Source organism: Arthrobacter sp. NPDC089319 (genome assembly GCF_040684925.1).
Classification (GTDB): domain Bacteria; phylum Actinomycetota; class Actinomycetes; order Actinomycetales; family Micrococcaceae; genus Crystallibacter.
Genome location: NZ_JBFBGZ010000007.1, coordinates 57,672 through 114,718, shown reverse-complemented (window position 1 = coordinate 114,718; position 57,047 = coordinate 57,672). Strand labels below are relative to the sequence as shown.

At 67.2% G+C, this 57,047-nt stretch carries 51 protein-coding genes (2 of these 51 cut by a window edge); 25 read left to right on the top strand and 26 right to left on the bottom strand.

Going from position 1 to position 57,047, the window contains the following annotated elements:
- The 3 genes from AB0N75_RS11950 to AB0N75_RS11940 form a co-directional block, all read left to right on the top strand.
- On the top strand, positions 1–1,222 hold the 3' portion of the coding sequence (locus AB0N75_RS11950; RefSeq protein ID WP_364650184.1) for an FGGY-family carbohydrate kinase. 263 nt of this gene lie to the left of the window's left edge; the window shows 1,222 of its 1,485 coding nt (coding positions 264–1,485); the start codon falls outside the window, past its left edge; the stop codon is at positions 1,220–1,222.
- Between the two features lie 14 nt (positions 1,223–1,236).
- Positions 1,237–1,959, top strand: coding sequence for an SDR family NAD(P)-dependent oxidoreductase (locus tag AB0N75_RS11945; protein ID WP_364649827.1), 723 nt, complete (start codon positions 1,237–1,239; stop codon positions 1,957–1,959).
- A 134-nt stretch (positions 1,960–2,093) separates the two neighbouring features.
- Positions 2,094–3,116 carry a DUF808 domain-containing protein gene (locus tag AB0N75_RS11940; protein WP_364649824.1) on the top strand — a complete coding sequence of 341 codons (1,023 nt, stop codon included), beginning with the start codon at positions 2,094–2,096 and terminating at the stop codon, positions 3,114–3,116.
- Positions 3,117–3,145: 29 nt separating this feature from the next.
- Here AB0N75_RS11940 and AB0N75_RS11935 read toward each other — a convergent pair whose 3' ends face one another.
- On the bottom strand, positions 3,146–3,574 hold the full coding sequence (locus AB0N75_RS11935) for a LysR substrate-binding domain-containing protein (RefSeq protein ID WP_364649821.1): 429 nt from the start codon (positions 3,572–3,574) through the stop codon (positions 3,146–3,148).
- A 44-nt stretch (positions 3,575–3,618) separates the two neighbouring features.
- Here AB0N75_RS11935 and AB0N75_RS11930 point away from each other — a divergent pair, with 44 nt between their 5' ends.
- The 4 genes from AB0N75_RS11930 to AB0N75_RS11915 are packed head-to-tail and all read left to right on the top strand — an operon-like array spanning position 3,619 to position 6,286.
- Complete coding sequence (locus AB0N75_RS11930; RefSeq protein WP_364649818.1) at positions 3,619–4,158, top strand: hypothetical protein; 540 nt, start codon at positions 3,619–3,621, stop codon at positions 4,156–4,158.
- Positions 4,159–4,161: 3 nt separating this feature from the next.
- Complete coding sequence (locus tag AB0N75_RS11925; protein ID WP_364649815.1) at positions 4,162–4,941, top strand: hypothetical protein; 780 nt, start codon at positions 4,162–4,164, stop codon at positions 4,939–4,941.
- Positions 4,941–5,615, top strand: a complete 675-nt coding sequence (locus tag AB0N75_RS11920) for a TrkA family potassium uptake protein (RefSeq protein WP_364649812.1) — start codon at positions 4,941–4,943, stop codon at positions 5,613–5,615. Before AB0N75_RS11925 ends, AB0N75_RS11920 begins: the two co-directional genes overlap by 1 nt.
- On the top strand, positions 5,612–6,286 hold the full coding sequence (locus AB0N75_RS11915; protein ID WP_364649809.1) for a TrkA family potassium uptake protein: 675 nt from the start codon (positions 5,612–5,614) through the stop codon (positions 6,284–6,286). Before AB0N75_RS11920 ends, AB0N75_RS11915 begins: the two co-directional genes overlap by 4 nt.
- 1 nt (position 6,287) lies before the next feature.
- On the opposite strand, the gene AB0N75_RS11910 is transcribed toward AB0N75_RS11915, so the two are convergent.
- The 4 genes from AB0N75_RS11910 to dut form a co-directional block, all read right to left on the bottom strand.
- Positions 6,288–7,070, bottom strand: a complete 783-nt coding sequence (locus tag AB0N75_RS11910; protein WP_364649806.1) for a DUF3159 domain-containing protein — start codon at positions 7,068–7,070, stop codon at positions 6,288–6,290.
- A 3-nt stretch (positions 7,071–7,073) separates the two neighbouring features.
- A complete protein-coding gene (locus tag AB0N75_RS11905; RefSeq protein ID WP_364649803.1) occupies positions 7,074–7,376 on the bottom strand; it encodes a hypothetical protein in 303 nt (100 codons plus the stop codon).
- Positions 7,377–7,413: 37 nt separating this feature from the next.
- Entirely contained in the window at positions 7,414–8,139 is a 726-nt protein-coding gene (locus tag AB0N75_RS11900) for a DUF3710 domain-containing protein (protein ID WP_364649800.1), read from the bottom strand.
- A 125-nt stretch (positions 8,140–8,264) separates the two neighbouring features.
- Positions 8,265–8,729, bottom strand: a complete 465-nt coding sequence (dut, locus tag AB0N75_RS11895) for a dUTP diphosphatase (RefSeq protein ID WP_364649797.1) — start codon at positions 8,727–8,729, stop codon at positions 8,265–8,267.
- A 190-nt stretch (positions 8,730–8,919) separates the two neighbouring features.
- Here dut and AB0N75_RS11890 point away from each other — a divergent pair, with 190 nt between their 5' ends.
- Positions 8,920–9,426 carry a DUF3093 domain-containing protein gene (locus tag AB0N75_RS11890; protein WP_364649794.1) on the top strand — a complete coding sequence of 169 codons (507 nt, stop codon included), beginning with the start codon at positions 8,920–8,922 and terminating at the stop codon, positions 9,424–9,426.
- 114 nt (positions 9,427–9,540) lie between these two features.
- Here the strand turns inward: AB0N75_RS11890 and AB0N75_RS11885 are convergent, their stop codons facing one another.
- Positions 9,541–9,843: a DUF4193 domain-containing protein gene (locus tag AB0N75_RS11885; RefSeq protein ID WP_127515375.1), complete on the bottom strand. Its 303-nt coding sequence runs from the start codon at positions 9,841–9,843 to the stop codon at positions 9,541–9,543.
- A gap of 324 nt (positions 9,844–10,167) precedes the next feature.
- Here AB0N75_RS11885 and sepH point away from each other — a divergent pair, with 324 nt between their 5' ends.
- A complete protein-coding gene (gene sepH / locus AB0N75_RS11880; RefSeq protein ID WP_364649791.1) occupies positions 10,168–11,619 on the top strand; it encodes a septation protein SepH in 1,452 nt (483 codons plus the stop codon).
- Between the two features lie 116 nt (positions 11,620–11,735).
- Here sepH and AB0N75_RS11875 read toward each other — a convergent pair whose 3' ends face one another.
- Positions 11,736–13,547, bottom strand: a complete 1,812-nt coding sequence (locus AB0N75_RS11875) for a DUF222 domain-containing protein (protein ID WP_364649788.1) — start codon at positions 13,545–13,547, stop codon at positions 11,736–11,738.
- A 304-nt stretch (positions 13,548–13,851) separates the two neighbouring features.
- Between AB0N75_RS11875 and AB0N75_RS11870 the strand changes: the two genes are divergently transcribed.
- Positions 13,852–14,142, top strand: coding sequence for a hypothetical protein (locus AB0N75_RS11870; protein WP_364649785.1), 291 nt, complete (start codon positions 13,852–13,854; stop codon positions 14,140–14,142).
- Between the two features lie 195 nt (positions 14,143–14,337).
- The gene (locus AB0N75_RS11865) at positions 14,338–14,490 is read left to right on the top strand and encodes a hypothetical protein (RefSeq protein ID WP_364649782.1); all 153 of its coding nucleotides are present in this window, start codon (positions 14,338–14,340) and stop codon (positions 14,488–14,490) included.
- A gap of 132 nt (positions 14,491–14,622) precedes the next feature.
- On the opposite strand, the gene AB0N75_RS11860 is transcribed toward AB0N75_RS11865, so the two are convergent.
- Genes AB0N75_RS11860 through AB0N75_RS11845 form a run of 4 tightly spaced genes read right to left on the bottom strand, consistent with a single transcriptional unit; the run spans position 14,623 to position 19,526 of the window.
- Complete coding sequence (locus AB0N75_RS11860) at positions 14,623–14,847, bottom strand: hypothetical protein (RefSeq protein WP_364649780.1); 225 nt, start codon at positions 14,845–14,847, stop codon at positions 14,623–14,625.
- Between the two features lie 54 nt (positions 14,848–14,901).
- Positions 14,902–16,068, bottom strand: coding sequence for a nucleotide pyrophosphatase/phosphodiesterase family protein (locus AB0N75_RS11855; RefSeq protein ID WP_364649777.1), 1,167 nt, complete (start codon positions 16,066–16,068; stop codon positions 14,902–14,904).
- A gap of 19 nt (positions 16,069–16,087) precedes the next feature.
- A complete protein-coding gene (locus tag AB0N75_RS11850) occupies positions 16,088–16,753 on the bottom strand; it encodes a DUF5998 family protein (RefSeq protein WP_364649774.1) in 666 nt (221 codons plus the stop codon).
- A 46-nt stretch (positions 16,754–16,799) separates the two neighbouring features.
- A complete protein-coding gene (locus AB0N75_RS11845) occupies positions 16,800–19,526 on the bottom strand; it encodes a GNAT family N-acetyltransferase (RefSeq protein ID WP_364649771.1) in 2,727 nt (908 codons plus the stop codon).
- A gap of 47 nt (positions 19,527–19,573) precedes the next feature.
- On the opposite strand from AB0N75_RS11845, the gene AB0N75_RS11840 reads away from it, so the two are divergent.
- Both AB0N75_RS11840 and AB0N75_RS11835 read left to right on the top strand, forming a co-directional pair.
- On the top strand, positions 19,574–22,105 hold the full coding sequence (locus AB0N75_RS11840; RefSeq protein WP_364649768.1) for a DNA topoisomerase (ATP-hydrolyzing): 2,532 nt from the start codon (positions 19,574–19,576) through the stop codon (positions 22,103–22,105).
- 9 nt (positions 22,106–22,114) lie between these two features.
- Positions 22,115–22,633, top strand: a complete 519-nt coding sequence (locus AB0N75_RS11835; protein ID WP_364649765.1) for a DinB family protein — start codon at positions 22,115–22,117, stop codon at positions 22,631–22,633.
- Between the two features lie 10 nt (positions 22,634–22,643).
- On the opposite strand, the gene AB0N75_RS11830 is transcribed toward AB0N75_RS11835, so the two are convergent.
- From AB0N75_RS11830 to AB0N75_RS11815, 4 genes are read right to left on the bottom strand one after another with little or no spacing between them, the layout of a single operon-like run.
- The gene (locus AB0N75_RS11830; protein WP_364649762.1) at positions 22,644–23,627 is read right to left on the bottom strand and encodes a GNAT family N-acetyltransferase; all 984 of its coding nucleotides are present in this window, start codon (positions 23,625–23,627) and stop codon (positions 22,644–22,646) included.
- A gap of 4 nt (positions 23,628–23,631) precedes the next feature.
- Positions 23,632–27,024 carry a thiol reductant ABC exporter subunit CydD gene (cydD, locus tag AB0N75_RS11825; protein ID WP_364649759.1) on the bottom strand — a complete coding sequence of 1,131 codons (3,393 nt, stop codon included), beginning with the start codon at positions 27,022–27,024 and terminating at the stop codon, positions 23,632–23,634.
- A gap of 5 nt (positions 27,025–27,029) precedes the next feature.
- Positions 27,030–28,049, bottom strand: a complete 1,020-nt coding sequence (gene cydB, locus AB0N75_RS11820) for a cytochrome d ubiquinol oxidase subunit II (RefSeq protein WP_364649756.1) — start codon at positions 28,047–28,049, stop codon at positions 27,030–27,032.
- Positions 28,050–28,081: 32 nt separating this feature from the next.
- Entirely contained in the window at positions 28,082–29,707 is a 1,626-nt protein-coding gene (locus tag AB0N75_RS11815) for a cytochrome ubiquinol oxidase subunit I (protein WP_364649753.1), read from the bottom strand.
- Positions 29,708–29,892: 185 nt separating this feature from the next.
- Here AB0N75_RS11815 and AB0N75_RS11810 point away from each other — a divergent pair, with 185 nt between their 5' ends.
- Positions 29,893–30,282 carry a BlaI/MecI/CopY family transcriptional regulator gene (locus tag AB0N75_RS11810; protein ID WP_364649750.1) on the top strand — a complete coding sequence of 130 codons (390 nt, stop codon included), beginning with the start codon at positions 29,893–29,895 and terminating at the stop codon, positions 30,280–30,282.
- Positions 30,283–30,288: 6 nt separating this feature from the next.
- Positions 30,289–31,266: a M56 family metallopeptidase gene (locus tag AB0N75_RS11805; protein WP_364649747.1), complete on the top strand. Its 978-nt coding sequence runs from the start codon at positions 30,289–30,291 to the stop codon at positions 31,264–31,266.
- On the opposite strand, the gene AB0N75_RS11800 is transcribed toward AB0N75_RS11805, so the two are convergent.
- Positions 31,263–33,374 (bottom strand): DNA topoisomerase IV subunit B, encoded by a 2,112-nt coding sequence (locus AB0N75_RS11800; protein ID WP_364649744.1) that lies wholly within the window; start codon positions 33,372–33,374, stop codon positions 31,263–31,265. The genes AB0N75_RS11805 and AB0N75_RS11800 overlap by 4 nt on opposite strands.
- Positions 33,375–33,625: 251 nt before the next feature.
- Here AB0N75_RS11800 and AB0N75_RS11795 point away from each other — a divergent pair, with 251 nt between their 5' ends.
- Positions 33,626–33,847, top strand: coding sequence for a hypothetical protein (locus tag AB0N75_RS11795; protein WP_136785104.1), 222 nt, complete (start codon positions 33,626–33,628; stop codon positions 33,845–33,847).
- A 258-nt stretch (positions 33,848–34,105) separates the two neighbouring features.
- Here AB0N75_RS11795 and AB0N75_RS11790 read toward each other — a convergent pair whose 3' ends face one another.
- From AB0N75_RS11790 to AB0N75_RS11775, 4 genes are all read right to left on the bottom strand, one after another.
- Positions 34,106–35,377 carry an RNA polymerase sigma factor gene (locus AB0N75_RS11790; protein ID WP_364649741.1) on the bottom strand — a complete coding sequence of 424 codons (1,272 nt, stop codon included), beginning with the start codon at positions 35,375–35,377 and terminating at the stop codon, positions 34,106–34,108.
- Between the two features lie 249 nt (positions 35,378–35,626).
- Positions 35,627–36,901, bottom strand: a complete 1,275-nt coding sequence (locus AB0N75_RS11785; RefSeq protein WP_364649738.1) for a DUF4192 family protein — start codon at positions 36,899–36,901, stop codon at positions 35,627–35,629.
- A 95-nt stretch (positions 36,902–36,996) separates the two neighbouring features.
- Positions 36,997–38,352 carry an MFS transporter gene (locus AB0N75_RS11780; RefSeq protein ID WP_364649735.1) on the bottom strand — a complete coding sequence of 452 codons (1,356 nt, stop codon included), beginning with the start codon at positions 38,350–38,352 and terminating at the stop codon, positions 36,997–36,999.
- Between the two features lie 34 nt (positions 38,353–38,386).
- Positions 38,387–39,325 (bottom strand): PAC2 family protein, encoded by a 939-nt coding sequence (locus AB0N75_RS11775; RefSeq protein WP_364649732.1) that lies wholly within the window; start codon positions 39,323–39,325, stop codon positions 38,387–38,389.
- Between the two features lie 309 nt (positions 39,326–39,634).
- Between AB0N75_RS11775 and AB0N75_RS11770 the strand changes: the two genes are divergently transcribed.
- The 5 genes from AB0N75_RS11770 (at position 39,635) to AB0N75_RS11750 (ending at position 45,707) form a co-directional block, all read left to right on the top strand.
- The gene (locus AB0N75_RS11770; protein ID WP_364649729.1) at positions 39,635–41,158 is read left to right on the top strand and encodes a leucyl aminopeptidase; all 1,524 of its coding nucleotides are present in this window, start codon (positions 39,635–39,637) and stop codon (positions 41,156–41,158) included.
- A 182-nt stretch (positions 41,159–41,340) separates the two neighbouring features.
- Entirely contained in the window at positions 41,341–42,723 is a 1,383-nt protein-coding gene (lpdA, locus tag AB0N75_RS11765; RefSeq protein WP_364649726.1) for a dihydrolipoyl dehydrogenase, read from the top strand.
- A gap of 111 nt (positions 42,724–42,834) precedes the next feature.
- Positions 42,835–44,580, top strand: a complete 1,746-nt coding sequence (gene sucB, locus AB0N75_RS11760) for a 2-oxoglutarate dehydrogenase, E2 component, dihydrolipoamide succinyltransferase (protein ID WP_364649723.1) — start codon at positions 42,835–42,837, stop codon at positions 44,578–44,580.
- A 169-nt stretch (positions 44,581–44,749) separates the two neighbouring features.
- Positions 44,750–45,100 (top strand): hypothetical protein, encoded by a 351-nt coding sequence (locus tag AB0N75_RS11755; RefSeq protein WP_364649720.1) that lies wholly within the window; start codon positions 44,750–44,752, stop codon positions 45,098–45,100.
- A 175-nt stretch (positions 45,101–45,275) separates the two neighbouring features.
- The gene (locus AB0N75_RS11750) at positions 45,276–45,707 is read left to right on the top strand and encodes an OsmC family peroxiredoxin (protein WP_364649717.1); all 432 of its coding nucleotides are present in this window, start codon (positions 45,276–45,278) and stop codon (positions 45,705–45,707) included.
- 85 nt (positions 45,708–45,792) lie between these two features.
- On the opposite strand, the gene AB0N75_RS11745 is transcribed toward AB0N75_RS11750, so the two are convergent.
- Positions 45,793–49,284, bottom strand: a complete 3,492-nt coding sequence (locus tag AB0N75_RS11745) for a S41 family peptidase (protein ID WP_364649714.1) — start codon at positions 49,282–49,284, stop codon at positions 45,793–45,795.
- A 37-nt stretch (positions 49,285–49,321) separates the two neighbouring features.
- Positions 49,322–51,124, bottom strand: a complete 1,803-nt coding sequence (locus AB0N75_RS11740) for a protein kinase (RefSeq protein ID WP_364649712.1) — start codon at positions 51,122–51,124, stop codon at positions 49,322–49,324.
- Positions 51,125–51,225: 101 nt separating this feature from the next.
- On the opposite strand from AB0N75_RS11740, the gene lipB reads away from it, so the two are divergent.
- The 3 genes from lipB to AB0N75_RS11725 all read left to right on the top strand — a co-directional run bounded on the left by lipB (position 51,226) and on the right by AB0N75_RS11725 (position 53,805).
- Positions 51,226–51,942: a lipoyl(octanoyl) transferase LipB gene (gene lipB / locus AB0N75_RS11735; protein WP_364649709.1), complete on the top strand. Its 717-nt coding sequence runs from the start codon at positions 51,226–51,228 to the stop codon at positions 51,940–51,942.
- Positions 51,939–52,943 carry a lipoyl synthase gene (gene lipA, locus AB0N75_RS11730; protein ID WP_364649706.1) on the top strand — a complete coding sequence of 335 codons (1,005 nt, stop codon included), beginning with the start codon at positions 51,939–51,941 and terminating at the stop codon, positions 52,941–52,943. Before lipB ends, lipA begins: the two co-directional genes overlap by 4 nt.
- 106 nt (positions 52,944–53,049) lie before the next feature.
- Positions 53,050–53,805, top strand: coding sequence for a DUF4191 domain-containing protein (locus AB0N75_RS11725; protein ID WP_127514393.1), 756 nt, complete (start codon positions 53,050–53,052; stop codon positions 53,803–53,805).
- 113 nt (positions 53,806–53,918) lie between these two features.
- Here the strand turns inward: AB0N75_RS11725 and AB0N75_RS11720 are convergent, their stop codons facing one another.
- A complete protein-coding gene (locus AB0N75_RS11720; protein ID WP_364649703.1) occupies positions 53,919–54,356 on the bottom strand; it encodes an RDD family protein in 438 nt (145 codons plus the stop codon).
- Between the two features lie 234 nt (positions 54,357–54,590).
- On the opposite strand from AB0N75_RS11720, the gene glnA reads away from it, so the two are divergent.
- Positions 54,591–56,015 carry a type I glutamate--ammonia ligase gene (gene glnA / locus AB0N75_RS11715; protein ID WP_364649700.1) on the top strand — a complete coding sequence of 475 codons (1,425 nt, stop codon included), beginning with the start codon at positions 54,591–54,593 and terminating at the stop codon, positions 56,013–56,015.
- A gap of 116 nt (positions 56,016–56,131) precedes the next feature.
- Here glnA and AB0N75_RS11710 read toward each other — a convergent pair whose 3' ends face one another.
- From AB0N75_RS11710 to AB0N75_RS11700, 3 genes are all read right to left on the bottom strand, one after another.
- Positions 56,132–56,281, bottom strand: coding sequence for a hypothetical protein (locus AB0N75_RS11710; RefSeq protein ID WP_364649697.1), 150 nt, complete (start codon positions 56,279–56,281; stop codon positions 56,132–56,134).
- Positions 56,282–56,450: 169 nt separating this feature from the next.
- The gene (locus AB0N75_RS11705) at positions 56,451–56,777 is read right to left on the bottom strand and encodes a cupin (RefSeq protein WP_364649694.1); all 327 of its coding nucleotides are present in this window, start codon (positions 56,775–56,777) and stop codon (positions 56,451–56,453) included.
- Between the two features lie 150 nt (positions 56,778–56,927).
- A protein-coding gene (locus AB0N75_RS11700; RefSeq protein ID WP_364649691.1) for a bifunctional [glutamine synthetase] adenylyltransferase/[glutamine synthetase]-adenylyl-L-tyrosine phosphorylase crosses the window boundary here: on the bottom strand, positions 56,928–57,047 show its 3' end. The gene runs 2,898 nt beyond the window's last position; only the last 120 of its 3,018 coding nucleotides appear in the window; the start codon falls outside the window, past its right edge — the gene reads right to left on this strand; the stop codon is at positions 56,928–56,930.

Here is a 57,047-nt window from a genome sequence, read left to right as displayed (position 1 = left end):
GACCCCGCTGCGTCCGGCGATCCTCTACGGAATCGACGCGCGCGCCGTCGTCGAGATCCGCGAGCTCACCGAGGAGTTCGGCGCCGAGGCGATCTTTCGCGATTCAGGGAAGGTACTCTCGTCCCAGGCCGTGGGACCGAAGCTCCGCTGGCTGCGCAACCGGGAACCGAAGGTCTTTGCCCGCGCCCGGAACTGGCACAGCCTGAACTCCTTCCTCCTGGCCAAGCTGACTGGCGAGCTGGTGGTGGACCACCACACTGCCAGCCAATGCGATCCGCTCTACGACCTCCGTGGCAACCGGTGGCATCCGGAACGGTACAACGCCGTCGCTGCCCACCTGCCGCAGCCCCTGCTGGCGTGGCCGGCCGAAGTGTGCGGCCGCATCCATCGCCACGCGGCCGAGGCAACCGGGCTGCCGGAAGGCGTGCCGGTCTGCGCAGGTACCGTGGACGCCTGGGCCGAGGCGTTCAGCGCCGGCGTCCGGCAGCCGGGTGACCTGATGCTGATGTACGGCTCCACCATGTTCTTCGTCCAGGTCCTCGGGGAGTTCCGGGCCGAACCCAAGCTCTGGACCACGGCCGGGGTGGACCCGGGATCGCTGACGCTGGCCGCGGGGATGTCCACGTCCGGCAGCCTGACCACCTGGCTGCAGCGACTGTTCGGCGATGTCCCCTTCGAGCAGTTGGTGGCCGAGGCCGCCGCTACTCCCCCGGGATCCGACGGGCTGCTGCTGCTGCCCTACTTTGCCGGCGAACGGACGCCGGTCTTCGATCCCGACGCCCGCGGACTGATCACCGGGCTGTCGCTGCGCCACGGCCGCGGCCATCTGTTCCGTGCCGCGTACGAGGGCATCGGCTTCGGCATCCGGCAGATCCTCGAGTACCTGGAGAACTCCGGCGAATCAATCCGGCGGGTTGCAGCCGTCGGCGGCGGCACCAAGGCCAGGCTGTGGACAGAGATCGTCAGCAACATCACCGGACGCGATCAACTGGTTCCGGAACAGACCATCGGTGCCAGCTATGGGGACGCCCTGCTCGCCGCCATCGGAACCGGGGCCGTGCCCGCCGCAACCGACTGGGCCCGGACGGCGACGACAGTAAAGCCCGATCCGGCCACCGCCGTGCTCTACGAAAAGCTCTACGCCACCTACGGGCGCCTGTACCCGTCGAACCGTGAGCACATGCACGTGCTCGCCGCCCTGCAGGAGCCGGCGGACGAGTAAGGGGCACCCAGAGCATGAGAATCCTGGTCACCGGTTCGGCCGACGGCCTCGGCCGGGCCGCAGCTGATGCCTTGCTCTCCGCCGGGCACAACGTCGTCGTGCACGCCCGAGACCGGGACCGGGCGCCGGTCCTGGACCCACTGGTCGACCGCGGCGCGGACATGGTGGTGGGCGATTTCCGCGAGCGCGAGGCCGTCCGCGGCATAGCAGCGGAACTGAACGACCGGGACCCGCTCGACGCGGTCATCCACAACGCCGGCGTCTGGAGCGGACGGGCGGTGATGCCGGTGAACATCATCGCTCCCTACCTCCTCACGGCGCTTCTCGACGGACCGAAGCGACACGTGTATGTGAGCAGCGGTTCGCACTTCGCAGGGCACCCATCGCTGGCCGGGGTCGACTGGCAGGGCCGGATACCGGGCTCTTACTCGGACAGCAAGCTGTTTGTCACCACGCTGGCGGCCGCGCTCGCCCGCCTGCGCCCCGAACTGCTCAGCAACGCCGTGGACCCCGGCTGGGTCCCGACCAAGATGGGCGGACGCGGCGCTCCCGACGATCTGGAGCTCGGCCACCAGACCCAGGAATGGCTTGCAACCAGCGATCAACCGGAGGCACTCGGCAGCGGCGGGTACTGGTACCACCGGCAGCGGCAGCAACCACACGGCGCGGTCCAAGACCACGCTTTCCAAGACCAACTCATCCAAGCGCTCGCAGAGGAAACGGGCACGGCGCTCTGACGCGCGTCCCTGTCAGATAGCGGCCACACCAGGCAGCGGGCCCTCCGCCCCCGTAGACTTTGGAGTATGCCGATCACGCGCCGCAACCATTGCCTTTACGCCCAGCCCGCCGCCGAGCAGTGCGGAGGCAATCGGTGAGCGGCGGTCTGGTTGCGCTGCTCGACGACGTCGCAGCTCTAGCCCGGATAGCGGCCGCCTCGCTGGACGACGTCGCGGCCGGGGCCGCCAAAGCCGGCACCAAGGCCGCCGGCGTGGTGATCGACGACGCCGCCGTCACCCCGCAGTACGTATCCGGGGCGGACCCGTCCCGCGAACTGCCGATGATCAAGCGGATCTTCTGGGGCTCGCTCCGGAACAAGCTGTTGTTCATCCTGCCGGCGCTGCTGCTCATCAGCGCCTTCATCCCGGCTGTCATCCCGTTCATTCTCATGCTGGGCGGAACCTATCTCTGCTATGAGGGTGCCGAGAAGGTCTGGCACAAGCTCCGCGGCGACCACTCAGCCGAAAAGGCGCCGGCGGTCGAACGCGGCCCGGCGGCCGAGGCCAAGGTCACCAAGGGCGCCATCACCACCGACTTCATCCTGTCCTGCGAGATCATGGTCATCTCGATGAACGAGGTGGCCGACCAGTCCCTGTGGGTCCGCGCGCTCATCCTGGTGGTGGTGGCGATCGCCATCACGGTGCTCGTGTACGGCGCCGTCGCACTCATCGTCAAGATGGACGACATCGGCCTGCACCTGACCACCAAGGACTCCGCGGGCTCGCAGCGCTTCGGCGGACTGCTTGTCAAGGGCATGCCCGCCGTGCTGGCTGCCATCACCTTCGTCGGGACCATCGCCATGCTCTGGGTCGGTGGCCACATTATGCTCCAGGGTGCGCACGACCTCGGCTGGCACGCCCCCTATGACCTGGTCCACGTCCTCGAGACCCCGTTCGCCGGCATCGCCATGGTCGGGGGCCTCCTAGCCTGGCTCGTGAACACTCTGTGCTCGGCCGTCCTCGGACTCGCCTGGGGTCTCGTCATCATGGCCATCCTGCACCCGCTGCTGAAAGTGCTGCCGTTCGGCAAGAAGAAGGCCGGGCACGAAGAGGGCGACGCCCGCGCCGCCGTCGCCGGCCATCAGCCGCCGGAACGCGACGCCGACCCCACCGCCTAGACTGCGAACGGCTGGCCGCCAAGGACGTTTCACGCCTCGGGCTGGTTGCCGTTCTGGTACCGGCGTAGGCAGAATTCGCGGAAGGCCTGAGCGCGCCGGGTCAGGCGGGCTTGGTCCACGCTGGCAATAACAACGTAGGCGGGCGGGACCGGATCGTTCACAGGGACGGCTACGACGTCGTCTGTCCAGTGCGCGGGAGTGGCACCAATTGTCTGGGACACCATCGAGTACCCCATTTCTTGCTGGACGAGGGACCGGATGTGGTCGAAGTTTCCGGAGTTGAAGCGGACATGGGGCGTCACGCCGGCGGCCGCGAATACCTGCATGATCAGCGGTCGGGCCGGAAGGGTCTTGATCATGATGAAAGGTTCTTCCGCGACCTCGCGCAAAGAAACATCCTGCCGGGATGCCAGAGGGTGGTTCTTGGCAACGAGGATGTGCGGTTTGGGTTCGTTCACGACCACATGGTCGAGGCCAGCTGGCAGGTCATAGTCGTACATGATTGACACTCGTCCTGCCCGACGGCGACCTGGTGCGGACCGGGATGGGTGCCCAGTCCAACAGCCGAAACTTCCACACCCATTCCCCCGGCTTTGGTCCGCGTCTGGACCAGATGTTCATGCAGTCCAACTTCGGCATCGTGACGAAGATGGGCCTGTGGCTTATGCCCCGTCCCGAGGCTTGGCGCGCGGTGTGGATACACTGCGAGACCGACGAGAGCTGTTACCAGCTGATCGACGCCATCCGGTCGCTGCTGATGGACCGCACCATCGCCAACCGCGCGATCATCATGAACTTAACGTCGATCGTGACGGCCCAAAGCCGGAAATCCGACTGGCACGACAGCACCCAGCCCATCGACGACGAAATCCGCGCCGCGATGCGGGAGCGCTTTGGACTTGGAAACTGGAACGCCCGCATCGGCCTGTACGGGACGCCAGGACTGATGGACGTCCAGCAGCGCCTGATCGAACAGGCCATAGCCCACATCCCCGGCGCCCGCCTTGTTGCCCGCGAATACCCCGGCGATGCACGCGCCTAGGACGTGTTCCCCGCCGACCATGCCATGGCCGGCATCCCCAATATGAACCTGCTCAAGATGCTCGACTGGTACGGCTATGAACAGCCCGGTCACGTGGCGTTCGCCCCGATCTCCCCGCTCACCGGAGATGACGGACGAACCCTACACCGTCTGCTGGACAGGCACTGCGAGCACGCGGGCCTGGACTACGGAGCCGCGTTCGCCCTCACCGCCCGCAGCATGCAGCTGCTTGCGCTGGTGTTGTTCAACGCGGGGGACGCTGACGGCGTGGACAGCACCTTCCAGATGACCGCGGAGATGATCAAGGAAACCGCGGCGCTGGGCTATGGCGAGTACCGTGGGCACCTCGAATTCATGGACCTCATCGCCGAGCAGTTCGACTTCAACAACCATGCTGCCAAGCGGCTGAACGAGCGGATCAAGAACGCCTTGGACCCCAAGGATCCTCTCCCCTGGCCGCCAGGGCATCTGGCCCTCCGCGTTGCAGCCGGCAAGAGGCCGTTTGAGCACCGTCCGTCTAACCCAGGCTGCCGCGGCCGGCACCGAATAGAACCCCGTGGAGGGGCCGCGCCGTCGGCCCCTCCACGGCAGGCATACTGGCATCTTTCGCCCCTCGAAGCTCATCAGATCGGCATCGCGGCTGGATGCTTCCCGGGCCGAGGGTGCAAGGCGGACCGCCGTCAGTGCCGCGGCTTTGTGATGGCGGGGATGCGGCCGGTTCGGCGTTATGGTTGCAGTAGATTTGTATCCCGCTGTATCAGGCCGGTGCCGGAAGGATGTTGATGGCGCATTTTGTGATCATGGGTTGCGGACGCGTGGGCGTCACGCTGGCCCACACCCTGGTTGATTCCGGGCACAGCGTAGCCATTATCGACCAGGACGATCGGGCCTTCCGCCGCCTACGTTCGGGTTTTACCGGACGGAAAGTGACGGGTGTTGGCTTCGACCGGGACACCTTGCGCCAAGCCGACATCGAGAACGCCTATGCTTTTGCCGCCGTCTCCAGCGGCGACAACTCCAACATCCTGGCCACCCGCGTGGCGCGCGAGACCTTCCACGTGCCGCACGTCGTGGCGCGGATCTACGATCCCGGCCGCGCGGAAATCTACCAGCGGCTAGGCATCCCCACGGTGGCCGCGGTGCGCTGGAGCGCTGACCAAGTGCTGCGGCGGATCCTGCCCGAGCAGAGCATCAAGGGCGACTTCCGCGAAGCATCCGGGCGACTTATCTTGGGCGAAGTGCAACTGGACGACGGCTGGGTGGGCCGGGAGCTGGCCGAGATCGAGGCGGCCTCCGGCGCCCGAGTGGCCTACCTGACGCGTTTTGGCGAGGGAATCCTGCCCGGCCCGGGCACCCGATACCAGAAGGGCGACATCGTGCACGCCATGATGAGCGTGGATTCAACGTTCGAGATCGACCGGATCCTGTCCAAGCCCCCGGTGGAGGAGTCGGAATGAGAGTGGTGATTGCCGGCGCAGGCAGCGTTGGATCGTCTATTGCGCGCGAGTTGCTCTCGAACAACCACGAGATCCTGCTGATTGATCCGAAGCCCGAGGTGATCGGCCGCAGCGGACTGAAGGGGGCACGCTGGCTGATCGGCGACGCCTGCGAAATCACCACGCTGCGCGAAGCCCGGCTCGAGGATGCCGACGTGGTGGTCTCGGCCACCGGCGACGACAAGGTGAACCTGGTGGTCTCGCTGCTGGCCAAGAGCGAGTTCGGCGTGGGCCGCACGGTGGGACGGGTGAACAATCCGAAAAACGACTGGATGTTCGACGATTCCTGGGGCGTGGACGTGGCCGTAAACACCCCGCGCCTGATGACGGCGCTGGTTGAAGAAGCAGTGGAAATTGGTGACTTGGTCCGCCTGTTGACGCTTCAGACCGGCATCGCTTCGATGGTCGAGTTCACTGTCCCCACCGATTCGGAGTTGATCGGACGCAGGCTTGGGTCCATCGACTGGCCGCAGGATGCCACGGTGGTGGCGATCCTGCGCGACGACATTCCGATTACGCCAAGCCCTGACGACGTGGTCGAGGCCAGCGACGAGCTGTTCTTCATCACCACCATCGCCGCGGAGGACGACCTGAGGGCGGTGTTGACCGGCCGGCCAGCCGACGGAGACTGACTCAGTCTGCCCGGCTCGCCTCCACCGCTGCCAGGCGGGAAACCAGCCAGGCCAGCCACAGTCCCAGTGCGTACAGCGGGACGCCCATCAGCAGGCGGGTGGTGCCCAGCGCCACCAGCCCGTCATCGCCCATCAGGTAGAGCGGAACCTGCACCGCGAGCCGCAGGATCAGCACCGCCGTGAGGATCCACGTGGCGATGGTGTAGGCCTTGAGCCGCTGCGGCTGCTTGCGCCATGCGGTCCCCTCGTTGCGGATCAGCCCGAAGATGAGTCCCAGCGCCGGCCATTTGACCGCAATAGTTATCAGCATGGCCAGAATGTAGGCCGCATTGGTGAAGAAGCCCCAGACGTAGAAGTCCTCGGCACGGCCCGTGGTGTTGGCGACAAAGGCACAGATGGCAACCCCCACCAGGCCCGAGAATGCCTGCGTGACGGTGCCGCGCTGAACCAGACGCAGCACGGTGAAGATGGCCGCGGCCGCCAGTGCCCCAATCAGGGCGGGGCCTAACTCCTGGCCGATGGTGAAGACCACCAGGAAGATCACGCCGGGCAGGATGCTTTCGGCCAGCCCGCGGACACCGCCCACTGTCTTCAAGACGTCGATCTGTCCATCGGCGCTCCGTTGGACCCCGGCGCGCGCGGCGTAGCTGCTGGCGAGGGCTTCGGCAGCGTCCGGCCTCTCCTTGGCCGGCTCTTCGCCGTGGGAGGGGCTGGCCGCAGGCTGCTGCCCGGCGTCGTTCGGGCGCCCGCTGTGCTGGCCGGAGTCCGGCTGCTGATCTGTCATAGGTCAATTCTCCAACGGACTGAGGATCTCGTAACGCGGGTTGTAGATTGTGGCCAACCCATCCACGCGGAACAACATGCCCTCGAAGGAGAGCCGGATACCGGCCACGATTCCGGGTACCCGGTGCTGTCCCAGCCAGACCAGCCTGACCCGCGGGTGCCCGCCGTCCCGGGATTTTCCGGGCTGCTGCTGGCCTGCGTCGGTCACGATGGCGGCAAAACGCGGCGGCTGGCCGGGCGGCTCGATGGTTATGGCCTCCACCAGGCCGCTGCCGGCAACATGGCCGCGCTGGGGCAGTTGCGCCATGGGGCTGACCCCGGAACCGGACGGAAGCTCAGGCAAGTCAGCGGATCTCGGTGATTTCCGGGCCCCGCTCCGGGGCGGACAGTCCGGGTCGCTGGGCCTCGGCGGCCTGCTGCTGCTCGGCGGCACCCTTCGGCATCTTCAGCTGCAGCAGGTCCTTGGGCGGCAGCGGCTGTGTCCCGCGGACCACCACCGTGGCCCGGAACAGTTCTTCCAGGTCGGCAGCTTTGGCCCGGTCCAAGGCGGCCGGGCCGCCGATGACGCCGCGCAGGAACCAGCGCGGTCCGTCCACGCCGAGGAACCGGGCCACCCGGTAGCCCTTCTGGCCGTCGGAACTCTGCGCCGGTAGCTTCGCCACGACTTCGGTACCCATCGGCCCGTCGACTTCCTGGACGGTGCCGCCCTGGGACCCGACGGAGCTGGCGATCTGGGTGCGGATCTCATCCCACAACCCCTCGGACTTGGGCGCGGCAAATGCCTGGAGCTGCAGATTCGACCCGCCAAAGTCCAGCGTCACGGCAACCACCCGCTGGGACTTTTCCTCGATCTCAAGCCGCAGTTGCAGGCCCTCCCGGGGACGGATCTTCAGGGCGCCCAGATCCAGGTAGTCGGTCCCGGCGTGCTGTTCGGAGTCGTCGAAGGGACCGTTGCGGCGCGGACCCGTCTCGGGCGCCTGCCGCGCGGCATCCTCACCAAGTACGGCAGCCTCGGCGGCAAGATCTTCGCCGTCGTTCTGGTTTTTCTTTTTGGAACGCCCAAATGCCATAGCTTGAGTTTCCTCTTCCTCCGGTTGTGCCGGGTTGCTCTAAAGTCTGCGCGGCCTTGCTGCCGCTTGCGGCAGGATGGCCGCTGCCGTGCCGACAGGCCGGGCCGCCACACGGGCCCGCGTCTCTACTGTGCGCCGAACCCTCCGGTGGACCCGAATCCGCCGGCGCCTCGAGCGGAGTCGGGGAGCTCGTCGACTAGCTCGAAAGCAGCCGTTTCCACCTTCTGGATGACCAGTTGAGCGATCCTGTCTCCCCGCTTGAACGTCAGCGTCTCGCTCGCGTCCGTATTGAGCAGGGTGACCGCGATCTCGCCCCGATACCCGGCGTCAACCGTGCCAGGGGCGTTGACGATGGTGAGTCCGTGCTTGGTGGCCAGACCGGACCGAGGATGCACCAGGGCAACGTAACCATGCGGCAGCGCCAGCGCCACGCCCGTCGGCACCAAGATCCGCTCGCCCGGAGCGATCCGGAAATCAATCCGGGTCCGCAGGTCTGCGCCGGCGTCTCCCGGATGGGCGTAAGAGGGCGCTTCAAGTCCGTCGTCGAGCATTTTCAGCTGGACGGTCAGTGTTTCAATTGTCTGCTGCACTCGTGATCGTCTGTCCTTGAGAGGGGCGAATTCGCGGGCTGTTTTCCGGCATTCCACAAGGCTCGCCCGCTGAGATATTCCGCACAACACTCTAGCGCGTTTTCAGCCCTCTCGCCCGCGGGCGGGGCTGGTTCCACAGCGGCGGCGGAGGCAAGATGAAATGGCTGCCAAAAGGTGAAAAGCTGAGTCCATGACACAACCCGCGACCCCTGCAGGCAGCTCCGGTCCCGCCGGCGGTCCTTCTTCCGCGCCACAGTATGACGAACGGCTCTGGCCCAACTTCTGGGTCTGGCTGATTGCTGCCGGTACCGCGGCCGCCGTCGTGGTGATGCTAGCTCCGATCAGCATGGCCGCCGGCATCATCGGCGCCATCGTCGCAGCCATCCTGCTGGCCGTCCTGCTGATCGCATCCACACCGCGGATCTTGGTCACCGACACCATGCTGCACGTGGGCCGCGCCCAAATCGAGCGCCGCTATGTTGGCCAGGTGGAGGCATTCACCGGCGAGGCCGCCACCGAGCAGCGCGGTCCCAAGCTGAACGGCACCGCTTACATGTGCATGCGCGGCTGGATTGATCCCGTGGTCACCATCCAGATCACCGACGAAACCGACCTGACACCGTACTGGATTGCCTCGACGCGCCGTCCGCAGCAACTGGTCGCGGCCTTGAATGGTCCGGCGCAGGACAAGGACTAGCCCGACGGCTCGCCATCTGCGCCGGCGGCGCTGGCGCGGTTGACGCAAGTCAACGGGCGCTGGCGGTTGACGCAAGTCAGCGGGCGCTGCGCAGCTGACCTGCACAGCGCCTAGCTATCCCTCACAGTCCGTGCAGTAGAGCAGCCCGTCCTTCTCCTTGGCCACCTGCGACCGGTGGCGTACCAGGAAACAGGAAGCGCAGGTGAATTCGTCCTGCTGCGCCGGCAGCACGCGCACCAGCAACTCCTCGCCGGACAAGTCGGCGCCGGGCAGTTCGAATCCTTCCGCCGCCTCCGCCTCATCCTCGTCGACAACGGAAGACTGCTTATCGGTCCGCCGGTGCGACTTCAGCTCCTCAATGGACTCCTCGCTGGTCTCTTCGTCCGGCTTCCGAGGGGCATCGTAGTCAGTGGCCATTGTTGTTCGTTCACTCCCTTCCAGTCCCGGTTCATCACGGCAGGATCCCCCCGCCCCGGGACTGGTGTCCCGCGCCTGACGTACCGCTCACAGGTCAACGTATCCGCCGTCGGATTTGTGCCCGTGACGCGAAGATTCTTGCCTATTTACCGTTCGCGTGACAAACTCCCGTGCCGTCCAGGCGCCCGCTGCCGCCTGGAGCCCGTCTCCTGGAGACGGCGACCTTGGCCACAAACTCCACGCCACACCCGCAAAAACAATAGGAAAAGCACTGTTTCGGTGGCAGAGTTTCAGGCAGAAAGTGTCGTCTGGCGGAGGGTTTTCATGCAGGATCTACGGCTGGTGGGTGTCCATGAGGATGGCGAACATCTGCTGTTGAGCGCAGGTGGAGACGACTACCGTCTGGCGATAGACGAGGCCCTGCGAACAGCGGTTTTTCGCCCTACAACTACCCGCGCTCCCGGTGCCGGTGAGCCAGCGGAAGCGGGTTTGTCCCCGCGCGAGATCCAAGCGCGCATTCGTGCGGGCGCCACTGCAGAGGAAGTAGCGGCCGAATCCGGCCTCGGCCTGGAACGCATCCGGCGCTACGAAAGCCCGGTGCTGGCAGAGCGGCACTACATCGTTGAGCAAGCCCGCAATGTAGAGGTCGCCGGCCCGTTGCCCGGCCATGACGGATATCGTTCGGCCTTTGGCGATGAACCGGCCACCTTGGGCGGGATGGTGGACCACCGAATCCATGCCTTCGGCATCGAGCCGGACTCGATGAACTGGGATTCCTGGCGGCGCAGCGACGGCAGCTGGGAGATCGTGGCCTCGTTCCCCGTCCCGGCAGCGGCGACCACGGAGTCGATCGGGGAAGAACCGCCGGCCAGATGGATCTTCCACGCTGCCCGCCGCACCATCCAAAACGCGAACCGGTGGGCCCAGCAGTTGAGTGAACTCGAGACGGTGGAGGGCCCTGTGCCCGGCCGTCGGTTGAAGGCCGTCACCGACCACGTCTTCGACTTCGAAGCCGACAGCGTGGCTGACCTTGAGCCCGAGGACACGCAGGACGACGAGCAGTCCGCCGAGTCGGAAGAGCTGCTGGAAGTACTGCGTTCCCGACGCGGTCAGCGGCTGGGCGTCGATGAGGACGCCGACGACGCGCTGGCCCTGATGCTCACCCAGGGTCCGGTGCCCGCCGCCCATCCCCGCGACTCGTTTGAGCGCGACGGGTTCGAACGCGACTCGTTTGATGAAACCGATGATCACGACGACGCTGAGCCCGCCGTTCGTCCACGGGCCGGATTCCCCCTGACCCTGGCCCCGGCCTATGACGAGGGTCCCATCTCCTCCTTGGAGTTGGACCATGGGATCAGCACGCTCACGCACGAGATCACGCTCTCCGGCGCGCCGGAATTCCTTCGGGATGAACCTGCCGAGGAGGCTGACGGCGACGACCACGACCTGTCCGGATACCGTGCCGAAGAGGACGAGGACGACGACGAAGCGCGCGACGATGCGCTGGCCACCCGCTCTCCTGCCGACCAGCAGGCAGATGAGCCGCGTCCTTCCACCGCTCCGGTTAGAACGGTGACTGCGGGCAATGCCTCTGTCTGGGACAAGAACCGGGCGGAAGAGGCTGGCTCCCAGATTGCCGAATCCGATTCAGCAACCGACGCGGACGACCCCGATGAAGCCGGCCCGGCACCGGAACCGCCCAAGCGGACCATCAAGCCCAAACGGTCCAGCGTTCCCAGCTGGGACGAAATCGTCTTCGGCACCAAGCACGACTAACGGCTGTTCGCCGAGCAACTTGCTGCTCTGCAGACTGCCTGCGAGTCTGCAACCGGGCATGCGCGGCGTTGCCGCCCAGCCCAAAAGCATTCCGGCCAAATTCGCGGCCATTCCTCCTAGAACGGTGGCGGATCCTGCTGTTGGTTCGGTGACGGCGGGTCCTGCTGGGCGGTGGGTGGTTCCAGCCGCTGGCGTTGGTCCTCGGGCAGGGCCGCGGCGACGGCGGGCGGATAGGCCGGTTGGCCGGGCGCGTCGTTGTCTTCGCCGGGCCGGTCGGTGTAGGTCCGGCCGGCCGGGGTGGTCACTTCGAACACCCCGGGTGAGGGCTGTCTCATTGTCCAGCCCGCGTTCGTTTTGAGCCGATGGTGGGTCTCGCATGGCGGGCCGAGGTTCCCGGCATCGGTTTCACCCTGTCCGCCGTCGGCGCGGAACGCCTGGGTGTGGTCGATCTGGCAGGCCTTGCCGTGTTTGCGGCAGCCAGCAAACGGACACACCTCGTCGCGTTTGCGCACCATCCGGGCCAGATCCGCCGGCGGCTTGTACCGGGTCTTGCCGTAGGAGAGCCTGGCCCCGGTCTCCGGATGCGTCAAGATCCGGTAAAACGACGTCGCATCCGCGCACAGCTGCCGGGCCGCGCCGACCGGGATCGGACCGTACCCGTCCAGCGTCGCCGGTTCCTCGCCCAGCCCCAGCAACGACAACACCGGAACGGTGACCGAGGGTTCGGCGTGGATCCCGGCCGCCGGGCCGGTGTCCATGCCCGCGTGCACGAGCAGGTCCGAAAACACGTCCGCCCGCAACTGCCCGGTCGACCGGGTCTCCCCGTCCAGGCCGCGCAGGTGGCGGGCGGCGCGGGTGAGCCGGTCATCGATCCCGGCGGCCTGCTCGGCCGGCAGGTACGCGTTCAGCCACGCCATCCCGTCCGGTGCCGGTTCCACGCCCACGGTCCGGCGCTGCTCCGCACTCCGGCGCCGCTTCGTGATGGTTTCGGGGTGGGTGCGTTCGCGCAGCCGCCGGGCCATGTCCCGCAGCGACCGCAGCGACCTGCCCTTCACCCGGCCCAGCAGGGTCTGTTCGAACCCGGCCGTGGCGTCGTCCGGCAGGGACCGGCCCTGGGCGACGATGACCGCGGCCTGGTCCCGGTCCAGGTCCCCGGCGGCCATCGCCGCGAGGGTGGCGGGGAACAACCGGTGCAGGTCCTCGGCCTGGTCCATTCTCGCGCGGGCCTGTTGTTCGGGCAGGCCGAACAGGCAACCCAGTTCCTCGGCGGCCGAGGTGGCGGCCAGCAGCTGCCGCTGCTTCAAGGTGGTGCAGCCCGGGCCCGGCGCCGGCAGCTGCGCCAGCGCGGTCCGGCCCAGCCGCGCCTCCAGTGCCACCTCCCGGGCATCGAGCCAGCACCGCACCCGCTGCACCGCGGCCAGGTGCTCCACCGTCTCCTGATACCCCAACCCTTCCGTTTCGGAACCGGTCAGGGTGGCCAGCAGCACCGCCGGCTCCGCGCCGGTCACCAGGGTTTCGAGGCGTTCGGCGTAATAATCCGCGTTCGCCTTCGACTCAAACAAACCATCCGGCAGCCAGCACCCCTCGGGCAGATTCGCCAGATCAGCGAACTCCGCCGGGATAGCGCCCACCCCCGGCGGACGGTCAACCGCGTCGTCGATCTCCCAAGCCGCGAAGTCCTCCCGGTAAGCCCGGTTCCCCTGGTCCAGCTCCTCCTCCGGGGCCGGCGGGATCTCCACGCCCGCGTAGGGGTCCGGGCCCGGCTCGAACACCGGCTCCACCCACTGCTCCGGAACCGGTGCCGGCTCCTTAGCCGGCGAAGGCTTCATCCGCGCCAGAATCAGCGCGATCGCCGCCTCACGCTCCTCCTGCGTCGGCAACCGCCGGCCCTCCCCAGAGACCGGTCCACGCTCCGCTTTCTCCTCCATGACCCAACTCAACCAGCTACCTACGACAATCTGGGGCGGAAGTGCCGACGCTGTCGTGATGGAATTTTTATGCCGCTGCGCAAGCGTGATCGTCGCAGCAAGCAAATGAGATCTCCGCCAACCCGTAGGCCCGGGTAGAAGAGAAGAGGCATTTCGCACGGCCAATAGTTCGGCCACGAAATTCCAGAGAGAGGGAGCGGGCTGGTCCCGGCGAACGCCGAGTTTCCGCTGCCCACAACCGGGACAATTCCAAGACTCAAACTGGCCTGTTCCCAATAAGGGCCATCACTTGTAGCCTCGGCACATGAGCGAGGCCGAGGGACATCCCAGGAGGTTGCAACCCAAGACGACACGCGGCGGCTTCCGCTTTCAGTTTGTCCTATGGTCGACTTGGACGGCGCTGCAGCTGGTAATCGTCGTTATGAAACTGGGCTCGGGAACTTGGGATGTGGGCGATTACCTATTCGTCGCGGCGTTGATCCTAGGGGTGGCGATCTTGGGGTTCCTTTTGTACGTTCGTCATCATGACGGCCGCTTCTGGGAAGCCGAAGAGGCGAAGATGTCTGATTGGGACCGACGCGGACGTGCACTATGAAGCCGTCGAAAAGCAACTGCGGTTTGGCCTGCCGCAAAAGCGTATTCGTCCAGTCATCGCCGGTATCCGGAGTCAGAACGTGAATGGGGACCGGCCTCCGGGGATCGTTCCGGAGGTGCCCGGGAGGGCAGCGGCCGGCCAAGCAACCGGAGTATCCTCAGCGCCTTCGCGGTCCCCACCGGCGGCCTGGTCCTGATGTCAGTGCTGTCAGGCATCTTCGGCTTCAGCACAGCCCTAGGGATCATGCTGGGCTTGGCCGTCTACGTGTTGGCGGTGATGACGCCGATCCTTATTCGGAGGAACCGGAAATTCATCCAGGAGCGGCAAGACGCAGTCGAGGACAGCTAGCTGGCAACGCGGCGCGTGGGCGAGGGCCGATAGGGAGGGGCGCACCCTAGGGGAGGCAGCCCGTCCCGTTCCTGCATCGTCTGACGGGCCGGCGATAGTAGTCGAACCGGTCATTCAGACTATGTTCCTGTCTTAGAGAGTCAGGATGCTGGTTCCGGTTGTGCCATCTATGTAGGTCACTTCGACTTCGACACCCTGGGTCGCGGCGTCCTTCAGTTCGTTGCCTGGTAGCCAAAGTGCGAACTGTCCCTTGGATACGGTGGCTGTCACGTACTCGTTGTTTCGGCTCTTGTAGGTGACTACAACGATGTCCGAGCCGGCGGGGCCAGCCGCCACCGAGATGTTGCCGGCACTCATGGTGCCGGTTCCCAGGGCCGTGGGTGTCTGCCCGCGCGGCCCCGGGCGACGTAATCAGCGGCGTTTGCTCGGGGCCGCTAAGGTCAGCAGCGGTACTTCACGCTCGGCCTTGGTGAGCGAGCCGTGCTGGCCGACCACCGACATGGCGGTTTCCGGGACCCGGCGGGTGTCATAGAAGGCGACGGGTTCGCGGGCGGCCACCATCAGGTCTCCGATGCGCGGCAGCACGCGGGGATCTACGTCGCCGAAGAAACCGCGGTTGATGGCTTCTTCCCGGGTCATGATCCAAGCTTGATTCCCGTAGGCCGTCCGCCAGGCGGCGGTCGTCTGTTCGCGGTGCGCGGCCGTTGCATCGGGCTCAAAGTAGAGATGGACCAGCCGGGGCTCCCCCGCCGTGTGCCGGATGCCGGCGACCAGCGCCGGATCTGCCGAGTAGTCAAACCGGAACTCTTCGGCCACGTCCAGCATGCCGTGGTCGGCGGTCAGCAGCAGCAGCGTATCGGCGGGCAACTGACGGGTCAGACGGCGCATGTCCGAATCCAGTTCTTCCAGCTCACTCCCCCACTGGGCCGAGGCGGCGCCGAACCGGTGGCCGGCCTTGTCCAGTTCATTGAAGTACAGGTAGACCAGAGCGCGATCGGTGGCGGCCAGAGCCTCGGCCGTCGCGAGGGTGCGGGCGTGGCTAGTTGCCCCCGCTCTGAACGCACTGCCGCGCAGCGCCGCCCTGGTCATCCCGGAATCGGCGAACCGGGGCAGGCTGACCGTGGTGACCGGCAGGTGTTCCGCCACCTGTTCGAACACCGTGGGATGCGGTTGCCAGAGGCGCGGATCCACCCTGGCGTCCCAGCCGCCGAGCTGGTTGACCACTTTGTCCTGGTCCGGGTCCAGCACGTCGTAGCCGACCATGCCGTGCCGTCCCGGTGCCAGTCCGGTCCCCAGGCTGGCGAGGGACGCCGCCGTCGTCGATGGAAAGGCACTGCCGAGGGTGCGGGAGTTCTCCATGGCCTGGCGCAGGAACGGGGCGTGTCCGCCGCGCTGCTTGAGCAGCGCCTTGCCGAGCCCGTCCACCATGACCACGCAGACGCGCCTGGCCGGCGGCAGTTGCAGGACATTCTTGAAGCCGTTGGCGCCCACGGCCGCGGCGGCACTGGTCATCACCTCGGCGAGGGAGTTGCGGCCGTAGCCGGGGGCGGCCGGGAGCGGTTCAGGTGTCAGAGTCATGCAGCGTCAGTTCTGCAGATCAGCGGCCGTGGTGGCCGCGGACCAAACGGTTGCCGATGCGCGGGCGCGGCTGCACCGGTCCCGGCACAGCGGCGGGTTCGGGGTTGCTGGTGCTCACCTTGCGCAGTGCCCGGGCAAAATCCTTGGCGTTCTGCACGGCCTGCAGCCCGTCCGCCTCGGCGCTGACGCGGAGCACAATGTCCTCCTGCACGATGTTGCCGGTGTAGCCATGGTCGGCATCGCACTGCGGATCGCCGCAGCCGGCCGGGCCCATGTCCAGGCGCTGGCCGCCGGACCAGGCAATGGCCAGGGTCAACTCGCGGGCCTGGTCGGCGGAGGTGTAGTTCTGCGGCTGGGCATAGACATAGCTGAGCACCACCGAACGGATCTGGCTGACCGGAACGGACTCGGTGGAAATCTGCGCCACCATCTGCTCGCCCTCGTCGTCGAGCTGCTGGTCGTCCACGTGGGTGATGACCAGCATGTCCTCGGTGAGGACCAACACGGTGATGTGCCGGTGCACCTCGTTGCGGTCGAAGTGTGTCTCCAAGTGGACCAAGTGGGAGAGCGGTTCCCGCTGGTCCAGTGCGTCGTGGACCACGTCGGAAACCAGCAGCGGGTAGAAGCCTGCCCGGTTGAGGGCGTCGTCAAGACTGCGGCGTCCTGCCGTCGAAAGGTGGCTCATATCTTCCATATTCCCCTACCCTGCTGCCCGATGGCTAACCCGGGGGTCAGTCACGCATGGCGCGCCGCGCGCTGTCCGTGCGGTGCGCGTGGTTGCCGAGCCTGACTTCGGCGTTCAGCACGGCGAGCCCGCGGTCGGAGAGTTGGACCGGATTGAGCTCCAGCAGCGCCACCTCGGGATGTTCGTCCTTCAGCTGCGCGACCCGGGCAATCAGGTCCTCCAGCGCCGGCACATCCACGGCGGGCAGCCCTTGATAGCCGAAGAGCTTGCCGGCGGCGCGCGGCCCGCGGACCAAGTCCGCCACGTCCACCGTGGTCAGTGGCGGGATCCGGTGCGACCAGTCCCCCAGCAGGTTCACGGCGTCGCCGGCCAGCCCGAAGGACACCACCGGGCCAAGCAGCGGATCTTCGATCGCGCGGATGGTGCAGGCCTGACCCGCGCGCACCATCGACTGGACCTCCAGCGGAATGTCGCCGAACTGGGCCAGGCTGGCCCGCATATGCGCAATGTTGGCGCGCAGCGTGGTTGCATCGGTGATGTTCAACCGGACGCCGCCCAGATCCAGCCGCTGGCGCAGCCGCGCATCGGTGGTTTTCAGCGCCACGGGCCAGCCGAGCCGTTCGGCGGCGGCCACCGCCTCGTCGTCGTTGGTGAAGCCGGCCGAGTCCTGCACGGTGATGCCGTAGCAGCCCAGCAGCCGGGCGGTCTGCTCCTGGCTGGGCGTGAGCAGATCCGTGCCGGTCAGCCCGGCGAGCAAGGCGTCGATCTGCTGCTGCGACGCGGCGGGGTCGGTGCCGGCCGATTCGGTGTATTCGCCTTTGTCGCGGGCCTTCCATTCGGCATAGCGGACCACTGCCGCCAGCGCGTTCACGGCACTGCCGGGGCTGGCAAAACATGGCAGCGCCCGCTGGAGACCGCCCGCCGCCGGTTCCGTGCCGGCCCCGGATCCATCGCCGGTTGCCAGCAGGCCGTCGGTCCGTTCCGCCAGGTCGAGCACGCCGGTAAAGGAGGCAACCACCGGTTTGCCCGCTTCTTCCGCACACTCGCGCAGCACTTCCGCCAGCACCGAGGTCTGGATTCCCGTGGCCGGGAGGAGGGTGACGACGGCGGCGTGCACCTCGGGCGCCGACAGCGCCTGCCGCACCCGCTGGCGAAGCACCGGCAGCGCTTTGGACTGCCCGGTGTTCAGATCCATCCCTGTTTCCAGCCGAACCACGTCCAACTGGTGGGCCTTGGCGGCGTCGGCCACCACGTTGCCCAGTGCCAGGGAGTTGCTGAACACGGCCAGATTGGCTCCGGCCGGGAGCGGCTGGCTGACCAGGATCTGCGCCACGTCCATGAGTTCTTCGTTGGTTTCCACGCGGATCACGCCGGACTGGCGGAACATCGCGTCCAGCGCGCCCATCGGCGCCTGGGTGGTCCGCACCGCGTGGCCCGGCGGCAGCTGCAGTCCCATCACGTCGGACTTGGCCACGATCACGGGCTTGCTGAGCGAGAGCCGGCGGGCGATCCGGGAAAACTTACGCGGGTTGCCGATGGACTCCAGGTACAGCCCCACCGCCTTGGTGGCCGCGTCATCTTCCCAGTACTGCATCACGTCGTTGCCGGAAACGTCTGCCCGGTTGCCGCCGGAGACCATCGAGGACAGGCCGAGCCCGCGCCGACTGGCGGCGGTGTAGAGCAGCACACCGATCGCCGCCGACTGGCTAAACAGTCCCAGCGGTCCTCGCGGCGGCATGGCGGGTGCCATGGACGCATTCAATGAGACGGCGGGATCGGTATTCAGTAGTCCCAGCGAACCGGGGCCGATCACGCGCATGCCGTGGGCGCGGGCGTGTCGGACCAGTTCGCGCTGCCGTTGCAGTCCTTCGTTGCCGGCTTGGGAGAATCCGTCGCTGGCCACCAAGATCCCCTTGACCCCGGCGGCAGCGCATTCGCGTGCCACCTTGGTTACTTCCTCGTAGGGGACGGCGACGACGGCGAGTTCCACCGGTTCCGGGACCTCGGCGATGGTCCCATAGGAGATCATGCCGTTCAGCTCAAAGGCTTGCGGATTGATGGCGTAGACGGGGCCGGTGAATCCGGCTTCGATGATGTTCTCCAGCAGCGAGTAGCCCACGCTGCCCCAGTCCCGGCTGGCGCCGATCACCGCCACGGCACCGGGCGCCAGCAGGGCGGCAACGCTCTTGGCCTCGGCCCGGTGTTCGCGGGAGGCCATCACGGCACGGGACCGTTCGGTCGGATCAAGGTCGAATTCCAGGGCGACCACGCCGTCGTCGAAATGGCGCCGCACTTCATACCCTGCGTCGTTGAAGACGGTGATCATCTTTCGGTTCTCCGGCAGCACCTCGGCGGAAAACTTGCTGATGCCGTTTTCCCGGGCGGCAGCGGCCAGGTGCTCCAGCAGGATGGATCCCAGTCCGCGCCCCTGGTGGGCGTCCGAAATGTTGAAGGCAACCTCGGCCTCGGCCGGATCGTTGAGCCGGTCATAGCGGCCGATCCCGATGATTTCGTCGCCCATGGTGATCACGAAGGCCACGCGGTTGACGTAGTCGACGTTGGTGAAGCGGGCCAGTTCGCGCGCGCTGAGCTTGGCCTTGAAGGTGAAAAAGCGCAGGTAGATGGAGCTCTCGGATTGCCCCACGTGGAAGGCCTGCAGCGCCTCGGCGTCGGCCGGGACTATGGGGCGCAGGTGCGCCGTCCCGCCGTCGCGCAGCACGACATCCGCTTCCCAATAATCCGGATAATCCGGGGAATCAGCCTCTTGCGCCATAAACTCACTGTATCCGCAACTTTTAACTAAGGACCGAAGCACTACCCATGCCCCGTCGCCAGACTCCAGCCCCCGAAGAGGACTTCACGGAGAACATCGTCGATATTGACGTGACTTCCGAGATGGAAGGCTCCTTCCTCGAATACGCCTACTCGGTCATCTACTCGCGCGCCCTGCCCGATGCCCGCGACGGGTTGAAGCCGGTGCAGCGCCGCATTCTGTACATGATGTCCCAGATGGGGCTGCGGCCGGACCGGGGGCATGTGAAGTCCGCCCGCGTGGTCGGCGAAGTGATGGGCAAGCTCCACCCGCACGGCGACGCCGCCATCTACGACGCGATGGTGCGGATGGCCCAGTCGTTCTCGCTGCGGATGCCGCTGATCGACGGGCACGGCAACTTCGGATCGCTCGACGACGGCCCGGCGGCGCCGCGGTACACCGAGGCGCGACTGGCGGCCCCGGCGCTGGCGCTGACGGACCATCTGGACGAAGACGTGGTGGACTTCGTTCCCAACTACGACAACCAGCTGATGCAGCCGGAAGTACTCCCGGCCGCCTTCCCCAACCTGCTGGTCAACGGCTCCTCCGGCATCGCCGTGGGTATGGCCACCAACATGGCTCCGCACAACCTGGGCGAAGTGATCGCCGCGGCCCAGCACCTGATCGCCAACCCGGAAGCCACGCTCGAGGACATCATCCGGTTCGTTCCGGGGCCGGATCTGCCTTCGGGCGGCAAGATCGTGGGACTGGACGGCGTCCGGGACGCGTACGCCACCGGCCGCGGTTCGTTCAAGACCAGAGCCAAGGTGGAGGTGGAAAAGCTCACCGCCCGCCGCACCGGGCTGGTGGTCACGGAGCTGCCCTACGGCGTCGGCCCGGAAAAGGTGATCGAGAAGATCAAGGACGCGGTCACGTCCAAGAAGCTGCAGGGCATCAGCGACATTGTCGACCTGACCGACCGGCAGCACGGCCTGCGCCTGGTCATTGAACTGAAGAACGGCTTCAATCCGAACGCCGTGCTCGCCCAGCTGTACCGCTATTCGCCGATGGAAGATTCCTTTGGCATCAACAACGTCACGCTGGTCGACGGGCAGCCGCGCACGCTGGGCCTGCTGGAGCTGCTGCAGGTCTACGTGGACCACCGCATCGGCGTGGTCCGCCGGCGCACGGCGTTCCGGCTGGGCAAGAAGAAAGACCGGCTGCATCTGGTCGAGGGTCTCTTGATTGCCATCGTGGACATCGACGAGGTCATCCAGATCATCCGGTCCTCGGACGAAGCCGCCGCCGCCCGCGAACGGCTGATGGCGATCTACGACCTGTCCGAGATTCAGGCCAACTACATCCTGGAACTGCGGCTTCGCCAGCTGACCAAGTACTCGCGGATCGAACTGGAAAAGGAACAGGACGAACTGCGCCGCGAGATTGCGGAGCTGGAGGAGATCCTGGCCAACGAGTCCACGCTGCGCCGGCTGGTCTCCACCGAGCTGGGCGAGGTTTCCGCGCTCTACGCCACGCCGCGGCGGACCGTGCTGCTCGAATCCGAGGCCGCTGCCCCGCTTCGCGGCACGGCGCTGCCGGCTCCAGCCGCCGCGGGCAAGAACGCCAAGGCGGCCGTGCCGCTGCAGATTGCCGACGACCCGTGCTGGGTACTGCTCTCCGCGTCCGGCCAGCTGGCCCGCACCGTGGACCAGGAGCCTTTGGCGGACGGCCAGCGGATCCGGCACGACACGCTGCTGTCCGTGGTCAAGACCACCGCGCGCGCCGAGATCGGGGCCGTCACCTCGCTGGGCCGGATGCTGCGGCTACCGGTGCTGGACATGCCGGTGCTCGCCGGGGCGGCCGGTTCCCCGAATCTGGCCGGCGGCGTTCCGGTCAAGGAGTTCATCACGCTGGCAAAGGGCGAATCCCTGGTGGCATTGGCGCCGCTGGACAAGGTGCTGGCCATCGGCACCGCGCAGGGCGTGGCCAAGCGGGTCACCCCGGACTACCCGCTGAACCGGGAGGACTGGGAGATCATCACGCTCAAGCCCAAGGACTACATTGTGGGCCTGAGCGTGCCGGCCGACGACGACGAACTGGTGTTTATCACGCGCCAGGCGCAGCTGCTGCACTTCCCGGCCTCCACGGTCCGTGCCCAGGGACGCACCGCCGGCGGCGTGGCGGGGATCAAGCTGGCATCCGAGGACACGGTAGCGTTCTTCGGCTCGGTCGCGGCCGGAGATCCGGCCGCCGTCGTCGTCACCGTTGCCTCCACGCAGGACGCCCTGCCGGGCACCTCCCCGGGATCCGTCAAGGTCACCCCGTTCGCCGAGTACCCGGCGAAGGGCCGGGCCACCGGCGGCGTCCGCGCACACCGCTTCCTGAAGGGCGAAGACGTGCTCACGCTGGCGTGGGCCGGGCACGGGCCAGCGAAGGCCAGTTCCGCCAACGGGGCCTCGCGGGCGTTGCCCACCGAACATGGCCGCCGCGATGGATCCGGCATACCGCTGTCCCAGGCGGTGGACGCCGTCGGCCCGTCCTTGTCCGGCCCGTCCCTGTCCGACCCGTCCCTGTCGCAGCAGGAGCCGGAAGACCCGTAGGCTGGCAGCATGCCGATCACTCCGGACACCAAAGACTGGACCTGGGTCACCGAACGGCCCTGTCCCGAATGCGGCTTCGATCCGGCCGGCATCATGCCGGACCGGATCGGCCCGGCGCTGCTGGCCTCCGTGCCGCGCTGGCAAGCCGCGCTGGCGGAACCCGGCGTGGGCACCCGCCCGGACAGCAGCACTTGGTCCGTCCTGGAGTACGCGGCCCACGTGCGCGACCTTTGCCGGGTGTTCGACACCCGGCTCCAGCTGATGCTGGACCGAGACAATCCGGACTTCGCGAACTGGGACCAGGATGCCGCAGCGGTGGAGGGACAGTACGCCAGCCTGGATCCACTCGCCGTGGCCCAGGAGTTGGCCGCGGCCGCAGCCGATGCGGCGGCGGCCTTCAACGCCGTGACGCCGGCAGAGTGGGGCCGGAGCGGCAGGCGCAGCAACGGCTCGGTTTTCACGGTCACCACCCTGGGCACCTACTTCCTGCACGACGTCACGCACCACCTGCACGACGTCGGGGCCTAGCGGCCCGGGGTCAGGTCAGCGGCAGCTCGTAGTCCAGGTAGCGCTTGGTGGGCACGTAGCCCATCCGGGTGTAGAGGGCCAGCGCCCCGCTGGGGTTCTCGGTGTCCACGCCCAGCCCCGCATGTGCCATCCCGCCGGCCTTGAACCGGCGCATGGCCTCCGCGAGCAGCGACTGGGCGAGCCCGCGGCCGCGCCACTGCCTGCGGACGCCCAGCAGGTTGGTGAACCCCTCGTCGTACCCCGACTGGTTTTTATACTCCGGGTCAAAGCTGGCCACTTGGTACGCCACCGTCTCGCCGGAGGCGGCCTCCACCACCGACATGCTCCATTCCGGCTTGGTTTCCGGGTGCTGCACCAAGGTCTTCCACCGGCGCTCGTCCCGTGGCTCGCTGCCCCAGTGGTCCGCGAACGCTTCGTTGTGGGCCAGCCGCACGGCGTCGCTGTCGCCCGGATCCAAGTCCACAAACGCGAAGCCATGCGGCAGCGGCGCGTCCGGAATCTCCTGCAGCGGCCGGGTCATTTCGGTGAAATAGCGCACCACCTTGGCACCCACCGCGGCCATCAGCGCGTTGTGCGCCGGGTCTTGTTCCTCGGTGCTGCTCCGCAGGACGCCGCCGGTGATGCCGGCCGCGCCGAACCGGCGCTTCTGGCACTCGGCCTGCCACGCGTAGAGCGCCCTGCCGATGCCGCGGCGGCGGCAGTCCGGATCCACCCCGCCCCAAGTGTGCGCCACCGGCGAGCCGGCGTTCGCGTAGACCCGTCCCACCGCACGCACGGTCCCGTCGGCATCCAGCCCGATGGCGGTGCACTCAGCCGGGTCGTTGGCAGGGTCGTCGAAAGCCTCCGCCAAATCCGCCTTCGTCTCGGTCCACACTGGCTTGTCCACCGCGGCCATCCGATGGATCAACTGGTGCCAGCCGTCAGTGTCCGCTTCCGTCATCGCCCGCCACTGCAGGGCTGCGCCGGGATCAGCCGGGAGGTCGGGATTCGTCATTGCCTCAGCCTAAGGCAGCGGCGTACCTGCCGGTAGACATTCGCAACCGGTGGTCGCACCACTGGGCCTGGCGCTCGTCGTGGGTCACCATGACCACTGCTTTCCCGGCGAGTGCCCGCCGCAGATCCAGCAGCAGGTCGTCTGCCGCCTCGCGGTCCAAATGGGCGGTCGGTTCGTCCAACAGCATCACGTCCGAGTCGGCCAGCAGCGCCCTGGCCACGGCCAGCCGCTGCCGCTGGCCGCCGGAGAGAAAGTGCCCGCCCGGGCCGATCCGCGTGTCGAGGCCCTCCGGGAGTCCGGCGAGGAAGCCGCCGAGGCCCACGGCGGCCAGCGCCGAGCGCATCCGCTCCTCGCTGGGCGCTTGGTCAGGCCGCCGGGCCAGCAGCAGGTTGGCCCGCACCGTCGAGTTGAACAGGTGCGCCTCCTGCGGCATCCAGGCGATGACGGAGCGTGGCGCTTCGCCGGCCGCGCCGTTGACCAGATACCGGCCGGACGCCAGGGGCAGGAAGCCCAGCAGCACGCCCAGCAGGGTGGACTTCCCGCTGCCCGACGGCCCGGTCACGGCCAGCCATTGCCCGCGCTCCACCCGCAGGTCCACCCCGGTGAAGGCGTCCTGCGCCGCGTCGGGATAGCGATAGGACGCGTCCCGCAGCTCCAGCGTTTCGACCGCTGGCCCATCGGCCACGTCGTCGGCCGGGATCTCGGCGCTGCCCAGATCCGGCGCCACCCGCGCCCCGGCGGCCCGCCAGGCACCCCATTGCTGTACTGCGGTGTTGACAGCCATGAAGGGTTCCACCAGCGCCAACTGCATCAGGACGACGACGGCGGCCACCCCCGGCGCGGTGCCGCCGGCTGTTCCAATCATCACCACCGCGGCCAGCGAACAGGCCAGCGCGGTCAGTCCGTGGCCCAGTCCCTGGGCCCAGGCGCTGCGCTGCACTGCCTGCGTCGCCTGCCGGTCCAGCCGGCGGGCCCGCTGCAGCAGCGGCCGGGCGGCCGTGTTGGCGGCGAGATCCGGCGCGGCTGCCAGCAACCGCGTCACGGCGTTCAGCGACCTGCCCTTGAGCTGGACGTTGGTAGCCTGCGCGTGCCGGTCCGCCCAGCGGGTCACGGCCGGCGCCAGCACCACGCAGACCGCCGAGAGCAACAGCTGCCAGCCGAGGGCCGCAGGCATCAGCAGCGCGGTGGCCACACAGGCGGCCGCGGCCACCAGCAGGCCCACCAGCGGGGCGAAGACAGCCCGCGGAGCCACATCGCGCAGTTCGTCCACATCTCCGACCAGCCGTTCCAGCGCGGCGCCGCCGCGTGCCAGCCGCCGCCAGGCTGCCGGCCGCAGCAGCAGTCCGTTCCACAGCCGGATCCGCAGCCGGTCGGTGCTCTCGAAGACCGCGTCATGCAGCTTCAAACGTTCCTGGTACCGCAGCACCGAGCGTCCGATCCCGAAGAACCGGACTCCGACGATGGAAGTCATCAGGTGCAGGATCGGGGGCTGCTCGCTTGCGTAGACAATCAGCCAGCCGGACAGACCGGCCAGCGAGACGGCGAAGAGTGCCGCACCAAGACCAAAGCACAGCGCCGCCAGGAACCGCGGGCTCCACGGCCGCAGCAGGGCCGCTTGTCGCCACAGGCCGGGTCCGGCGGGGACTTCCGCGCTCGGCGGGTCCGTCCGGGGGCCCGGTGACCCGGCCACCGAATCGGTGTGTTCGCTGTCCGGTTCCGCGGATGCTGCCCGTCCAACGTGTCCAGCCGACGCCGCGGCATGGGCTGCCGGCGCGACTGACGGGCCTACCGGCACCACGTGGTCGGCGAGCGCCGCCGTGTCCGGGTCATGGGCCACCAGCACGGTGGTCACGCGGCCGCGAAGCCCGGCCAGCGCCGCCTCGATGGCGCGTGCACTCTGCTCGTCCACGTGGGCCGTGGGTTCATCGGCAAGCAGCACATCCACGCCGGGGACGTGCTCGATCCGGGCCAGTGCCCGCGCCACGGCCACCCGGCGCAGTTCGCCGGGGCTGAGGTCGCCGGTGTCGGCTTCCGCCAGACCGGCGGCGTTTACCCGTGCCAGTGCTTCCGCCGCTGCCGCCCGCCCCGCGGGTCCGGTCAGCCCCGCATACAGTGCCACCTCTTCGGCCGCCGTCGCTTCCGAGGGAACCGGGTGCTGCGGAATCCAGGCAATCCGGCCGCGGTGTATGCCGGACACTTCCCCGGCCAGCCGGGTGCCCGCGCCGTCGCGGCGAAGGCCGGCCAGCACTTCCAGCACGGTGCTCTTACCGCCGCCGCTCGGTCCGGACAGGGCGGTGATGCGACCCGCCGGCGCGGTAAAGTCCAGCCCTTCCAGCACTTGCCCCCGCCCGGAGTACCCCGCGGCCAGCCCGGCCACCCGCACTTCCGGCGCTCCCCCGCCTGCGGCAGGCACGGACCCTGCGGCAGCCAATGGACCGGCGGCGGGTACCAGTGGCCGGCCAGCCGGCGCGTCCAGCACGGCGTTGCTGCGCTTGAGCGATTCCACCCCGTCTTCGCTCGCGTGGTGCGCCGAGCCGAGGTCGCGCAGCGGCTGGAAACAGTCCGGCGCCAGGATCAGCGCCAGCAGCCCGGCTTCCAACTCCATCCCGCCATAGACCAACCGGATGCCCACAAACACGGCCACCACGGCCACGGAGATGGTGGCGATCAGTTCCAGCGCCAGAGAGGAGAGGAAGGCCACCCGCAAGGTGGCGATGGTCCGTTCGCGGTAAGCGCCGGCGACATCGCGCAGCGCCCTGGTCTGTGCCGCGGCCCGGCCCAGCCCGACCAGGACCGGAAGCCCGCGTGCCAGTTCCAGCAGGTGGTTGGACAGCCGGTCCAAGGCCGCCGCGGCCTGTTCCGTCCGGTCTTCGGTGTGCTTGCCGATCAGGATCATGAAGACCGGCACCAGCGGCAGCGTGAGCACCACGATCAGCGCGCTCACCCAGTCCGCGGCTAGGATCCGCAGCCCCACCAGCAGAGGTACCACGGAACAGGTCACCAGTGCCGGCAGGTACTTGGTGTAATAGTCGTCCAGGTTGTCCAGGCCCCGGGTGGCCAGCACGCTCAGGGCGCCGTCGCCGGCAGAGCCCGCTCCGTCACATGTTGCACCTCCGTCGTCCAAGATCCGCGCGGAGAGTCGGGCCCGCAGGTCCTCCTTGACTCCGGCTGCGGGCCGCTGCGCCGCCACGTCCTGGCCCCAGGCCGCCGCCGACCGCAGCGCTGCACCCATGACGCCTGGCAGCAGCACCCCGTCCCAGCTGAAGGTCCCGGCCGCCAGACCGGCCACGCCGGCGGCCACTGCAGACGCGAGCAGCACCAGTCCGGCGGCCTTGACCGCCGCGGCCAGCCCCAGCAGGTACAGGGCGCGTTTGCCGGCTGCGCCCACCGGCAGCATGGGTTTCATTGTGCGACGACGGCGTGTGCGGCGGGGATGGCCGACGAGCTCACCCGTTTGCGGAACACCCAGTAGGTGTAGCCCTGGTAGACCAGCACCGCCGGGATGCCGAAGAGCGCCACCACGCTCATCACGCCCAGCGTGTAGTCGGAGGACGAGGCGGATTCCACCGTCAGGCTGAAGGCCTCGTCGAGCGTGGACGGCAGCACCGTGGGGAACACTGCGCTGAAGATGGTCACCGTGCCTGCAATCAGGAAGACGCCGAGCCCGGCGAAGGAGAGCCCGTCCCGGCCGGCCTTGGCCAGCAGCCAGGCGGCCACCGCGCCCGCGGCGGCAACCCCAAGGGTCACAACCGTGACCGGCTCGCCGTTGCGCAGCACCAGCGCCGCGGCCCAGACCGCCATCGGCAGCAGCGCCACCGGCAGCCAGCGCTGTACCAGTGCCTTGGCCCGCAGCCGGACGTCGCCGTCGGTCTTCAGGGTCAGGAATGCTGCCGCGTGCACTAGGCAGAAGCCCACCACGGCCAGCCCGCCGAGCACGGCGTAACCGTTGAACCAGGCGAATGCACCGCCCACCCGGTCACCGTTGGCGTCAAGGGGCAGCCCGGTGGTGGTCAGGGCCAGCATGGCGCCGACGCCGAAGGCTGCGATCAACGAGCCCAGCGAGATCGCCCAGTCCCAGCCGGACCGCCAGCGGTCGGAATCCACCTTGCCGCGGTATTCGATGCCGACGGCGCGGAAAATCAGGGCCAGCAGCACCAGCACCAGGGGCAGGTAAAGGCCGGAGAACAGCGCGGCATACCACTGCGGGAAGGCCGCAAACGTGGCGGCCCCCGCGGTGATCAGCCAGACTTCGTTCCCGTCCCAGACCGGACCGATGGTGTTCAGCAGCACGCGGCGTTCGGTGTTGTTCCGGGCGAAGCCGCGCATCATCATGCCGACGCCAAGGTCGAATCCTTCCAGGAACAGGTAGCCGGTCCAGAAGAAGGCGATGATGATGAACCAGACGGTGGGCAGGGTTTCCATGTAGTCCTCTTATCGTTCCGTGGGAGATAAGTTCAGTAGGCGAAGCCGAGCACATCGGCTTCGCTGTCCTTGCCGCGGCCGCCGGTGCCGTCGCCGCCGCCGTCCGGGCCGCCGTCGTCGTCCTTCTTCGTGCCTTTCGCGGGCGATCCGAGCAGCAGTTCTGGCATCGCCGAGGGCACACCGCCGCGGCAGTAGGTCACGAGCAGCTTCACTTCCACCACCAGCAACGTGCCGTAGACCAACGTGAAGGCGCTCAGCGAGAAGATCAGTTCCGCCAGCGAGACCCCCGGCGAAACCGCGGCGGCGGTGAACATGAAGACGTTGTCGATGCCGTCGGGGTCCGGGTTGGGCGCGACGACGAAGGGCTGGCGGCCCATTTCCGTGAAGATCCAGCCGGCCGAGTTCGCGCCGAACGGAGCCAGGATGCCGAACACGGCCAGCCGCATCAGCCACTTCGATTCGGGCACGGTGCCCTTGCGCACCACCCACAGGGCGACGACGGCGGCGGCCGCCGCCAGCATGCCGAAGGTGATCATCATGCGGAAGCCCCAGTAGGTGACCTCCATGACCGGTACGTAGTTGATTTCGGTGCCGGCGCGCTCGCCGTAGATCGGGTTGTCCGGCAGGTGCGTGCCAAACCGTTCCTGGTACTCCGGCAGCAGGGTGTTGATGCCGCGGATGTCGGTGTCGAAGTCGCCGTTGGCCAGGAAGGAGAGCATCCCCGGCAGTTCCACCACGGCCACCATGTCGCTGCACTCGTTCGACCCGAGGTCGCCGATCGACAGGATGGAGAAGCCGGTTCCGTCGTGGCAGGCGGCCTCGGCGGCAGCCATCTTCATGGGCTGCTGGTCAAACATGAGCTTGGCCTGCAGGTCGCCCGTGAGGGAGACGCCGGCAAAGGAGACAACCGCGACGACGGCGCCGATCCGCAGCGAGCGGAGCCAGACCTTATGGTCCGCCGCGTCCCGGCCGCGGGCGGGATCCGATCCGACGGCCACACGGCCGTCAGCGCCGACGGTATCGATGCCGTCGCGGCGGCGCTTCCACAGGTGGTACCAGCTGATGCCCAGCAGGAAGCCGCCGGCCACCGAGAGCGCGCCGAAGATCGTGTGCGGGAAGGCCACCAGCAGGGTGTTGTTCGTCAACACGGCCCAGACGTCAACCATGACCGGCCGTCCGTCAATCATTTCGACGCCGACCGGGTGCTGCATCCAGGAGTTGGCGGCCAGGATGAAGTAGGCCGAAGCGATGGTCGCCAGCGAGGCGCACCAAATGCTGAGCAAGTGCACGGCCTTGGGCAGCCGGCCCCAGCCGAAAATCCACAAACCCAGGAAGATGGATTCGACGAAGAACGCCAGCAAGGCCTCCATCGCCAGCGGGGCGCCGAAGACGTCGCCGACGAAGCGGCTGTACTCGCTCCAGGCCATGCCGAACTGGAACTCCTGGACCAGGCCGGTGGCCACGCCCATGATGAAGTTGATCAGGAACAGCTTGCCCCAGAACTTGGTCATCCGCAGGTACTGATCCTTGCCGGTGCGATACCAAGCCGTGTGCATGATCGCGACCAGCAGCCCCAGACCAATGGTCAAGGGCACCATCAGGAAGTGGTAGACGGTGGTGATGCCGAACTGCCACCGCGCGATTTCCAGTGCTTCCAACCCGTGCCTCCCGGACTGATGTGCTTCCCGGACGGATCCGGGACCATTTCTACAACCTGTAGAACTTAATCTTCTACGTACTGTAGAACATTTGCCCGAAAGGCGGTAAATTAGAGACCAAGAGCACGGTCGCGGGAAGGTTCCGCAGGCCGTTGATGCGACGTTAAGAGACGAAAAGGAACCAAATGGCTACTCTCGGAGAGCTGGAACGGGCAGTCATGGACGTGCTGTGGTCCCAGAACGCCGCCGATCCTGAAGAAACCGGACTGACTGCCAACGAACTGCGGGACCTGCTGGCACAGACCACCGCCGACGGAGCGGACGGCAAGGAACTGGCCGTCACGACGGTCCTGACAGTGCTGTCCCGCCTGGAGAAAAAGGGACTGGTCCAGCGCGGCCGGGACATCCGCCCGCACCGCTACCGGGCAGTCACCAGCCGTGAAGAACACACCGTGGAGCTGATGCACGAAGTACTGGGCTCGGCGCCGGACCGCGAGGCAGTCCTGGCCAGGTTCATCGGCACCGTGAGCGAACAAGAGGCCGAGGCGCTGCGCAAGATCCTCTCTTCCAGCTAAAGCCGCATGTTTCTGGCCTCCTACCTGCTCGCCGCCCTGGCGGTCATTCTGGCGTGGCCGGCTCCCATCATGCTCTCGCGGGCACGCTGGACTGCCCGCAGCCCCGAGACGGCACTGGTGCTGTGGCAGGCCATCGCCCTGGCCGGCGGGTTGTCCATGATCGGCGCCATGCTGACATGGGGGCTGGAACCGCTGGGGGAAAACCTGCTGCAGGGCCTGCGTGGCCTGACCAGCCTGCTGCTGGACGGCAGCCCTGACGCCGGACTTGACCTGATTCATGTGTTCGCGCTCAGCGCGGCCCTGCTGCTGACCGTCCACCTGGTCTTCACCCTGCTGCTGACCTACTACAAAATCCGCAAACAGCGCGGCCGGCACCGTGACCTGCTGAACTTGCTCAGCTCCCCGTCCGCAGACTCCCCGCGGACTCTGGTGATCAACCATCCCGCACCGGTCGCCTACTGCCTGCCGGGCGGCGGCGGCTCCGTCACGGTGCTCTCGAACGGATTGCTCGAGTTACTCTCCCCCGACGAACTGCGGGCCGTGATGACGCACGAAAAGGCGCATCTGGACCAGCGCCACGACCTGTTGCTGTGGGCCTTCGCCGCCTGGCGGTCGGCCCTGCCGTGGCTTCCCACCTCGAAGCTGGCCCGGACAGCCGTGAACGAACTGACCGAGATGCTCGCAGACGACCACGCCCTGAAGACCTCGGACCGCGAGACGCTGATTCGGGCCATCGCCGTCGTCGCGGCGGGCGAGCGGCCGCAGCCGGGGGCAGGGACAGTGGCCACCGGAGTCGGCGACCCTGCCAAGGCCTTGCTCGGCGCGGCAGAGACGGAGACCTTTGTCACGGCACACCGGCTGCGGCGGTTGCTCTCCCCCGTTCCGGGCCTCGGCCGCCCCGCGCAATCGGCGGTGCTGCTGGGTTCAGCACTGCTACTGGCGGTGCCGACCGCGCTGCTGGTGGCACCCGGCGTGGCGTCTTAAGCGTCGATCCGTTCGCGGTCCAGCATGGAGGCTCCGGCAACGATGAACTCCTTACGCGGAGCCACATCCGATCCCATCAGCAGATCGAAGGACCGCTCGGCCGCTTCGGCGTCCTCGATCCGCACCCGGCGCAACGTGCGATGCCTTGGTTCCATGGTGGTTTCGGCCAACTGGTCGGCGTCCATCTCGCCCAGGCCCTTGTAGCGCTGGATCGGTTCCTTGTACTTCCTGCCGTCCTGTTCCAGCGTGGCGAGCAGCTTGTGCAGCTCGTTTTCCGAATAGGTGTACACCACTTCGTTGGCTTTGGAACCGGGGTTGATGATCTCCACCCGGTGCAGCGGCGGCACCGCGGCATAAACCCGGCCGGCATCGACCAGCGGCCGCATATAGCGGAAGAAGAGCGTCAACAGCAGGGTTCGGATGTGCGCGCCGTCGACGTCGGCGTCGGTCATCAAGACGACCTTCCCGTAACGGGCGGCATCCAACTGGAAGCTGCGGCCGGAGCCGGCCCCCACCACCTGGATGATGGCGGCACATTCGGCGTTGTTCAGCATGTCTCCCACCGAGGCCTTCTGAACATTGAGGATCTTGCCGCGGATCGGCAGCAGCGCCTGATGGTCCGAGGAACGGGCCAGCCGGGCGGTGCCCAGGGCACTGTCGCCCTCCACGATGAACAGCTCGGACCGTTCGACCTCGTTGGTGCGGCAGTCGATCAGCTTTGCCGGCATGGTGGATGTCTCCAGCGCATTCTTCCGCCGCTGGGTTTCCTTGTGCACGCGGGCCGAGATGCGGGATTTCATCTCGCTGACGACCTTCTCGAGCAACAGCGCGGATTGCGCCTTGTCCCCCCGGTTCGATGAACCGAGCTTCGCCGCCAGTTCCTTCTCAACCACTCGCGACACGATGGCACGCACGGCAGAGGTGCCGAGGATCTCCTTGGTCTGGCCTTCGAACTGCGGCTCGGCCAGGCGGACGGTGAGCACCGCGGTCAGCCCCGCGAAGACGTCGTCCTTCTCGATCTTGTCGTTGCCCGCTTTCAGCTTCCGGGCGTTGGCCTCGATCACCTTGCGGAACGTTTTCAGCAGCGCCTGTTCGAAACCGCTCTGGTGTGTGCCGCCCTTGGGCGTGGCGATGATGTTCACGAACGAACGCACGGTGGTGTCGTAGCCGATGCCCCAGCGCAGGGCCACGTCCACCTCGCAGTCGCGGTCGACCTCGGTGATTTTGCTGTGCCCGTTTTCGTCGAGCACCGGCACGGTTTCCTTGAACTTGCCCGAACCGTGGAAGCGCCAGACATCGGTGACGGCACTGTCATTGGCCAGGTAGTCAACGAACTCGGCAATGCCGCCGTCGTGGTGGAAGACCTCTTCGAACGGACCGTCTTCGCCGGGGGTACCGGGCAGCCTGCGCTCGTCGCGCAGCGTGATCTTCAGCCCGGGAACCAGGAAGGAGGTCTGCCGGGCCCGGTTCTGCAGATCTTCGTAGGAAAACTTGGCATCCGGGGTGAAGATCTGCCGGTCTCCCCAATACCGGATGCGTGTGCCGGTCACGCCGCGCTTGGCGGTGCCGACGACTTCCAACTTGGAGCCGGTGACGAACGGCTCGAACGTGGACTCCGGGCCCGGGCCCTTGGCCGGATCGATGAACTTTCCGGGCTCGCCGCGCCGGAAGGACATTCCGTAGGTCTTGCCGCCGCGGTCAACCTGGACATCCAGCCGGGAGGACAGCGCGTTGACCACGCTGGCGCCCACGCCGTGCAGACCGCCGGAGGCGGTGTAGGAGCCGCCGCCGAACTTGCCGCCGGCATGAAGCTTGGTGAACACGACTTCGACGCCGCTCAGACCGGTCTTTGGCTCGATATCCACCGGGATGCCGCGGCCGTCGTCGTGGATCTCCACGGCCCCGTCCGGGTGCAGGGTGATCTTAATGCTCTGCCCGTAGCCTGCCAGAGCCTCGTCCACCGAGTTGTCGATGATCTCCCAGAGGCAATGCATCAATCCGCGGGAATCGGTTGAACCGATGTACATGCCCGGCCGTTTGCGGACGGCTTCCAGCCCTTCCAGGACGGAAAGGTGACGTGCGGTGTACTCAGACTTCGTTGGCGCCACGTGTAAAGGTGCTCCTTGGCAAGACAGAACTGCGGTTCCTAGCCGCGGCCCGCCGCGAATAACGGACCGTTACTAGGCTAATCCCCTTTGCCTGCGCACCGGTGCACCGCGCCGAGCCGAGCCGCAGCATGTGACGCAGCTCCCTGCTGTTACCCACATGTGATACGCGGTGAGCGAAAGTGACCCAAAGATGCGAAGTTTTGGGAGGTCCGGATGGTTGTATGGATAGACGCACTCGTAAGGAGGTCATCATGACAACAGCAGTAGCCCCCCGTGAACTGACCGCAATGGACCGTTGCGACCGTTGTGGCGCTCAGGCCTATGTACGGGTGGTCCTGGCCTCCTCTGGCGGCGAACTCCTCTTCTGCGGGCACCATGCCCGGCAGCACGAGCCGCAGCTTCGCTCGAAAGCCTCGGAGTGGCAGGACGAAACCGGCCGCCTGACCGAAAAGGCCGGCGCCAGCGCCGAATAGGCCCTGGCCGAATAGCTGCCGGCGCAGCCTGACCGCGCACGGCATGGCCTGACAGGTACCCACGTTGAAGGGCGCCGTTCCCCGGAGAGGGAACGGCGCCCTTCGCTTGTCCGGCGGCCCGGCAGTTTCCGACGGCGGCATCCGCGGCTTGTTCCGCTGCATCATCGCCGACGGTTTAACGGCAGCACCGCCGACGGTTTAAACGCCGGCAGGGCCGGCCCCCTCTCGGGGAGCCGGCCCTGCCGCTGCGTTGTTGGATCAGTCCAGGTAGTCGCGCAGTACCTGCGACCGCGACGGGTGCCGCAGCTTGGACATGGTCTTCGATTCGATCTGACGGATGCGCTCACGCGTGACGCCATACACCTTGCCGATTTCGTCTAAGGTCTTCGGCTGACCGTCGGTCAGGCCGAAGCGCATGGCCACCACGCCGGCTTCACGCTCGGACAACGTGTCCAGCACCGAGTGCAGCTGTTCCTGCAGCAAGGTGAAGCTGACCGCGTCGGCGGGAACAACGGCTTCGGAGTCCTCGATCAGGTCGCCGAACTCGGAGTCGCCGTCTTCACCCAGCGGCGTGTGCAGCGAGATCGGCTCGCGGCCGTACTTCTGGACCTCGACGACCTTTTCGGGGGTCATGTCCAGTTCCTTGGCCAGCTCTTCGGGCGTAGGCTCGCGGCCCAGATCCTGAAGCATTTGGCGCTGCACGCGGGCCAGTTTGTTGATGACTTCCACCATGTGCACCGGGATGCGGATGGTGCGGGCCTGGTCCGCCATGGCGCGGGTGATGGCCTGGCGGATCCACCAGGTTGCATAAGTGGAGAACTTGAAGCCCTTGGTGTAGTCGAACTTCTCCACCGCGCGGATGAGGCCCAGGTTGCCTTCCTGGATCAGATCCAGGAACAGCATGCCGCGACCGGTGTAGCGCTTGGCCAGCGAGACCACCAGGCGCAGGTTGGCTTCGAGCAGGTGGTTCTTGGCCCGCTTGCCGTCGTGGACAATCTGCTCCAGGTCGCGGCGCAGCCGCGTTTCCATGGTGCCTTCGTCCTTGGCCAGTTTCTCTTCGGCGAAGAGACCGGCCTCGATCCGCAGCGCGAGGTCGACTTCCTGCTCAGCGTTGAGCAGGGCAACCTTGCCGATCTGCTTCAGGTAGTCCTTGACGGGGTCCGCGGTGGCACCGGCGGAGACTACTTGCTGGGCGGGAGCGTCGTCGTCGTCAGCATCGGAGTAGACGAAGCCGGAACCGGTTTCGCCTTCCTTGCCCTTCTTGGCACCGGCTTCCTCGGTGGCTTCGACATCTTCGTCCGCGGGATCCGTCTCTACGTCCGAATTTTCGTCGACTTCTTCCGTGGCCGGATCGGCGGCACCCGCATCCTTCTTGGCGGCGGCACCCGGCTTCCGGCCGCGCCGCTTGGGAGCGGCTTCTGCCGCTGCCGCTGACTGGGCGCCGGTGCGCTTGGCAGTCGCGGACTTCTTCGGAGCGGAGGCAGCAGTCTCCTCATCGGGAGCTGCAACAGTCTTCTTGTCCGGTGACACAGAGAACCTTTCGTACGGCGGTCTGTGACGCTACCTGCGGGCAACACCACTATGACCCTGTCAAGTCCGTGTTTGATTTCAAACCAAAGTCACGGACGCAGGGTCTGCATTGCATAACCTGATCCGCGGCTGCGGTATTCCCAAAGGATGTACCGCTGTTTGAAACACGAACCCAACCGGGTCTCGGTTCCCATTGTCTCACGATTCAGTCCGCCGGAAGAACCGGATTTGGGCCCCCTTCCGTCGCGGCTACGCGGCCAAATGCCTCCGGCCGGGCCAAGCAGTCTCCCGCCGGCGTGCCCACATGGGCAGCATCCCGCTGGCCGCCAGTTCCCGAACCAGCTCGGCGAGCCGGTAGCCGGGCCGTTCACGCAGGCACGCTTCGGCGCGCTGATGGGCATGCGAACCGCGGCCCCTGGCCCATTCAATCCAGGCGTGCAGCGTTCCGGCCGCGGCGCGCGCGTGGCCGGCCCCCACCGCGTGTAGCTGCTCTAGTAGTTGCGCCGTGGCGTCCACACGCTCCCAATCCGGCGCCCGGGGCGAATCACCGACCAGGATCTTCGACAAGTCGCGGGCTGCCACGGAGTCGCCGGTCTCCGGCAACGGCTCGGCTTCCGCCTCCCCAGCTGTGCGGGGATCTGGCTCGGTGAGGAGGCCCGCCGCTCTTGCCCACAGGAAAGCGTTCTCAAGACCGCTGCAGGCGAAGATGGCGATGGCGTCACGCACCGCGTTCTCGGTCAGGCTCGCGAGCAAAAAGGCTTGAGCCTGGGCAGTCATGCTTCCCGCTTGGTTGGCGGTCAAGGCATCCTCCCACCGGCGGAGGGTAGACAAGAAAACAGACGGTGACGTCCAGCTTCCGGCAAGTCCTTCGGCCAACTGGTCCGCCTCCGCCTGCAGGGCCGCCGGCGGATCCGGGGCCGGGAATGCGGCATCGGCAGACGGTTCGTCGGCAGATTCAGCCTGGCTAGCCCCGGCCACGGGGTGGTCTCTGCGGGACGTTGCCGGTGCCGGTTCGGCTGCGGCCTCCGCCGCCGACGCGGCATACGTGCTGCCGTTGTAGACGAGTTCGGCGTTCAACGCGCTGTCCCGGATCTGCGACACTGGGCGCCCGGGCAACGGGCAGCAGCTGGTGTCGGTGCAGTACAGTTCGCGCCAATGCGTTGTGCCCACCGTCCAGCCGCTGCGGACCGGCAGCCCAACGTCGGCCAGGGAACGGCCGAGGGCGGCGACCAGATTTGCATGAGGCGGCCGGTCCGGCGTGCGCCACGCCTGTTCGGTGTAGAGGATTAACAGTGAGGAGTCTGCCTCCGCATCGGAGCGCAGGTAGTCGGCTGCAGTCTCGGCGAACAGATCAAGCTGGCAGCTCTCCCCGTTCTCGGGGAGGTCCAGGCGCAGAGTGGCGCCGAGCCGGCCGCCGGCGAGGGACAAGAGCACCACGCTGGAGGAGGGCATGAATCCCAGCGTGTGCGGCACGAAGCCCAGGACGTCGGCGGGCTGGCGGGCCGTGATCTTCTTCTTCTCCATGGCAGAAGCCTGCCGCCGAGTGACCTCGGCGGCTATGCATCGGATAGAGCCTGTGGACAAAGGGGGCCGCAGCGGGCTCCGTGGAGGGAAGCTGGTCAGCCGCGCCGGTTTCCGCCGCTCTCCCGGCGTTCCCGGATCCGTTCGCGGCGCCTGCGCCGGTCCCTGGCCAGAGCATCCCGCAGCGGCGGCACAATGACCCCGCCGTGCGACATCCGCGTCCGCACCCGTTTACGCACGGTCAATATAGCCAGCGTGCCGCCGATCAGGAAGACGAATTGAAGGCTGAAGGCCAGCTTGAACGAGTCCAGCGCATACAGCTCGCCCTGCGAGAAACCGCTGGCCAGCAACGCATCCAGCACCACGCCCATGCCGAACATCACCAGCAGCGCCGAAATGAAACCGCCGACGTTGACGATGCCAGTGGCGGTGCCGGCGCGGCTGAGCGGATTGAACGTCCGCGCAAAGTCGAAGCCGATCATGGATCCCGGGCCTCCGACGGACACCGCCATCACCAGCAGCAGAAGCAGCCAGAACGGTGCCGGGCCGGGGTAAAGCAGCACGCACAGCCACGCCGCCGACATGGTCCCAATGATCAACAGGACCATGGTGGAGCGTCGCAACGGATGCCGGCCCACCCAGCCGCCCAGCAGCGGACCCGCAACGAAGGATGTCAGCACGGCTACCGTCATCAGCGCCGAGGCTGCCGCCGGGGTGAGACCTTGGGCGGAGACGAGGAAGGGGTAGCCCCACATGAGCATGAAGACATTGGCGGGGAATTGGACCGTGAAATGAGTCCACAGCCCCAGCCTGGTGCCCGGTTCCCGCCAGGCATCTGCCAGGGACGCCCCGGTCTGTCGCAGGGTCGGCGGCAACGGCTTCTTCAGTTGCGCCGGCTCATTGCGGACCACGGCGAGCGCCAGCACGAAGGCCAGCGCGGACAGCGCGGCCACGGAGAGGAACGCCGGCGTCCAACCCGCAAGGTTCAGGATCGCCACGAAGGGGATGACGCTGATCAGTTGGCCGATTTGGCCCAGCTGGCCGGTGAGCTGGGTCAGCAGCGGAATGCGCCTCGCACTGAACCAACTGGGCAACAGCCTCAGCACCGACACGAAGGTCATCGCGTCGCCGGCTCCCACGAGGATGCGGCCTGCCAGCCCCTCCGGCACGGACGAGGCAAAGGCCAGTGCGGTTTGCCCGGCCAACATCAGCAGGGCTCCACCGGCCACCATCATCCGCGGCCCGTACTTGTCCACCATCAGGCCGACAGGGATCTGCAGCCCTGCGTAAACCACCAACTGGACCACGGTGAAGGTCGACAGCGCGGCGGCGGTGGCGTCGAAGCGTTCGGTAGCCTGCAGGCCGGCTACGCCGAAAGAGGTGCGCTGGGTGATCGCGACCAGATAGGCGAAAATTCCGCTTCCCCACACCCACCATGCACGCCGCGAATCCATTGCTCCATTATTGCCCGCTTGCCGGGGCGCAGGACTAATCGGAGGTTCCGGGCTCGGCGGAAGGCTCCGTGCCCCCGTCCTCACCGGCGGCGGGCTGTGTGGCGAGGAATGCTTCTACCGCGGCACCGAGCTCGTCGGCGTCGGGCAGCTCTTCGTTGTCCTTGACCAGCAAGGAACGGCGCTCTTCGTGCCCGGCATATTCGTCGTACCGCTCTTCGAGGCGGACGACCACGCGCTGGACATCGGCTGAGTCCTGTACCTGCCGGTCGATCTGGCCTTCGACGTCGCGGCCGTTCTCGCGCAGCCGGTCGGTCGGGAGCATCAGCGACGTCGCGGCGCCGAGGTATTCCAAGGCGGCGACGGCGGCGGGCGGGTACTGGGCGTCCGCCAGATAGTGCGGCACGTGGATGGAATAGCCCACCACGTCCCGGCCGGCTTCGGCCAGCCGCATTTCCAGCAGCGGCCCGATGCCTGCCTGCAATTCGGCTTGGGGCTTCCAGGTGGTGAAGCCGTCGATCAGATCCTGCCGGGAGCCGTGGACGGTGACACCAATCGGCCGGGTGTGCGGCACCGGCATGGGCAGCGACTGGACCCATGCCACCAAGCGCGTCTGGAGCCGGTTCGCCAGCCAGACGACCGCGCCGGAGAAACGGTCCCATTGGTAGTCGGGTTCGGGACCGGTCAACAGCAGGAACGGCGTGCCGAGCCCGTCGACCAGCCGGTAGAGCTCGATGGCGGGAACTTCGTAGTCAGTGAAGTGATCCCCCGCGAAGGTGATTTTGGGCCGCCTGCTGCGGTAGTCCACCAGCTGGTCGGCATCGAAGGCAGCAACCAGCTGGGCATCGAGCTCGTCGAGCAATTCGTCGCCGATCTGCTCCACCACGTGACCGGCTTCGGCTGCCCCGGTGAACCCCATCACGAGGTCAAGCCCGCGCAGCGCGGGTGAATCGAACAACTCAGCGTTGGTCGACATCAGCGACCGCGGATCCAACAATGTTTCCCTCCGTTCCGGCATCATCTTCCCTGCCGTGCATGGCCTTTACACATGCCAGCGCCGGAGCTGGCCGAAAAATTCCGCGGCTGTGGACCTCGTACAAGGCGTCCGAAACAGCGCATCCGTGCGCGAGAGACTACGATCGACAGGTGCAGGCCCTGTTCCGGCGAACGCCTGGTGGGGTTTTTCTGCTGCAACTAACTGTAAACACAACGGTATGCAACCGGTGAGCGGCGGCCACACCCGTTCCGCGCTGGCCGGCTGAAGGACAAGTTAGGACAGATCTGCGTGATCCCCACGACCGAGCTTAAGCTCAGCGCCATTGCCAAGGATGTCAGAAAAGCCAAGTCCGATGCCCTCGTCATCGCGGTCGGGCAGGGCGGCGACGGCCCGGTCCTGCTGGAGAATCCGTTATCAGCCAAGTCCGCCCAGGCCTTGGCCGACAGCCTGCCGTTGCTCGGAATCACCGGCGCAGCCGATGAAGTCCACCGGCTGCCGGGGCTGCCGGAGTCGGGCACGGATGTGCTGGTGTTGGCCGGCGTCGGAAAGCTGCCGCCCGGCAATGCCGTGACCACCGAGACCCTGCGCCGCGCCGCCGGCTCTGCGGTGCGCCAATTGGTCGGGGTCCGGTCGGTGGCCTTGGGCTTGCCGGCGGCCACCGTGGCCGAAGCCACGGCCGTGGCCGAAGGCGCCGCGCTCGGCGCCTATGCCTTCAATGAGCACCGCAGCCGCGAAAACGATGGCCGCCGCCCGGTCGCCGAAGCCACGGTGCTCACGCCGGTTGCCGGCGACAAGCAACTGGCCAAAGCACTCAAGCGGGCCTCCGTGCTGGGACGGGCGGTCAATGCGACGCGCTCCCTGGTCAACCAGCCGCCGAGCCACCTCTACCCCGAGTCTTTCGCCTCGGCAGCTGCACAGCTGGCTAAGGGCCTGCCGGTCAAGGTCACGGTCCTGGACGAGGACAAACTGGAGAAGGACGGCTACGGCGGCTTGACCGGCGTCGGCAAGGGATCGACGCGGCCGCCGCGGTTAGTCAAGGTTGAATATGCCCCGGCCCGGGCCAAGGCGAAGCTCGCCTTCGTCGGCAAGGGCATCACGTTCGACTCCGGCGGCCTGTCGCTCAAGCCCGCTGCCGGCATGATGACGATGAAGTGCGACATGGCGGGCGCCGCCGTCGTTCTCAATGCTGTTTTGGCGATCGCCGAGTTGGGCCTGCCGGTGAAGGCCACCGCGTGGCTGTGCCTGGCGGAGAACATGCCCTCGGGCACCGCCTCCCGTCCCTCCGACGTACTCACCATGTACGGCGGCAAGACGGTGGAAGTCCTCAACACCGACGCCGAGGGCCGGCTGGTGATGGCCGACGGGCTGGCCGCGGCCAGCGAGGAACATCCCGACGTGTTGCTGGACGTCGCCACCTTGACCGGTGCACAGATGGTTGCGCTGGGAAGCCGGGTGGGCGCGGTCATGGGCGAAGAACCCGTGCGGGACGCCGTGAAGGCTGCCGCGGACCGGGCGGGGGAACTGTTCTGGCCAATGCCGCTGCCGGAGGAACTGCGCTCCGGCCTGGATTCCCAGGTGGCAGACCTGTCCAACATGGGCGACAAGTACGGCGGCATGCTGACGGCCGCGATCTTCCTGCGCGAGTTCGTGGGCGAAACTGCCGGCGTGCGCATCCCCTGGGCGCACTTGGATATTGCCGGTCCGGCCTTCAACGAAGGCTCGCCGCACGGCTACACCCCGAAGGAGGGCACCGGCGTCGCAGTGCGCACCCTGGTGGCCTACGCCGAGGATGTGGTCGCCCGCAGCGCCTGAGGCCTGTATCGCCGCCCACCTTTCGGCGTGAATCCGCCCACAATCGGGCCCTTTGGTGCTGTCACCAAGTAGATGATGATATGCGGTACCGCTAAGGTGAAAACCAAACCAACTTCGATCTTCAACCCAATCAACTCATCGACGTGTCACCACACGTTACGAACACGCGAGGGAGCGTTCACGTGGCCGATTCGGCAACAGCGCAAGAATTCGACATCCTGGTCCTCGGCGCCGGCAGCGGCGGTTATGCCGCGGCCCTGCGCGCCGTGCAACTGGGCTTCACCGTCGGCCTGGTGGAGAAGGCCAAGCTCGGCGGCACCTGCCTGCACAACGGCTGCATCCCCACCAAGGCTCTGCTGCACTCGGCCGAGCTGGCCGACCACGCCAAGGACGCCTCGAAGTACGGCGTGAACCTGAGCATGGACTCGATCGACATGGCCGCCGTCAACGCCTACAAAGACGGCATCATTGCCGGCAAGTTCAAGGGCCTCACCGGCCTGATCAAGTCCAAGGGCATCACCGTCATCGAGGGTGAAGGCAAGCTCGTCGGCACGGACACCGTCGAGGTCGACGGCACCGCCTACAAGGGCAAGAACATCGTTCTGGCCACCGGCTCCTACTCGAAGACGCTCCCCGGCCTCGAAATCGGCGGCAAGGTCATCACCTCCGACCACGCACTGCAGATGGACACCCTGCCCAAGAGCGCGGTGATCCTCGGCGGCGGTGTGATCGGCGTCGAGTTCGCCTCCGTCTGGAAGTCCTTCGGGGTGGACGTCACCATCGTCGAGGGCCTGCCCTCGCTGGTCCCGAACGAGGACCCGGCCATCATCAAGCAGCTGGAGCGCGCCTTCAAGAAGCGCGGCATCAAGTTCAACACCGGCGTCTTCTTCGACAAGGTGGAGCAGAACGACGACGGCGTAGTGGTCACGCTGGCCGACGGCAAGACGTTCGAGGCCGACCTGTTGCTGGTGGCAGTGGGCCGCGGCCCGAGCACTGCCGGGCTGGGCTTCGAGGAAGCCGGCGTCACTGTTGACCGTGGCTTCGTGATCACCAACGAGCGCCTGCACACCGGCGTCGGCAACATCTACGCCGTCGGCGACATTGTCCCGGGCGTCCAGCTGGCACACCGCGGATTCCAGCAGGGAATCTTCGTGGCCGAGGAAATCGCCGGCAACAAGCCTGCCGTGATCGAGGACATCAACGTTCCGAAGGTCACCTACTGCGATCCGGAGATCGCCTCCGTCGGGCTGAACCAGCCGCAGGCCGAAGAGAAGTACGGCAAGGACAACGTGGAGACGGTCGAGTACAACCTGGCCGGCAACGGCAAGAGCTCCATCTTGGGCACCAGCGGCATCATCAAGATGGTCCGCGAGAAGGACGGCCCCATCGTCGGCATGCACATGATCGGCGGCCGCATCGGTGAGCAGATCGGCGAAGCGCAGCTGATCGTCAGCTGGGAAGCGTACCCGGAGGATGTTGCGGCACTGATCCACGCGCACCCGACTCAGAACGAGGCGCTCGGCGAAGCCGCCATGGCCCTGGCCGGCCGTCCGCTGCACGGATAACAAGCTTCCCTTAGTGCACCCGTCCCCACCGGACGGGTGCACTAGGCTCAAGAATAAGACTCGATGTACCGGCCAGTCCGGAAAATAGACTCAAAGGAGAACGGGGACGACATGTCTGAAACCGTGAACTTGCCCGCCCTCGGTGAAAGCGTCACCGAAGGCACTGTGACCCGCTGGCTGAAGCAGGTCGGCGACCGCGTCGAAGTCGACGAACCGCTGCTCGAGGTTTCCACCGACAAGGTCGACACCGAAATCCCCTCTCCCGTAGCCGGCGTGATTGAAGAGATCCTGGTAGCCGAGGACGAGACCGCCGACGTCGGAGCCCCGCTGGTGCGCATCGGCGACGGTTCCGGTTCCGGCCAGGCCGCAGAAGAGGCTCCCGCCGAGGAAGCCCCGGCAGAAGAGCCGCAGCAGGAGGCTCCCGCGCAGGAAGCCCCGAAGCAGGAGGAGCCCCAGCAGGAGGCTCCCGCCGAGGAAGCCCCGGCCGCCGGTTCCGGCGAAGGCACCGAAGTCACCCTCCCGGCCCTGGGCGAGAGCGTCACCGAAGGTACCGTCACCCGCTGGCTGAAGCAGGTGGGCGACACGGTTGAGGTCGACGAGCCGCTGCTCGAGGTCTCCACCGACAAGGTCGACACCGAAATTCCGTCTCCGGTGGCCGGCACGGTCCAGGAGATCAAGGTCGCCGAGGACGAGACCGCCGAAGTCGGTTCCGTGCTGGCCATCATCGGCACCGGTGCCGCTCCCGCCAAGGCGGAACCGAAGGAAGCCGAGCCGGTTGCCGCCGCGCCGGCCCAGGACCGCGAGGCCCCGGTGAAGGAGCCGGCCCAGGCCGAACAGCCCGCCGCCGAAGCACCCAAGGCAGAAGCACCCAAGGCCGAGGCGCCTGCCGCCGAATCCCCGGAGGCGGCGCCGGCCCCGGCCGAGGCTGCTGCAGCCTCCGACGCCGGCTACGTCACCCCGCTGGTCCGCAAACTGGCCAACCAGCACAAGGTGGACCTGTCCACCGTCAAGGGCACCGGCGTGGGCGGACGCATCCGCAAGCAGGACGTGCTCGAAGCAGCCGAAGCCGCCGCCAAGCCGGCGGCTCCCGCCGCAGCCTCCGCAGGCGCTCCGGCCCAGGCAGCAGCCTCGGCCAAGCGCGGCACGGTCGAGAAGGCACCGCGGATCCGCCAGGTCATTGCCCGCCGTATGCGCGAGTCGCTGGACGCATCCACGCAGCTCACCCAGGTCCACGAGATCGACATGACCAAGGTGGTCAAACTCCGCGAACGCGCCAAGAAGTCCTTCCAGGATCAAAACGGCGTCAAGCTGACCTACTTGCCCTTCATCGCCAAGGCAGTGGCGGAGGCGCTCAAGCAGCACCCGAAGCTGAACGCCGAGTACGACGAGGAAAAGCAGGAGATCACCTACCACAACGCCGAGCACCTGGCGATTGCGGTCGATACCGACAAGGGCCTGCTGGTACCGGTCATCAACGATGCCGGCAACCTCAACCTCGCCGGTCTGGCTGGCAAGATTGCCGACGTCGCGGCCCGCACCCGGAGCAACAAGATCGGTCCGGACGAGCTCTCCGGCGGCACGTTCTCCATCACCAACATCGGCAGCGTCGGGGCCCTGTTCGACACCCCGATCATCAACCAGCCGCAGGTGGGCATCCTCGGAACCGGCAGCATCGTCAAGCGGGCCGTGGTGGTCCAAGATGAGAACGGCGACGATTCGATCGCTATCCGGTCGATGATGTACCTCTCGCTGACCTACGACCACCGCCTGGTCGACGGCGCGGATGCGGGACGCTTCCTGCAGACGCTGCGGGCACGATTGGAAGCCGGGCAGTTCGAGGCAGACCTGGGCCTCTAGCCCGTTCGGTCGGCACCACGCGCGAATCGGCGGCGGGCTGCGTTCACTCTTGGACACAGCCCGCCGCTGTTTCGTCTCCACTCCGGCTGCTACTACACCCAGTAGAAATATTCGGTTTCCCGCGGCATGCCGCGGATTGGCGCCCGCTGCCGGCCGCTAAGCTGGGCCTATGGACATCCTCTACAGCATTCTCGTCTTCCTGCACGTCGTCGGTGCGGCCATGATCGTCGGCATCTGGATCGGCAACATGAAGAAGCCCACCGTTCACCCGCGCCAGTTCGACGGCGCCGCGCTGCAGGTCATCACCGGCGTCATTATGATGGGTCTGATTCCGGCCATGGATTTGGATGCAAACTATGTGAAGCTGACCATCAAGCTTGTCATCGCGCTTGTGGTTCTCGTCCTCGCGTTCATCGGCCGCCGCAAGTACAAGGCGGGCGAACCGATTTCGGCCGGTCTGGCGCATTCCGTCGGCGGCTTGGCGCTCCTGAACGTCGCGATCGCGACCTTGTGGAACTGACCCTCTAAAGCTCCTGACACTGCGGCCGGCCCCGAGACTAGGGCCGGCCGCAGTGGCTTAAGCCGGGGCCGCCGGACAGGCAGTGGCAACTCCCCTAGTATGAAAAGGACGGCACCGGCCGCTTTCGGCCGGACCGGCATGGAACGCAACAGAGAACTTCAACCAAGGAGGACACATGGCTGCAACACGTTCTGCCAGCACCGAATGGAAGGGCGATCTCTTCACCGGCAGTGGCCAGACGACTTTCGAAACGTCTGGAATCGGCACCTACGAGGTCACCTGGAAGGCACGGGCGGAGCAGGCCGAAGGAAAGACGAGCCCCGAAGAGCTTCTGGCCGCCGCCCATGCCACCTGCTACTCGATGCAGTTCAGCAACATGCTCAAGGAAAACGGCACCACCGCGGAGAGCATCAAGACCTCGGCGGCAGTGGACTTCGTCCCGGGGACCGGCATCACCGAAATTCGCCTGACCGTCAACGCCACCGTGCCCGGCATCAGCGAGGATGACTTCCAGCGCCTGGCCACCGGCGCCAAGGAGAACTGTCCGGTATCCGGCGCCTTGGCCTCGGTTCCCAGCATCACGCTGGACGCTACCCTGGCCAGCTAGTCGCGAACCTGAATGGCGGAAGAACCCCGGCGCATCGTTGATGCGCCGGGGTTCCTCCCGTTCAGGCCTTGTTCGCTAGCGGAGGTCAGCGCACATCCTGCGGCCGCGGCGGCAGCGGTCCGGGGCGCAGCATGGGGTAGCCGGCGCGCGACGGTGGCTGGTCGGTGGGCAGTTCGCCCAGCATCTCCTTGAGAATCCCCACCCCGTGCTCCAACTGCGGGTCCTCCCCCGCGCCATACGCGTGCGGCGGGAACGGCACCTCGATGTCCGGTTCCACGCCACAGTTCTCCACGCCCCAGCCCACGCCCTGCGTGAACCAGAACGCATACCGCGGCTGCGTGACTCCGGTGCCGTCGGCCAGCGCAAACTTCGCGTCGATGCCGACCACTCCACCCCAGGTCCGCGTCCCGATCACCGGGCCGATGCCACGCAGCTTGCTCACCTGCGTGATGATGTCTCCGTCGGAACCGGCATATTCATCCGTGAGCACGACGACCGGGCCCCGCGGAGCGTGTGCAGGATAGGTGCCCGGCTGCTCGCCGCGCGCGAGGTTCCAGGCGTTGACTTTGCGGCCGATCAGTTCGGCCACCAGCTGCGAGGTGTGGCCGCCCCGGTTGCGCCGGACATCGATGATGAGGGCGTCCTTGGCCGTCTCCACGTCCAAATCACGGTGCAATTGCGCCCAGCCGCGGGCCACCATGTCCGGGATGTGCAGGTAGCCGAAGCGTCCATTCGATGCGTCACGGACATTCCGGCGGTTGCCGGCGACCCAGTTCTGGTACCGGAGCCGCTCCTCGTCGCGGATCGGGATCACCGCAATCCGCCGCTGCAGGCCGGCTTCCGGGCTGCCGGTGCCGTTGACGATGGTCAGTTCGACCGTCTTGCCGGCGGCGCCCACCAGCAGCGGCGCAGGCCCGGCGAGCGGATCCACCGGGATTCCATCCACGGCGGCAATCACGTCGCCCGGCTGGACGGCCGCGCCCGGCGCAGTCAGCGGAGACAGCGCCAGCGGATCCGAGGATTCCCCGGCCAGGATCTTGTGTACGGTCCATCCGGCGTCGGTCCGCACCAGATCGGCGCCCAGCAGACCCTGCTTGCCGGCGCCGGGTTCGGTGACCGGGGCAGGCATGACGTAGGCGTGCGAGGTGCCGAGTTCGCCGTGCAGCTCCCAGAGCAGGTCCACCAGGTCATCGTGGGAACCGAGGCGTTCCACCAGCGGCCGGTAGCGATCGTAGACGCCCTGCCAGTCCAAACCCGCCATGTCCTCGGCCCAGTAGAAGTCGCGCTGCAGCCGCCAGGCCTCCTCGAAGGCCTGACCCCAGACCTTGAGCGGCTCCAGCGTGAGCCGGATCCGGCTCAGGTCCACCAGCACGCTCTCCGGCGAATCGTCGTCGACTTTTCCGGCGGCGGGCACGGCCCTGACCTGCGACTTGTGCACGTACACCAGGCGCTTGCGGTCCTGCGACAGTTCGTAAGCATCCAGGGCCGGCACCAGCACGGAAACCTCGCGACGTGAGAGGTCGAACCGCTCCAGCCGCTGCGATTGCTCCGCATCCTCGGCCGACGCTCGTCCTTCTCCGGTGACACCGGCGGGATCACTGGCCAGCCACAGCAGCGCACCGTCCACCGCGGTGAGGCGTGTGTAGCGGCCCTGCTGGACCGGGACCGGGATGATCCGTTCGGCCAGCCGCTCGGCGTCCACCGCGATCTCCGCGGCGGCGGGCTTGGCCTCGCCGCTGTCCGGCGGGCCGTCTTGGTCCTTCTCCCCCGCTGGCGGCGCATCCGGCAACGTGCCATGCACCGAGGGGCCGAACGGCGAGGGGGTGGCGGCGGCCAGGGCCACCAGGAACGGCTTGGTCGATGAGGGGAAACCCAGATCGAAGCTGTGGGTGGAATAGACCGGGTCGAAGCTCCGCTCGGAGAGGAAGGCTGCGAACTTGCCATCGGGGGTGAAGGCCGGTCCGTGGTCGCGGAAGCGTCCATCGGTGACATCGATGATGTTTCCCGTGCCGTCCGCCCGGACCAGCCGGAGCCGGGTGCGGGTGCCTTCCGCCGTCACCGGCTCGGCCCACAGGATCCAGCGTGAATCGGGTGAGAAGGCCAGTTCGTTGACCGCCCCGTGGTCGGTGCCCGCGAGCCGGCGCAGCTCCCCGCTCTCCGCGTCCAGGACCAGCAACTGTCCGTACTCGGTGGCCACCGCCGCCAAAGTGCCGTCCGGGCTGGCTGCGAGCGCGCTCACCCGGTCCGGTCCAGGCAGTTCCACCCGGCGCAACTGTTGCGGGGCCAGCGGCGCGGCCGAACGTGCCTCGGCTTCCTGGACATCCCCACGGCCGCTCTGCTTACCGCCGGAGCGCACTTCCACAATGGGTTGGGATTGGGTCGGATTGACGACGGCGGAGGCCGAGACCGGGCGCGGCAAGCCGACCGGCTCCGGATCCGCGGGCGCCGCGCTGGCTTCGGCGGGGGCAGTCGCCTCCGGCGGGGGAAGCTGTTCGAAAACCTGGCGGATGTAGAGAGCTTCTTCGCCCCCGTGGTCGGCAACGTAGACCACGCGCGAGTCACCCAGCGGCCGCGCCAGCCGCGCCCGGACGCCCGGCGTGGACTCCACCACACGGGAAGGACCGTCCCGATGGGTCAGCCAGTGCACTGTCCCGTGCGCCTCGATGACGGACGCGGTTCCCTTCGGATTCGGCACGGCCGACGCCAAGTGCTGGGCCACATTGAGAGGGCGGCTGCGCCGGCCGGTCGAGGCCGACCCCAACGTGAGGTTAATCCGGCGCGGCTCCGCCGCCAGGGAATCGAGCAGCCACAGTTCTCCGGCGGACTCGAAGACCACCCGGGTGCCGTCCGTGGAGGCATGGCGGACGTAAAAGCCGTCATGATCGGTGTGCCGGCGCAGGTCCGCCCCGTCCGGACGCACCGAATACAGGTTGCCGTGGCCTTCATGGTCGCTGAGAAACGCTACCCGGTCTCCGACCCACATCGGATCGGCCAGGTTCCCGTCCAGCTCAGCAGCGAGGCGCCCGAATTCGCCGCCTCCATCGCGGTCGATCCACAGCTTTCCGGCCGTGCCACCGCGGTAGCGCTTCCACCAGGCCGGTTCGCGCGAGAGCACGCTGCCGACCACCACGGGCCGCTCGTCGCCAAGCTCCGGCCCAAACGCGACGGACTCAACCGGGCCATAAGGCAACGCGCGGGCGCCGGAGCCGTCCAGCGGCACGGCGTAGGCCCAGGTGTGGCGCGATTCTTCACGCTGGAACGAGCTGGTCACCAGGGCATCGCCTTGGGGCGTGAATCCTTTGACCTTGGTGGAGGCATGTCCCCAGTAGGTCAGCTGGCGGAAGCCGCCGCCGTCGACGGAGGCGGTCACTGCCTCCGGCGCGCTGGCCTGCACCACTCCCCAGACCAGACTCTGGCCGTCGGGCGAAAATTTGGGGTTCCTGGCCGGCATTTGAAGTGACGAAACCCGCCACGCCCTGCCCCCGGCAAGCGGGCCCACCCACACATCGTCCTCGGCGACGAACGTGACCAGATCGGCGTGCACGTGCGGGTAGCGGAAGTAGCTGGATAAAGTCATGCCTCGATCTTAGTCACGGCCAGCAGCCGCCCTCGGGTCATCGGGGCGGCGGCGTTTCATGGACTGCTTGGATGAGCCAACCGGCGTCCTGCCGGACCAGTTCCAGCTGAATCCGCTGCATGCTGGGATCGGTGTGGTCCTGCACCACGCTGCCATCGGCCCTCAACTGGCGGAACGGCGCCGTGATGACCGTCGCAGCCACCATGACCGGTTGGCCCGACGCTGGTGCTGCCGGGTCAACCGTGAGGTCCTCGAGAGTGGTCTCGAAGTCCTGCAGCCAATCGCCCGCCTCGGTCAGCGCCGCGACGATATCCCGGTCGGTGTCCATGACGGCGGTTCCGGCCACATTGACCCGCTCGAGCAGTGTGGCAGACCGGGTACGCAGGGCTTCGGCACGCAACCATGCCAGAGCGGGCACGGCCGCGGCCGCGTCGTCGCCATGCAGTGCCTGCTCAAGGTCCGCCGGCATGGTCCGTGCCTCCGGCGGTGCCACAGCCCGTCCTTCACGCTGCGCCGCGGCAACCTGCTGCACGGACTGGCCGCCGCCGGCAACTTGCGCCGCCTCCCGGGCACTCGGCGGCGCGGAGCTGCTCACCGCTGCGAGGGTCAACCCCGCCGCCGCAGCCACGGCTGTCAGCGCGAGCACCGCCCTGCCCCACCGTCGTCCGGCGGCTGGCCGGGCGTCGACGGCGGCGGGCAGATGTTGTTCACGTCCTCCTGTGTCACGCTCCCGCAGCCGCAGCCGCGACGGCAGCGGGAGCCGCGTGCGGATCCGGGGCCGGGACCGCAGCCCGGGCAACGGCGTGGGCTTTTTGTCCGGCCGGCCCGCCCGCTTCCCCTCCCTCTGGCGCCGGGTCAACAGTTGGCTGGCCACGGAGCGATGTGCCGACGCGGTCAGGTTTAGCGCCTCGGGGCGCGCGGTCCTGATCACGCGCCGGGCGAACTCTGCCGCCGACGGGCGCTCGTTCGCACGCTCCGCCAGTCCTTCTTCCAGCAGGGCAACCAGCTCCTCCGGCACATCAGGCACCAACGCGCCCAGCGGCGGGCGATGTGCAGTGGCACCCGGCACCCGTCCGGTGAGGCAGAACCAACCGATGGCAGCCAGTGCGTAGACGTCCGCTTCTGGGTCCAGCCCGCCCTCGGCCGGCATCCGGTGCGGCGCACTGAACCCGGGCGTGCCTGCCGCCGGCGGCTTATCGCTGCCCAGCGCACGCGCAGCGCCCAGATCGGCCAGCAACGGCTTGCCCACCGCCGTGAACAGCACGTTGCCAGGCGAGACATCGCCGTGGACCACTCCGGTGCCATGCAAGTAGTCGAGGGCACTGGCCAGCGGAGTCAGGATGGTCACCGCTTCGCCCACCGACAAGGGGCCCCGGGCGGCGACGAGCGCCGCCAGCGAACCACCGGCGGCATATTCCAGCAGCAGCCCCGGGCCCCGGTCCGTAGCCGCCTGACCATGCGTTTGCAGCAGGTGCTCATGCCGCCCGCCCGCCAACAAGGCCGATTCGCGGTCCGCCGCAGCAACGGTGGTCACCACCAGCGGCGTGTTGCTGACCACGGCCCAGGGCGCAGGCCTGCCGGCCTCGGCAGCCGGCCCATGGAGCGCCGCACGCCGCGTCATCGGCGGCGCACCGGCGTCGTCGTGGTTTGCAGCAGAGCCGCGCGGGTCCGACAGCACCTTCAAGGCATACTCGGTACCTGTCGCCGCTTCCCGGACCAGCCACACCGATGCCGAGGCGCCGCTGCCGAGCCACCGCTGCACGATGAATCCCGGTGCCGCCGGACGCGGCGGTTCCTGCCCGGCGAGGGCCGTGCCGTCTGTCCGCTCGTCGTCGTCCATGCCTTACTTCTACTCCGTTCGGCGACGGTGCGCTGGCGTTATCCACAGCCCGCTCCGGTACACAAATAGAACTGCCGGTCGCCGGAGCGTAGGCTTGCGGGATGGCACTTGAGTTTTCGCGGGTGGGATTTGCCCCTGACTACGTCGACTATGAAGAAGGCTGGGCGCTGCAACGCCGGCTGCACGCTGAAGTGGTGGCGGGTTCCGCCCCCAGTACGGTGCTGTTGCTGGAACACAGCCCGGTGTATACCGCCGGAAAGAGGACCGAAGAGCACGAACGGCCGCTGGACGGCACCCCCGTGGTCAGCGTGGACCGCGGCGGCAAACTGACCTGGCACGGGCCCGGCCAGCTGGTGGGTTACCCCATTGTGGCCCTCCCCGATCCCACCAAGGTGGCCGGCTACGTGGACATCCTGGAGCAGGTCCTGATCAATGTGCTCGCAGATTACGGCGTAACAGGCACGCGGATCGAGGGCCGGTCAGGCGTGTGGATCGACGCCGACGAGCGCGGCCCGGCCCGCAAGATCGCCGCAATCGGCATCCGTGTCAATCACCGGGTGACCATGCACGGCTTTGCCTTGAACTGTCGTAATGATCTGGCGCCCTACAGCCAGATCATTGCCTGCGGCATCACCGATGCCGGCACCACCACCATCCAGGCCGAAACCGGCTTGGACGTCGCGCCGGCCGACATCGCCGACCGGGTGGAGGCGGAACTCCGCTCGTACGAAACCTCGCTGGTCAAGGCCGCTACCCCCGGCCCCGCGGCCACCGACACCGACCCTGGCTACCGCCAGACCGAAGGAGCCATGCTGTGACGCTCGCCCCCGAAGGACGCCGCTTGCTGCGCGTCGAGGCCCGCAATGCCGCAACCCCCGTGGAGCGCAAGCCGGATTGGATCAAGGCCAAGGTCAGCATGGGCCCCGAGTACGTGGGCATGAAGAACCTGGTCAAAAAGGAAGGGCTGCACACGGTCTGCGAAGAGGCAGGCTGCCCCAATATCTTTGAGTGTTGGGAAGACCGCGAGGCAACGTTCCTGATCGGCGGCTCCGAGTGCACCCGGCGTTGCGATTTCTGCCAGATCGACACCGGCAAGCCGTCGCCGCTTGACGTTCTGGAGCCCACCAAGGTGGCCCAGTCGGTGCAGCAGATGAACCTGCGCTACGCCACCGTCACCGGCGTGGCCCGCGACGACCTGGCCGACGAGGGCGTGTGGCTCTACGCCGAGACCATCCGGAAGATCCACGAACTCAACCCGGGCACCGGCGTCGAAATCCTGATCCCGGACTTCTCCGGCAAGCCCGAGCACATCACCGCGATCTGCGAGGCCAAGCCGGAGGTGTTCGCGCACAACCTGGAGACCGTGCCGCGGATCTTCAAGCGCATCCGCCCCGCGTTCCGCTACGACCGCTCGCTGGACGTCCTCACCCAGGGCCGCGACCAGGGCATGGTGACCAAGTCCAACCTGATGCTGGGGATGGGCGAGACCCGCGAAGAGATCTCCGAGGCGCTGCGCGACCTGCACGCCGCCGGCTGCGACCTGATCACCATCAACCAGTACCTGCGCCCGACCGAGCGCCACCACCCGGTGGAGCGCTGGGTCAAGCCCGAGGAATTCGTCGAGCTGAGCCAGGAGGCCGAGGAGATCGGCTTCCTGGGTGTGATGAGCGGGCCGCTGGTGCGCTCGTCCTACCGGGCCAGCCGCTTGTGGGCCACCGCCATGCGTAAGAAGGGCTTGGACCTTCCGCCCGAGCTGGCCCACATCGGCGAATCCGGCAGCACCCGTCAGGAAGCCGCCACGCTGGTTGCTTCCCGCTAGCTGAACCGGCTGGAACCACGGTCCGGGGGCCGCCAGGCTGCCGGACCGTTGCCGTGTCCCGAGAAGGCGCGCGAGCGACCCGTCCGTCACGATAGAATTGAACATTATGGCCAATCGCACCGATTCCGATGCCCCGAAACGGGGTCTCTTCTCACGCAAGCCCAAGGCTGAGAAGCCGTCCAAAGCCAACAAGCAGCCCGGCCGGCTGAAGCAGATCGGCCAGGTCTTCCAAATGACCCGGCGCAACGACCCGAACGTTGTCTGGTTCATGCTGCTGGCCTTCCTCGGCATCGTCGCCGTGGGCCTGGCCGTCGGCCTGCTGATCAACAACTGGATCACGCTGCTGATCATCTCCATCCCGCTGGGCGTGCTGGCTGCCACCTTCATCCTGTCCCGCCGCGCCGAACGTGCTGCGTTCTCGCAGATTGAAGGCCAGCCGGGTGCTTCCGGAGCGGCCCTGAGCGTCCTGCGCCGCGGCTGGATACTGCAGGACCAGCCGGTGGCCGTGAATCCCCGGACCCAGGACGCGGTGTTCCGTGCCGTGGGCCGCCCCGGCATTGTGCTGGTCACCGAGGGTCCCTCGCACCGCGTGCGCCAGTTGGTGGAGTCGGAGCGCCGCAGGCTGCGCCGCATTCTGCCCAACGTCAAGATTCATGTGATCGAGACCGGCCGCGGCGAGGGCCAGGTGGAGCTGAGCAAGGTGGCCAAGACCGTGCAGAAGCTCAAGAAGGAACTGACCAAGCAGGAGGTCAGCGCCGTGGACAAGCGGCTGCAGGCCCTGGGCAGCAGCAAGCTGCCGATCCCGAAGGGCGTGGACCCGTTCAAGGCCCGCCCGGACCGCAAGGCCATGCGCGGACGCTGATCCTTCCCTAGATATGCGAGAGGGGCTGCCGGTTCTGAACCGGCAGCCCCTCTCGCATATCAGGAGTTGATTTTGTCTGCGTCCGCCTGCGGTTGCACGCGACGCTGGCCGCGTCAGCGGCGGATCAGGATGGTGCCCATGGCCCGGTCGTGCAGGCCGCGCTGGTCGGCGTCGAAAATGGCCGCCGGAATCACCAGGCACAACAGGATGGTGCGGACCACCGCGGGCATCAGTCCCGGAGCGGAGCCGTCGAGTTTGCGCACCTGGATGCCGAGCAGCCGGTGGCCGATGCTGTAGCCCAGGGTTCCCACCAGCAGCAACTGCTCGACGGCGAACACAGCCAGGATGGAAAGCTGGCCGCCGCCCAGGAACGCGTTAGCGATCGCATAACAGAGCAGCCAGTCGATCAGCAGCGCCACGATCCGGCGCCCCGGGCGGGCAATCGATCCGCTGCCGGATTGGGGCAGCCCAAGCCGCTGGCCGGGCCATTGCTGCATGTTGGACTGCGGGGGGCCTTCAAGCCAGGAACCAAGATCGCGTCTACTTACCACCCCTCAAGTTTACCGGTCGACGATGGCGCTGGTTCCCGGAGCGGCCGGACCTCCCGCAACTGCTGGCAAAGCCGTCGGCCCGCTGCCGCTAAACTTGCAGTGCACATCGATTTAAGTAACCTGCCCGAAACAATTGCGACACTGACGGGAAATTCCCTGCTTCTACTGTTGTAACTGTTGCCGCCCCGTAGAGCGGAGGCAGGTTCCCCCAGAATGCGTAAGGAGCATGACCCGATGTTCAAGAATGCGGACGAGGTCCTCACATACATCGCCGACGAAGACGTCAAGTTCGTCGATATCCGTTTCACCGACCTGCCAGGCGTCCAGCAGCACTTCAACGTGCCCGCGAAGACCGTTGACGCCGACTTCTTCGTGAACGGGCAGCTCTTCGACGGCTCCTCGATCCGCGGTTTCCAGGGCATCGCCGAATCCGACATGCAGCTGATCCCGGATGTCACCACCGCATTCATCGATCCGTTCCGGGTGGAGAAGACGCTGGCCCTGAACTTCTCCATCGTGAACCCGCGAACCGGCGACCCGTACCACCGCGACCCGCGCGGCGTGTCCGAGCGTGCCGAGGCGTACCTTGCATCCACCGGGATCGCCGACACCGCGTTCTTCGCCCCGGAAGCCGAATTCTTCATTTTCGACGACGTCCGTTACCAGTCCAGCCCGGAGCACTCCTTCTATAAGGTGGACTCGGTCGAGGCCCACTGGAACTCCGGCAAGAAGGAAGAAGGCGGCAACCAGGGCTACAAGACCCCGGTCAAGGGCGGCTACTTCCCGGTGGCCCCCACCGACAAGCAGGCCGACCTGCGCGACGCGATCTGCGTGGAACTGGACGCCGTCGGCCTCGAAGTGGAACGGTCCCACCATGAAGTCGGCTCCGCCGGCCAGGCCGAGATCAACTACCGGTTCAGCACCATGACGCACGCCGCCGACGACCTGCTGAAGTTCAAGTACATCGTCAAGAACGTGGCCGATGCCTGGGGCAAGTCCGCCACCTTCATGCCCAAGCCCGTCTTCGGTGACAACGGTTCCGGCATGCACTGCCACCAGTCGCTGTGGACCGGCGGAGAGCCCCTGTTCTACGACGAGAAGGGCTACGCCGGCCTGTCCGACACCGCCCGCTGGTACATCGGCGGCCTGCTCAAGCACGCTTCCGCCGTGCTCGCGTTCACCAACCCCACGGTGAACTCCTACCGCCGGCTGGTCAAGGGCTTCGAGGCCCCGGTGAACATGGTCTACTCGCAAGGCAACCGCTCGGCCGGCATCCGCATCCCGATCACCGGTTCCAACCCCAAGGCCAAGCGCATCGAGTTCCGCGCTCCCGACCCCAGCTCCAACCCCTACCTGGCCTTCGCCGCCCAGCTGATGGCAGGCCTGGACGGGATCAAGAACCGCATCGAGCCGGCCGACCCGATCGATAAGGACCTGTACGAGCTGCCCGCCGAGGAAGCCAAGGACATCCAGAAGGCTCCGGGTTCGCTGGAGGAAGCGCTCGAGGCGCTGGAGGCGGACAACGAGTTCCTGCAGGCCGGCGGCGTCTTCACCCAGGACCTGATCGACACCTGGATCGCCTACAAGCGCGAAGAGGAAATCACACCGCTGGCCGCCCGCCCGAACCCCTACGAGTTCGAGCTCTACTACGGCTGCTAGCCCCAGCATGCGCTAGACGTGCGGCAGCCCCGGCGTCCGCACGATCGTGAGCTCCTCGAAGCGGCCCGCTATTGCCCTCCGGCAACCAGCGGGCCGCTTTCGTGCGTCGACACCCGCTAACGGCCCAGCGCCTTGCGGAATATGGCCACCACGCCAACGAACACCAGCGCGGTGACCGTGAGCACGAACGAATAGGCGACACCGATGCGCAGTATCACCAGGAGCACCAGGAACAGGGCGAGCGCGACGATGAGCGCGTTCTTCACCGGTCGCGGGGTACGGCCGCTGAGTGTGGATCCTCCGTTTCCACCAATAAGCCACATTTTGCCACTGCCGGGCGTCCACGTCCCGTCCCTGGCCGGGCCACCTGCGCGCGTTAGGCCTCCGCCGGAATGGTCCCGTCCCCTGGCCGGCCGGACGGCACGCGCGCAGGCCCTAGCGGTGCGTTTCGGTGACGGCGGTGAGCAGGAACACCGAGTCTTCGGATGCTTCCACCGAGTGCCGCTCCTGCGGAATCACGGCCAGCTGGTTCTGGTTCACCGCCATGCGTCCGGACGCGGAGACCACGGTCACCGACCCTTCAAGGACCAGCAGGGTGCCGGCGAGAGGAGCGTTGTGCTCCCCCAGTTCGGCCCCGGCCTTCAGTGCGAGTACGGTTTGGCGCAGCGGACCGTCCTGGGCCACCAAGGCCGCACTGCGTCCGTGCGGCGAGCCGACCGCCACCGCCAGATGCTCGCGTCCAACCACATCGATGTCGGTCATCTCTGAAGTCTCCTTCGCTTAGGTTCCGGCATCAGCCTAGCCCGGTCCCCTTCCGGCAGCCATCAAAGCACAGCGGCTGGCCCGACGGCGGTGCCTGCCGAGCCGGGCTGCCCGCCGCCGGCAGCGGCTCGGAGCGCCCTGGCCGGGAGTTCAGGTGCCGTAACCGTAGAAGTAGCGCTCGAAAATGGCGCGGGCGCGCCGGGTCAGGCGCAGGTAGTCTTCCTCGATGGCCGCTGCGTTTCCCGGCTCGTACCCGCACCAGCGCGCCAC

Coding starts and splice junctions, on each gene's coding strand:
- AB0N75_RS11945 (WP_364649827.1), top strand. CDS start 1,237: ATGAGAATCCTGGTCACCGGTTCGGCCGACGGCCTCGGCCGGGCCGCA.
- AB0N75_RS11920 (WP_364649812.1), top strand. CDS start 4,941: ATGGCGCATTTTGTGATCATGGGTTGCGGACGCGTGGGCGTCACGCTG.
- AB0N75_RS11915 (WP_364649809.1), top strand. CDS start 5,612: ATGAGAGTGGTGATTGCCGGCGCAGGCAGCGTTGGATCGTCTATTGCG.
- AB0N75_RS11910 (WP_364649806.1), bottom strand. CDS start 7,070: ATGACAGATCAGCAGCCGGACTCCGGCCAGCACAGCGGGCGCCCGAAC.
- AB0N75_RS11905 (WP_364649803.1), bottom strand. CDS start 7,376: ATGGCGCAACTGCCCCAGCGCGGCCATGTTGCCGGCAGCGGCCTGGTG.
- AB0N75_RS11900 (WP_364649800.1), bottom strand. CDS start 8,139: ATGGCATTTGGGCGTTCCAAAAAGAAAAACCAGAACGACGGCGAAGAT.
- AB0N75_RS11890 (WP_364649794.1), top strand. CDS start 8,920: ATGACACAACCCGCGACCCCTGCAGGCAGCTCCGGTCCCGCCGGCGGT.
- AB0N75_RS11885 (WP_127515375.1), bottom strand. CDS start 9,843: ATGGCCACTGACTACGATGCCCCTCGGAAGCCGGACGAAGAGACCAGC.
- sepH (WP_364649791.1), top strand. CDS start 10,168: ATGCAGGATCTACGGCTGGTGGGTGTCCATGAGGATGGCGAACATCTG.
- AB0N75_RS11875 (WP_364649788.1), bottom strand. CDS start 13,547: ATGGAGGAGAAAGCGGAGCGTGGACCGGTCTCTGGGGAGGGCCGGCGG.
- AB0N75_RS11870 (WP_364649785.1), top strand. CDS start 13,852: ATGAGCGAGGCCGAGGGACATCCCAGGAGGTTGCAACCCAAGACGACA.
- AB0N75_RS11865 (WP_364649782.1), top strand. CDS start 14,338: ATGTCAGTGCTGTCAGGCATCTTCGGCTTCAGCACAGCCCTAGGGATC.
- AB0N75_RS11860 (WP_364649780.1), bottom strand. CDS start 14,847: ATGAGTGCCGGCAACATCTCGGTGGCGGCTGGCCCCGCCGGCTCGGAC.
- AB0N75_RS11855 (WP_364649777.1), bottom strand. CDS start 16,068: ATGACTCTGACACCTGAACCGCTCCCGGCCGCCCCCGGCTACGGCCGC.
- AB0N75_RS11850 (WP_364649774.1), bottom strand. CDS start 16,753: ATGAGCCACCTTTCGACGGCAGGACGCCGCAGTCTTGACGACGCCCTC.
- AB0N75_RS11845 (WP_364649771.1), bottom strand. CDS start 19,526: ATGGCGCAAGAGGCTGATTCCCCGGATTATCCGGATTATTGGGAAGCG.
- AB0N75_RS11840 (WP_364649768.1), top strand. CDS start 19,574: ATGCCCCGTCGCCAGACTCCAGCCCCCGAAGAGGACTTCACGGAGAAC.
- AB0N75_RS11835 (WP_364649765.1), top strand. CDS start 22,115: ATGCCGATCACTCCGGACACCAAAGACTGGACCTGGGTCACCGAACGG.
- AB0N75_RS11830 (WP_364649762.1), bottom strand. CDS start 23,627: ATGACGAATCCCGACCTCCCGGCTGATCCCGGCGCAGCCCTGCAGTGG.
- cydD (WP_364649759.1), bottom strand. CDS start 27,024: ATGCTGCCGGTGGGCGCAGCCGGCAAACGCGCCCTGTACCTGCTGGGG.
- cydB (WP_364649756.1), bottom strand. CDS start 28,049: ATGGAAACCCTGCCCACCGTCTGGTTCATCATCATCGCCTTCTTCTGG.
- AB0N75_RS11810 (WP_364649750.1), top strand. CDS start 29,893: ATGGCTACTCTCGGAGAGCTGGAACGGGCAGTCATGGACGTGCTGTGG.
- AB0N75_RS11805 (WP_364649747.1), top strand. CDS start 30,289: ATGTTTCTGGCCTCCTACCTGCTCGCCGCCCTGGCGGTCATTCTGGCG.
- AB0N75_RS11795 (WP_136785104.1), top strand. CDS start 33,626: ATGACAACAGCAGTAGCCCCCCGTGAACTGACCGCAATGGACCGTTGC.
- AB0N75_RS11785 (WP_364649738.1), bottom strand. CDS start 36,901: ATGGAGAAGAAGAAGATCACGGCCCGCCAGCCCGCCGACGTCCTGGGC.
- AB0N75_RS11780 (WP_364649735.1), bottom strand. CDS start 38,352: ATGGATTCGCGGCGTGCATGGTGGGTGTGGGGAAGCGGAATTTTCGCC.
- AB0N75_RS11775 (WP_364649732.1), bottom strand. CDS start 39,325: ATGTCGACCAACGCTGAGTTGTTCGATTCACCCGCGCTGCGCGGGCTT.
- sucB (WP_364649723.1), top strand. CDS start 42,835: ATGTCTGAAACCGTGAACTTGCCCGCCCTCGGTGAAAGCGTCACCGAA.
- AB0N75_RS11755 (WP_364649720.1), top strand. CDS start 44,750: ATGGACATCCTCTACAGCATTCTCGTCTTCCTGCACGTCGTCGGTGCG.
- AB0N75_RS11750 (WP_364649717.1), top strand. CDS start 45,276: ATGGCTGCAACACGTTCTGCCAGCACCGAATGGAAGGGCGATCTCTTC.
- AB0N75_RS11745 (WP_364649714.1), bottom strand. CDS start 49,284: ATGACTTTATCCAGCTACTTCCGCTACCCGCACGTGCACGCCGATCTG.
- AB0N75_RS11740 (WP_364649712.1), bottom strand. CDS start 51,124: ATGGACGACGACGAGCGGACAGACGGCACGGCCCTCGCCGGGCAGGAA.
- lipB (WP_364649709.1), top strand. CDS start 51,226: ATGGCACTTGAGTTTTCGCGGGTGGGATTTGCCCCTGACTACGTCGAC.
- AB0N75_RS11725 (WP_127514393.1), top strand. CDS start 53,050: ATGGCCAATCGCACCGATTCCGATGCCCCGAAACGGGGTCTCTTCTCA.
- glnA (WP_364649700.1), top strand. CDS start 54,591: ATGTTCAAGAATGCGGACGAGGTCCTCACATACATCGCCGACGAAGAC.
- AB0N75_RS11705 (WP_364649694.1), bottom strand. CDS start 56,777: ATGACCGACATCGATGTGGTTGGACGCGAGCATCTGGCGGTGGCGGTC.